This is a genomic window from Gillisella vitis (genome assembly GCF_001541345.2).
GTDB classification, from domain to species: Bacteria; Pseudomonadota; Alphaproteobacteria; order Rhizobiales; family Rhizobiaceae; genus Allorhizobium; species Allorhizobium vitis.
The window spans coordinates 57,672-115,342 of the sequence record NZ_LMVL02000006.1 but is presented as its reverse complement, the minus strand read 5'-3'; the positions used below and the strand labels follow the sequence as shown (position 1 = coordinate 115,342).

The window sequence follows — 57,671 nt, the reverse complement described above, 5'->3', positions numbered from 1 at the left end:
TGCATAGGCCGCACCTGTCACTCCGAGCGGGGGAACCGGCCCGGCACCAAGCACAAGAACATAGGTCGCCCCAATGTAAATCACCGACAGGAGCAAGCCGGTCATCACAATCACCCGGCTGCTGCCGAAAGCCCTCAGGCTGGCAATCGCAGCCGTGGCAAGCGCATTGAAGGCCATGGCAGCGGCGGCGACGGAAAGATAAAGACTTGCATCGTGAACGATTGATGCCGGGACATCGAGAATCCGCAAGATCACCGGTCCACCCAGAAACAGCAGACCGCCTACCAAAAGGCCAAGGAGCGTATTGGTGAAGACCGCAAGCGCTGCGATCTGCCGCGCGCCCTCCTCGTCACCGCGCCCGAGACTGTGCGATATCAGGATGACCGCGCCGATCCCGACCATGCTCGAAATCTCGAAAACAACCTGAAGCACTTGCCGCACAATCGCCACCGCCGCTGCCGCATTGGCGGAATAGGCACTGACGATCAGCATTTCCGACAGCATGACCAGAAAGGTCAGCAGCGAATGCACGAACATCGGCAGGCTAAGCCGGAAAAGCGACTTTGTCGTTCGCGCGGATGGCGGGCGGCGCGGCAGGTCCGCATCGCCAAGGGTTTCAACTGTCTGCATGCGTCAGGCACCTGTGCGTTCGGCCCGCAGGCCACGGCGACCTGCAAGGCGATCGCGACCCGTCTGGCGCAAGAGGGTTCGATCACCTCCAGACCATTCGCCTTCACGACCGGCTTGGAGCTGCGCGATATGGGCGGCCATTGTTTCCAGCGTCGGAAACTGGAAAAAGGCCGTAATATCAATCGATACTCCAAAACGCTTGTCGATCACACCCTGCAAAGAGACAACAAGCAGCGAATGGCCGCCGCATTCGAAGAAATTGTCCCCCGGATTGACGTGGTCGAGTTTAAGCGCCTCTCGCCAGATTGCGGCAAGCGTTGCCGCGGGTTCGCCGGAGATCGGCAGGTGCGTTTGCCGCTGTGCCGGTTTTGGTCGGCAGGCCGGAAGTGCGCGGCGATCAACCTTGCCGTTTGGCGTCAGCGGGAAGGCATCAAGCGCGACATAGGCCGATGGCAGCATGTAGAGCGGCAGGCTGTCGGCCATATGGGGTCCAAGCTCCGCGCTCGCCTCCCCGGCAAATGGCTCTCGCCAACGCAGATAGGCGACAAGCTGCTTGCCAGCACCGCCATCTTCGACAAGCACTGCCGCTTCGGCAACGCGAGGATGGGCCGCAAGCCTTGCCTCGACCTCCCCGAGTTCGATGCGATAGCCACGCAGCTTCACCTGATTGTCGATCCGTCCGAGAAAATCGAGCGCGCCATTCTCCGCCAAGCGCACAAGGTCGCCAGTGCGGTACAGATGGTAGCCGTCCTGCGGACCACGCCGGAAAGGGTTGGGGATGAACCTGTCTGCCGTCAGGCCGGGTTTGCCCCAGTAGCCCGGGCTCAATCCCGCACCGCCGATGTGCAATTCTCCCGGCGTGCCCGGTGGCACGGGTTCCCCGCGCCGGTCGAGAACATAGAGTTGGGTGTTCTGAATGGGGCCAGCAACCGTGACACTGTGGCCATTGAGGTCTTCACGCCGCACCTCAGTGGCCGCAGACCAGACGGTTGTCTCGGTTGGACCGTAAAGATTCCACAGGCAATTGCCCCGATCCAGTAACTCGACTGCCAGACGGCTGTCCAGCGCCTCGCCGCCGCACAGCATGCGAAGCCCCCTCGCTCCGCGCCACCCCGTCTCGATCAGCATGCGCCACCCGGCGGGCGTTGCCTGCATGACACTCGGCTGCACACGATCGATCAGCGCGGCAAGACGCCGACCATCGCGGGCAATGGCGCTCTCAGTAAGCAGCACTGTTGCGCCTTGCGAAAGAGGGGCGAACAATTCCAGCCCCGCAATGTCGAAGCCAATCGTGGTCAGCGCCAGCAGGCGGTCGCTCGCATCGATCCCGGGCCTGTCGGCCATGGACGCGATGAAATTGGCAAGGGCACCATGGGTAATTGCCACGCCCTTGGGCTGGCCGGTGCTGCCGCTGGTATAAAGAATGTAGGCGAGATCATCGGCCTGAACCGCAGCAGGTTTGAAGGATGCCGACGCACCGCCGAATATCTGGGTCGGGTCCATCACCGGAACATCTTGCGGCATCTCCGCCCGCTCACTGTCCGCAAGATCCGTTAGCACCAGCGCTGCACCGGAATCGGCCAGCATGTAGGCAATGCGCTCTGCCGGATAGTCGGGATCAACAGGCAGATAGGCAGCACCCGACCGCATGACGGCCAGCAGTGAGGGCAGCAATGCGCTTCCACGCCGCTGATAGACCGCAACGACCGCGCCCCGGCCAATGCCTTGCTGGTAAATGTGATGGGCAAGAGCATCCGCGTGAAGGACGAGATCGCCATAGGACATGGCGCTGTCGCGGCCCTCACCCACCTGAACGACGGCGGCTTTGCCCGGTTTGCTTTGCGCCCGCGCGATGATCTGGTCGTGAACCGCCACACTTGGCTGCGTCTGCGGACCTCGGCCCGTCTGGAGCAGGATGTCTCGCTCATCGGGATGAAGCATCTCGATTGTGCCAAGGCAGGCTTGCGGATCATCAGCGATGGATGAGAGCAAAGTCTCGTAATGGCGCAGCAGACGATCCGCTCTTGTGGATGACAGACGGGATGGGTCCGCGGCAAGCGCAATCTCAATCTCGGTCCCGGGAAAGACCCGGAGCGACAGCGGATAATGCGTACGCTCATAGCTGCCGGGATCGGTGAGGGTGAGCGTGTGTGTTCCTTCCGCGAAAGCAGCCTGCATCGAAAGCGGTAGATTCTCGATGATAAGCAACGTGTCAAAAAGCGGCTGATCGGCGGTCTTGCCAGCCCAGCGCTGAATATCGGCAAGCGCTGCATGCCCGTGCTTTTCCCGCTGGCGATGCGCAGACTGGAGGCCTTGAAGCCATTCGGCCACCCTCTCATCCGGTCGCGTGCGGGCGCGGAACGGCACCGTGTTCAGGAACAGGCCAATCATTCGGTCTGCATCTGGCAGGTCCGGCGGGCGGCCCGACAAAACCGTTCCGAAGATCACATCGTCCTCGGCCCCATAGCGCGATAGAAGCAGCGCCCAGGCCCCCTGTAACACGGTCGCCAGCGTCAGCCGCTCCCGCCGCGCCATCACGGTCAGCCGCGTTGCGAGGCTGGCATCAAGGCTGCGCCGGATCTCGACAATGGCCTCCTGTGCCGCCTCGCCCGTTTTCGTCTCCCCGAACAGGCCGCCTTGCGGCAGATCGGCAAGAGCGTGCGACCAATAGGCCTGCGCAGAAGAGATATCCTGCCGGTCGCGCCACGCGACGTATTGCCGATAAGACGGGGGAGGCGCTGGCAGGCTTTCGCCGGCATAAGCCTTCAACATTTCGCCGACAAGCAGCGAGCCGCACCAGCCATCCATCAACAGGTGGTGGAAAGTCCAGACGAAGCGATGGCGGCCAGTTCCGAGCCGTATCAGCGCAAACCGCAAAAGGGGTGCCGCATCCAGCGTAAAGCCACGGCGGCGATCCGCCTCCAGCCATGCCGCAAAGGCTGTCTCCTGCCCTGCCGCGTCTTCGCCCGACCAATCCGCTTCGCGCCATTCGGGCACAACATCTTCCGCAATGACCATGACTGGCCGCTCGACATCCAACCAGCGGCAGGCACCACGCAAAACCTCATGGCGGGCGATCACCCTCCCCCACGCCGATTTGAAAGCATCGGTATCCAGCGGGCCTTCCAGCACGCACCAGCATTGCTCGATATAGGTGCCTGAGGCTGGGGCCATCAGACTGTGGAACAGCATGCCCGCCTGCACGGGCGTCATCTCGAAGCTAGGTCCGCTTTCGGCAACCTCACTTATCTGAACCTCAATTGCCTGAACCGCGTTTTCGGCAACGGCAACTGCGGCCTGTGCTGCAATTGTCTGCAACTCGAAAATCTGGGTCGGTTCGAGCTTCAGCCCCTTGGCTTGTGCCTTCGCGACGATCTGGACGCCGATAATGGAGTCACCACCGAGATCGAAGAAATTATCCTCGATGCCAAAATCCTCGCGCCGCAGCACGGCCTTCCATATTTCCAGCAGCGTCGCCTCAATGGCATTGCGGGCTGGAACCGGCTCCGTACGCGTTGTGGAAAGTTGGGGGATCGGAAGCTGTTTGCGATCCACCTTACCGTTCGGGTTGAGAGGAAATTCATCCATCAGCACGAAGGCCGTCGGCACCATATAGCGCGGCAATTGCGCAGACAACGACTGGCGTAGCTTACGCTCAATCTCACCATCGTTCGTCGTCGGCCAATCGCGAACGAGCACATAGGCAATCAGCCGCTCGTTTTCCGCGTCGAGCGTGACGATGGCCTGCTCAACGACGCTTTCGCGCAGCAATTTGTCTTCGATCTCGCCGATCTCGATGCGGTAGCCGCGCAGCTTGACCTGAAAATCCGTGCGTCCGATAAATTCGATCTCACTATTTGCCAGACGAACAACCGCATCGCCGGTGCGATAGAGCCTAAGCGCAGGGCTGTTTTCATCGTAGAACGGGTTCGGCACGAAGCGCGCGGCTGTGAGAGCCGGGCGGTTCCAGTAACCGGGGCTGAGGCACGGCCCACCGATATAGAGTTCGCCGCCAATGCCGCGCGGCAAGGGCTGCATATAGGCGTCGAGAACGTGGAGGTGGGTATTGTCGAGAAGGCCACCAACGGGCACTTTGCCGCTTTCCGCGTGGGCGTGGGTGACCTTCAGCGCGCTTGCCCAGATTGTCGCCTCCGTTGGCCCATAAACGTTCCACAACTCTTTCGTGCGGTCGATCAGCTTGCGGGCAAGCGGCGCATCCAGCGCCTCGCCGCCGCAAAGGGCGATGAGATGCGGCAATCCCTCCCAGCCACTGTCGATCAACATGCGCCAATAGGCGGGCGTTGCCTGCAAATGCGAGATACGATCCGTGACAAGCACGTCGGCAAGCCGCTGTGGCGCAAGCAGCAGGTCTTGGCCGTAAAGCACGGTGGTCGCGCCGACGCTGAGCGGCAGAAGCATTTCCAGAATGGAAATGTCGAAGGTGGGCGTGGTGATTGCCAAAAGCCGATCACCGGGCGCAAGCCCCGGCGAGACGGCCATGGAGCGCAGATGATTGAGCAGGCTTGCATGGCCAATCGGCACGCCGTTCGGTCGGCCCGTACTGCCGCTGGTGTAGAGAAGATAGGCGATGCGCGCGGGATCAGAGGGCGGCAGCGCGGCAGGGGTGTCGCTCACCGGCATTGGGCGGGTCGGATCAAGGGAGCGATGGGCCGGATAGAGGTCTGCCCTGTCCGTCAAAACCAGACTGACACCGGAATCCTCAAGCACATAGGCAACCCGATCCGCCGGATGATCGGGATCGAGCGGAACATAGACCGCACCCGCTTTCAGAATGGCAAGGAAGGCGATGACGGATTGCCCCCTGCCCGGCAGCGAAACGGCGACCCTATCGCCGGGGTGAACCGAAAGGCTGACAAGCGTGTCAGTAAGTGCGTCCACATCTGTCTGTAGTTCGCCATAGGTCCAACTGCGGCCCTGACTTTCAAGTGCAATCGCATCGGGTTGGTGCCGGGCCACGTGTGCGATTGCGTCGTGCATGGTGATGTCAGGCACGGGCCGCGCGGTTGGCGTTCCAAGCGCAACCACGGCGGCATGCTCTTCCTTTGATAGATAGGCGAGCGTTGGCAGCAAAGCATTAGGAGCTTGCAGGATGGAGCCGAGCAAAACCTCGAAATGGGCGGCCATGCGCTCGATCCGCCATGAATCAAAGATCGCCATGCGATATTCGATGTTCAGCAGATAGCCGGATTCCCGCTCCATCACATACCAACTGAGATCGACCTTTGTTTCACTCAGCCTTGCTGGCTGTTGGCGAACCTTGAGACCGTCGATGCCGAAATCGATCTGCTCGGCATTCTGTGCGCGGTAATCTTGCGACTGCAACTGGAACATAACCTGCGAGAGCGGGTTCTGCCGTTGGTCGCGGCTCATGCCAAGTGCCTCAGCAATCAGCGGAAAGGGAAATGCCTGATGGTCGAGCGCATCCGAGAACCGCTCCTGAACCGCCCCGACCCACTGCGAAAACGTCATCCGCGGATCAAGTTGCGCGCGCAGCACCAGCGTGTTGGTAAACAGACCAATCAGCCCTGCGGCATCCGGATCGTCCCGCCCGGCGACGGGCACGCAGACCGACAGGTCCCGCTCGCCACTGTAGCGATGAAGCAGCAGCGAGAAGGCCGCAGCCATCACCACAAAAGGTGTGGTTCCAAGCTGGCTGGCAAGCGAGGCGACCTGCGACGACACCGAGACGGGAATAACCCGTGTCACGGTGGCCGCCGTCATCTCAACGCTGCTGCTGCGGGATCGGTCGCTTGGCAATTCCAGCGGCTTGAGATCGGCGAGGGTTTGTTTCCAGTAGTCGCGAGCGCGTTCGCAATCCGGGCGCTGAAGCCATGCGTGTTGATCAAGAACCAGATCACCAAAATCACGGTTGATGGGCGAAAGCGCGGGCGCGGCACCCATACGATAGGCGCGGTAGCAGGCCGTCAGCTCGCGCATCAGCACGCCGCGTGACCAGCCATCCGCGACAATGTGATGAAGGGTGATCGCCAGCAGATGGTCGCTCTCATTCTGCCGGAAGAGATGCGCCCGGATCAGCGGTGCCTTTGAGAGATCGAAAGGGTCAGTCGCAACAGCCAGCGCCAGCGCCTCACCATCCTCGCCTGTCGCCTCCAGATCGGTAAAGCCCAGAGCAAAAGCGTGGTTCGGATCAACCTCCTGCCAAGGCTCACCTGCCTCCACGGGAAAGGCGGTTCTGAGCGGCGCATGCCGGGAGACAATTGTTGCAAGGCTGCGCTCAAGGGCTGCGCGATCAAGCGGCCCCTCAAACCGCCAGCGATAGGCAACGTGATACGCAGAACTCTCGGGATAGAGGCTCTGCTGGAGCCAGAAATGCTTCTGGCCGGGTGTCAACGGCAGGCGCCCGGTGCGCGTTGACACCCTTGGCGTCTCTTGTGGCGTCTCTTCCGGGGCCACCCGTTCCCAGGCGATCCCACGGGCTTCGAGCTGGCGGCGGAAGGCCTCGCGTTCCGCAAGACTGAGCGCCGCAACGCGGGCGCGCAGCGCCACAATAGGATCGACAGAGTTCACGGGCAGTCTCCCTATACGGCTTCGGCGATGGTCGGCTGCGGCGCATGCTGGCGCGCAAGCCGCGCGAGATGCGGCAGACCGCCCATGACGAGATCGTAATCCTGCACGAAGTCGATCAGGCATGCGATTTCATCGATCCCCGCCGCAGCCAGCGCCTGCACTGTCTCTGCGGTGCTTTCCGGCGTGCCGATGAGCGAGCGGCCCTTGATGAAGCCCTCAACCCCGAACTCGATCAGGCTGTCGAGATCGTCCCGGCTGAAATTCTCGAGCGCGATATCAAGACCCATGCTGCGGGCCAGCCCTTCGAGCAGATGATAATGGGTTCTGAGATAATCGCTGAAGGGGCCTTTGACATTGGCTTTCACGGTTTCGACATCACCGCCGAGATAGGTGTGCACCATAATGCTCACGGTGCCCGCAGCCGGATCAAAACCGTTCTTTTCCAGCGACCGGCGGTAGGCGGCGATCTTGGGTGTCAGGCTTTCCAATGTCTCACCGAGCAGCGCCGTCAGCACGTTGATGCCGCGACGGCCCGCTTCCACAAAGGTTTCCATGGACTGGCACGCCACCCAGAAAGGCACGCGCGGTTGCACCGGGCGCGGCAGTGTCTTTGCCTCAACGGCATTGCCTTCCGCATCCTCAAAGGTCAGCGTCTCGCCAGCAAGCAGCTTGGTGACCTGATCATAGCTCCGCCACATCAGGCTGCGGCGGCTGCCATGCGGCTCACGCGACAGCACGAATTCGTTGCGCGTCCAGCCCGACGCAATCGCCACACCCACACGGCCTTGCGAGAGATTGTCCACGACGGCAATTTCTTCTGCCACGCGCACGGGATGATGGAGCGGCAGAACAATGCTGCCGGAGCGCAATTGCACCTTCTTCGTCACCATGGCCAGTGCGGCATGGATCATCGACGGATTGGGATAGAGGCCGCCGAAGGCATGGAAATGGCGCTCCGGCACCCAGAGTGCGCTCAGGCCATTGTCATCGGCAAACCGTGCGCTGTCCATCAGCAGCCGATAGCTGTCACCGTTCGTAGCGGAGCCATCGCCATCGAAATAGAAGAGGCTGAATTTCATCGTCGTCGTTCCTTTACGTATTACTGATGGAAGGCAGGTGACAATCAGGCTTCCTTGCGGAGCGCCTCTGCCTCAATGTCGTCCAGGAGGGCGGCAAGCTCTGCCTGTTCTTTCCGTGCGGCCTCGAGGCGCTCACGGATAACGGCCGCGATGCCCCCTACGGTCGGTGCATCAAACAGCAGGGCGCGCATGGGCAGCTCGATTGAGAATTGCTTGCGCAACCGTGTCACGACCTGCACGGCAAGCAGGGAATGCCCACCAAGCTCGAAGAAATTGTCATCGATTCCGACACGCGAAATGCCAAGAAGTTCCCCGATAACAGCCGCCACATCGGTCTCAATGGGATCGCGCGGGGCGATGAACGCTGCCTGCACACGCTCGCGCCCGGTGTTTTCCTTCTGATCCACGGCCACACCGGCCCTTGGTTCCTGCCGTGCTGCGGCCATGCGATGCCGCAGATCAACCGGCGTCACGGCGAGCTGGGAGACTTGGCGGTGGGCGAGAACCGCTCGGGTTGCCCGCCAGACCTCGTCGACGTCAATCGCGTCGTTAAGAAAGCCTGTTGCCTCCTCTCGCGTGGTGCCAAAAGGAAGGCATGTATCCCAGGCGATTGCCTGCCAGACCGGACGCTGTGCGCCGCGCCGCGCATCAACGAAGGCATCAAGAAAGCTGTTGGCCCCCGCATAGGCGGCAAGGCCCGCGCCGCCGACCAGCGTTGAGAGGGAGGACTGGACGAGGACGAAGTCGGGGGTGTGATCGGCAAGCGCCGCTGATAGAGCGTTCAGGCCGTCAACCTTGGTTGCGAACAATGCAGCATTGCGCTCCGCTGTGGCCTCCGTGAGCGGGCAGTGGTAAACCTCGCCCATGCCCGCTGTCTGGAAAACCCCACGGATCGGGCCAAACGGTGCGCCAAGCGAATTGAGGCATGCAGCAAGCCAAGCGGGGTCAGCGAGATCACCGCTGAACAGAATATAATCCTCGCCCGGAGTGCCAATGCCGCGCAAAGCCCGGATCAACGCACTAACCGGATGCTTCGGCCCATGCGATGCAAGCCAGTGTTCCCAATCCGCAGCATTCGGAAGCCCGCTTGGTCCAACAAGGACGACCTTCGCGCCCAATGTTTGAACGAGCGCCCGGGCATAGACGAGGGCGAGACCATCGAGGAGATCGCCTGCGATGAGGTAAGTGGCCCCCGCCGTGAGAGCCGGAACATCGGCTGGCTCCGGCAAGGGCGTCGGCACATGGCTCTCGACCCAGCAATAGCCATTGCGCAGCGCCATCACGGTCCTGTCGTCGCGCCAAGGGTGTGATAGCGCCTCAGCGAGGCCGTGCACAGTGGCACCTTCTGCCGATGGAAGATCGATGCTTCGGCAGGAAATGCCGGGAATGTCCTGCGGCAAGACGCGGAGCATGCCAAGCACCTTGGCCGCCTGCGCATCAACAACCTCCGCGCCAGTCACACCATGCAGGCCACATGCCAGAACGGTCAGAAGCGGCGGGCGGCTCTCGGTCGTGGTCAGGGCTTTCGCGAGCGCAAAACTGCTGGTGAAAGCTGTGTCCGGGGCCGCATTGGCATCAAGGGAGAAGCCATTGACGATCTGGGTCAGTGTTGCACCGTTCGCTGCAAGATCGGCAAGAACTGCGCTGTAGTGCTGCGGCTCAGCGGGGTCGATGTGATACGTCCCCCCGGCATTCTCATAGGTTATCCCAGACCGTACCCGTGTGACCTTGATCTGATCCGAAACCGGACCGATCGCGGCGACAGTCTCGTCGCCACCAAAGATCAGCCAATGCTCATGACCGCTCGTTGTGAGGTGCTCAAACGGCGCGCGTTGCCAGACCGGCTGGTTAAACCAGTCCTCGATTGACGTGCGCCGGGCGGCTTCGTCGGGCATGGATTCGGTGGGTGCAATCCGCGCAATCGCGTAGGAATTGCGCTGGAAAGGGTAAGTTGGAAGTGGCACGCGGCGGCGCGGGCCTGCATCTTTTTCGGCAACAAGCTCGACATCGATGCCCGCGATCCAAAGCTCCGCCAATGCCAGCAGCGCGTGGTCGCAGGCGTCCTGCGGTGCCTTCGCATCGGGCAGCGAGGTGGCAACGCGAAGCAGCGCTTTTCCTTGCTGGCGAGCAAGCCGGGTCAGTGTCGAGCCGGGTCCAACTTCGAGAAGAAACGGGGCCGGCAATTCAAGCGCCCGCGCAAGGCAGGGGCCAAACAGAACAGTCTGGCGCAGATGGGCCACCCAATAGGCCGGGTCGGTTGCTTCCTGTGCCGTCAGCCAATTGCCTGTCAGGTTCGAGACAATGTCAATCTGCGGCGGGTTGAGCGTCACCGTGGCGAGCATTTGCGCAAACGCTTCAAGCGCAGGCTCCATCATGAAACTGTGAAAGGCATGGGAGGTTTTAAGCTCATGCCTGCCGATACCGCTGCGATCAAACCGCTCCGCGAGTTCGGCAATCGCCTCTACCGTGCCTGCCAGAACCGTACTGCGCGGACCGTTGACGGCGGCAAGTTCCACGTATGGCGAAAGCGAAGCGCGCGCCTCCTGTTCCGAGAGCATAACGGAGAGCATGGCACCGGGAGGGCAGGCCTGCATCAGCCGCCCGCGGGCAACAACCAGCTTCACCGCATCTTGCAGCGAGAAGACCCCGGCAAGGCAGGCCGCAACATATTCCCCGAGACTGTGACCGACCATGGCCCGTGGCTTGATGCCCTTGGCAAGCCACATCTGCGCCAGCGCGTATTCGACGGCGAAAAGTGCTGGCTGCGTTATCTCTGTGCGGGAAAGTTGCTCTGTCGTTGTGCCATCGCCAAAGATGATGGCCGCGAGGTCAAGTTCCTGCGGCACGAAGCGCAGGCAGGCATCGAAGGCGGCGCGGAATGTTGCATCCGTCTCGTACAGCGCCCGCGCCATTCCCGGATATTGTGCACCCTGTCCGGGAAACAGCAGGATCACACTTGCATCGCCCGCCAGCGGCTCACCCGCGACACAATGGGGGCCTTCACCGCTGCAGATGATATGCGCGGCGGCGTCTCGCTCCCTTGCGAGGGCTACAAAGCGATGCTCCATCGGCCGACGGCCCTGCCGGAGGGTGTAGGCAATACCGGCAAGCTGTGCGCCGTCATCGGTGCCAAGATGATCGGCCAGCGCGTTTCGCATCGCCGCCAGCGCTTCCGGCGTCTTGGCCGAGAGTGGCAAAAGATAAGGCCCGGTGGTTTCCACTTCGCGGTCCCGAACCGGAGGCTCTTCAATGATCACATGCGCATTCATCCCGCCCATGCCAAAGGCGCTTATGGCCGCGCGACGCTTGCGCAGCTCTGTCACCGGCCATGCCCGCTGCTCCGCAACGATGTCGAAAGGGCTTGACGCCAGATCAAGGGCCGGGTTCGGACTGGTAAAATTGATGCTGGCGGGCAGAATCTGGTGCTTCAGCGCAAGAATGGTCTTGATCAATCCTCCCATTCCGGCGGCCACATCCATATGTCCGAGATTGCCCTTCACAGAACCCAGACCGCAGCGGCGGCCCTGCTGTTTCAGCGCATCGCCATACACACTGGACAGGGCGCGGATTTCGATGGGATCGCCGAGGGTCGTTGCGGTTCCATGCGCTTCGACATAGTCCACCTCAGAGGCTTCAAGGCGGGCGTCGGCAAGGGCTGCCTGAAGCACTGCCGTTTGCCCGGCAACGCTGGGTGCCGTCAGCCCGACCTTGGCGGAACCGTCGTTGCCGATGGCCGACCCGCTGAGAACCGCATGAATTGTATCGCCGTCAGCAATCGCGTCGCTCAGCCGTTTGAGAACGAGGACGCCGACGCCATTGGTGAAGACGGTGCCCTTGGCATTGGCGTCAAACGGACGGCATGCCCCGTCCGGGGAGGCGATACCTTCGCTCTTGTAGAGATAGCCTTCCGGGCGCGGCTGCCCGATGGCAACGGCCCCCGCCAGCGCCATATCCGCCTCGCGTGCCAGAAGGCCGCGTGCCGCGAGATGCAACGCCACGAGCGCCGTGGCACAAGTCGCCTGTACCCCAACGGTTGGCCCGGTGAGGTCGAGGTGATAAGCGACACGCGAAGCAATCATGCCAAGCACATTGCCAAGGCCCGCATGGATCGGGTCCGTTGCCTCCCGGAGCGCCGGATTGGCCTGTATCTGGCTGAAATGATAGTTCAGTGCACCACCGGCATAGACGCCGATACGACCACCATACGTGGCGCTGTTATAGCCCGCATGGTCGAGTGCGCCCGCTGCGCATTCGAGGAAAACACGATGTTGGGGATCAAGCAATTCCGCATCGCGCGGCGAATAGCCGAAGAATCCGGCATCGAAGCCTGTTGGATCATCGAAGCCACCCCAGACCCGGACATAATCCGACCGGGCCGCCATTTTGGGATCGACGCCAGCCTCTTGCAATTCGTGATCCGTGACAGAGCGAAGGCCACTTTGACCTTGCTTCAGAAGGCCCCAGAACGCGTCGAGATCATTGGCTCCGGGAAAGCGCCCGGCCATGCCGACGATTGCCACGCGCTCGTCCTTCTCCCTTTGCGCCGCCTCCAGACGCGTGCGCGCGTCCTTCAGAATCGAGAGGATTTCATCCTGTTCAACGATGTCCGGTGTCGGCGTTTCAACGTCAGTCATAGGGGTTCTCTCGTTCAAGTTGCGGATGCTGTGCTCAACGAAGCAATGCTTTCAGGGCAGCAAGTTCCGAGGTAATAGTGGAGCTGGCGACAGAGGAAGACGCGGGCGGGTTCTGAACCACAGGCCCATTGCTCTGGAGCTTTGCGTCCTCAAGAGACACGGTCTCCGATTTATCGTCTTCAATGAGGCCATAGAGATGATCCGAAAGGGCCAGGATGGTGTGATGTTCGAAAATCAGTGTTGGGCGGACCGGCACGCCGAGTTCCCGCTCAACCGTCGCGCCGATATTGACGAGCGCCACAGAGTCGAGACCAAGATCGAAGAACCCAGCGGAATTTCCGGGCAAATCCCCTTCGCCCAGCCGGGCAAGCATAGCCACTTCCTGCCGCAGCAGATGCCGGAGCGCTTCCTTGCGAAGCGCTTTGGGCGATTGCTGAAGCTGGTCGCGCCAGCTTCGTTGCTCGACAATTGCCGGGGCATTGAGCACGCTCTCCGGCTTTGCATCCCAGCGGGCAACGATGCGCAGATCACCCGTTGCGATCCCCTGTCGGCAAGCGAAGCGGCGGACTTTTCCACTCGGCGTGCGTGGCAGGCTGCTTGGCCGCAACAGCGCGATGACGACGGCCCTGACATGGTGATTGCGCGAGACGGCACCGCGCACGGCACGGATCACGTCATCGCTATCAAGATCGCGCAGGCCCTCGCGGGTCAGCTCACAGACCACGCCCAATTGCTCCTCGCCATCGACCTCGATGGCAAAGACCCCTGCCCTGCCTTGTGCGAGCGCCGGATGGCTGGAGAAAACGGATTGCTCAATATCTTCCGGGTGATGGTTCTGCCCACGGATGATCACCAGATCTTTCAGCCGACCCGTGATGTAGAGCTGCCCATTGCGGCGAAAGCCCAGATCGCCGGTCCGCCGCCAGCCACGCGATCCGTCCAGCACCTGATCAAAGGTCTCTGCGTTCAGTTTAGTGCGGCCCCAATAGCCGGGGGTCACGTTCGGACCCCGGATCCAGATCTCGCCGACCATGCCATCATCCACACGCAGGCCCGCCTCGGGATCGACAAGCGCAAGGTCAAGCCCCTCGGCAGGGCGGCCGCAGGCGGCAAGGGCAAGCCTATCATGCTCGTCGCTATCATCCGCTTCGACCGCAGCCCCGGTTTCGACAAGCGCCTTGCGGCTGACGGACAGGATCAACGGTGGATCGTCGGGACTGTTGCCCGTCTGAAACAGCGTGGCTTCTGCCTGCCCGTAGCAACAATAAAAGGCCTTGCCACGGAAACCATAGGGGGCAAAGGCGGCTGTGAAGCGCTCCAGCGTCTTCGGGCGGATCGGCTCTGCCCCGTTATAGGCGATGCGGACGTTGGAGAGATCAAGCCCGGCAGCAGCCTCTGGCGCATATTTATCGACACAGTGCTCGTAGGAAAAATTCGGACCGCCAATAACGGTGGCGCGCACATGGCTTGCCAGTTCCAGAAAGCGCAGAGGCCGACGCAGGAACGAGGCAGGCGCCATCAGCGCCACTGGAAAGCCGTTGAACACCGGCGACAGAATGCCGTCGATCAGCCCCATATCGTGATAGTGCGGCAGCCAGCAGGCGGATATGTCGGATGGACCGTATTCGAAGGCAGTGCTGATCTGCCGCAGATTGGTCATCAGGTTGCCGTGCGTGACCATCACGCCCTTCGGATCGCTCGTCGAACCCGATGTATATTGCAGGAAAGCGACATGCTTTGCCTCCGGCGCATGGAATGGTCTGCCGTCATCTTCAAAGACGACCGGGTGGGCCGGATCGGCTGCTTCCGGGGCGAGCGCAAAGCCATGTCCGACTGCCTGTTGCAGGGGGCGAAGGGCGTCCAGAAGCTCGCCAGCACAGAGAATTCCGGAGATCCCGGCATCCCGCGCGATATGCAGCCAGCGATTGATTCCGTCAGCACGCCGCGGGGCCGGAACGGGCACGGGAACAGTGCCTGCATAGAGACATCCAAGGAAGGCGGCGATGAAGCTAAGGCCCGGCGGATAGACCACGAGAATGCGCGCCCCGGGGATGACAAGTCCTGTCTGCGCAATCTCGCGACCGACAAGCCGCGCCCGATCGCGAAGCATACGCCAGGTCCAGGAATCCGGCCTTGCCTGCGCCGCAGCGACCGCGTCATCATGAAAGAAGCGCATGGCCACATCATCCGCCATATCCCGAGAACGGCTCTCAAGCATATGAATTATTGACGTAAATTCCGAAGAACCTTCCAAGGTTCGTTGCGTCCAGGACGTATCGTTCACTGCCATCCACCCCTTACTGAAGAGCGCTGCGGAAGATCCGCCCAACCCCGACTTATGCTCTTTTCGCTTTGATAAAAGGAAACTCAGCCGCTTGAAATTTCGCTGATGGCAATCTGTGGTCGCCATCGAATTGGCACTTGCATATAATTCTTGAATGTCTTAGTCAACAATATAAACAGCAGTTCAATACCTCTATAATCGATATTCACAATCCAATCTGAGGTTGTAATGATTTTCAAAATAGCCTCGGGCAAAGGCGTCTCCAAGACGGCTGTTTCCACCCATCAGCGGTGCGCGCAACAGGTCCGGTGCGCGCTGCCGGAGGCATGCCGATGACTGCTCCCGAAACGGTGGAAGCGCTGCTGTCGTGCCTGTCGGAAAAAGGCATCCGCATCACATGCGTCGATGGGCGTCTGCGACTGTCCGGCTCCGAGAGCGTGCTCACGCAGGACATCACTGACGTGATCCGCGCCCGCAAGGCGGAGATCATTGCGAATCTTTCTCTGGACGCCACGAACCATGACGCGGCACATAGCGAAACGATCCCGGCCCGTCATGCGGATGCACCGCCACTTTCCTTTGCCCAGCAGCGCCTATGGTTTGTCGAGCAGATGATGCCGGATGCTGGCCTTCACCACATATCGCTCGCTGTTGAGGCGCTCGGCAGCATCGATGTTTCCGCGTTAAAGGCAGCGCTTCAGGCCGTCGCAGAGCGCCATGCAATCCTGCGCACCCGCATGGAGATGCGGGATGGCATGCCCTCTCAACGCATCATCGCCGACAGTGATATTCCGCTGCAATTGATCGACCGACAGGACGATGTGCCGGATGAGGCGGAAATCGACCGGATACGGCAAGAGGAGGCGCGGCGACCCTTCGATCTTGCCTGCGAGCCACCGCTCCGTCTCACGGCAATCCGCCTTGGCTCTGAGCGAACCCTTTTGCAGCTGACGCTGCACCACATTGCCGGGGACGGTTGGTCGATGGATGTGCTGCTTGGCGATCTCTCAGTGATCTATCAGGCCAAGGTGTCGGGCGTTGATCTTGATTTGCCAGCGCTTCCCATCCAGTACGGCGACTTCGCTGCATGGCAGCGCGACCATCTGGCAGGCCCGGCGCTTGAGCGGTCCCTCGCCTTCTGGACCGATCATCTCGAAGCACCGCTTCCCGCCACGCAATTGCCGGGGGATTTCACCCGGCCACCTGTTCAGGCCAATGCCGGAGCCTTGCATTCCATCGCCTTCGATTCTGGCACCACGGCCCGGCTAAAAGCGCTTGCGAAAGCAGAAGGTGCCACCCTCTTCGCCACGCTGTTTACGGCCTTCAACACCCTCGTCTATCGCTATACCGGGCAAAGGGATCTGGTGATTGGCACACCCGTCGCCAACCGTCGTCACCGGGAAACGGAAGGGTTGATCGGCCTCTTTGTCAATCCGCTGCCGGTCCGCTCACGGCTTACGCCCGCAGCGAGCTTCCGCGAGACATTGCGCCAAAGCCAAGCGACCCTCTGGTCGGTGCTTGACCATCAAGACCTGCCTTTTGAGCAATTGGTGGAAGCGCTGAAGCCAGAGCGCGATCCCAGCGTCCATCCGCTTTTCCAGCTGAAATTCCAGCTCGATACTGAGCCGCAGCAGAGGGTCGGACTTTCGGGCCTCACGTTGACCCGCCTGCCACGGCGCGACGGTGTTGCGAAACTCGATCTCAGCCTCAACCTGATCGATGCCGGAAGCACGATCCATGGCACTTTCGAATATGACACAGCGCTTTTCCGCCCTGAGACAATCGCGTCTCTTGCCGCCCATTTTGGCGTGCTGATCGAGGCGATTGCCATTGAGCCGGACACGGCCCTCGCTGTTCTCCCCTTGCTGGAAGCCGAGGAGCGTCAGCGCCAGATCGTCAGCTGGAATGCAACGGCAACATCTTTTGATGAGAAAGCCTTTTTCCACACGGTCTTCGAGGCTCATGCGGCCCGCACACCAGACGCAATCGCGCTTGTTCATATCATTGATGGCGAGCGACACACACTGACCTATGACGAACTGAACCGACGCGCCAACCAGATCGCACACCATCTGCGCGGTCTGGGTGCGGGTCCAGAGACCATTGTTGCCATCGCGCTTGAGCGTGGCTTCGATATGATTGCCGCATGGCTCGGCGTGCTCAAGTCTGGTGCTGCCTATCTGCCGCTTGATCCGGCCTACCCGCCGGAACGCCTCGCGATGATGCTCTCAGATTCGCAAGCCCGTTTGGTTCTCACCGAGAGCCGCCGAACTTTGCCGGAGACGGTAACCCGCATTGATCTCGATACAGATTGGCCACGGGATGCGGCGACGGGCAATCCTGATCTCGTCAACAGGCCCGATCACCTTGCCTATATCATCTACACCTCAGGATCGACCGGGCGGCCAAAAGGCGTGCTCGTCGAGCACAGGGGCCTCGTCAACCTCACGCAACACAAAATCAGAGTCAGTGGGGTGAAGCCGGGCGATTGTATGCTCCAGTTCTTCTCCTTTTCGTTTGATGCCTCGATTCCCGAACTCGTCATGGCGCTCGGCGCGGGCGCGTCGCTGCTACTGCTGCCCGCCAGCGAGCTTCTGCCCGGACCAGCGCTTGCCGAACACATGAAAACGCAAGCCGTGACGCATGTGACAATGACGCCCTCCGCGCTCATTGCGCTGCCAGTTGACGACTATCCAGCACTGCGCATGGTGCTGACCGGCGGCGAAGCGCCAACGCCCGAATTGATCGAACGTTGGGGAACGGGGCGGCTGTTCATCAACGCCTATGGCCCGACGGAAACGACCGTCAATGCAAGCATGGTGCCTTGCGGCAACGGTCATCCTAATGATGCGACCTTGCTACCCGCTGCCAACAAGCAACTCTATGTGCTCGACGCTAACCTAGAGCCGGTTCCGGTCGGTCAACCGGGTGAACTCCATATTGGCGGGCTTGGCATTGCCCGGGGCTATCACGGTCGCCCGGCCCTGACAGCCGAGCGCTTCGTGCCCGATCCATTTTCGCCAACAGGCGGCGTGCTCTATCGAACAGGCGACCGTGCCTGCCAGCTTGCGGATGGCCGCATCCGGGTGCTTGGCCGCCTCGACGATCAGGTGAAAATCCGTGGCTATCGCATTGAGCCGGGTGAAATCGAAGCCATGGTGCTGGCGCATCCCACCATAGTGGCTGCGGCAGTGGCAATCCACGAGATTGATGGTGAAAAGCGCGTCATTGCCTACGGCGTCGCCAAGGATGCAACCACCATCACCGCGCTGGACATGAAGACGTTCCTCGCCGCACATCTGCCCCGCTACCTTGTGCCGGATGCCTTTGTCTGGCTTGATCGCTTGCCACTCACCGTCAATGGAAAGATCGACACCAGAGCACTTCCGCTTCCAGATCTGTCGCAACAGGTGGGTCGTCCGCCGGAAGGAGAGACGGAAAAAGCAATTGCTGCGATTTTTGCGCAAATCCTCGGATGCTCGCATGTTTCTGCCACGGATGATTTCTTCGCAATCGGCGGTCACTCGCTGCTGGCCACGCGGCTATCGGCGCTTGCCAAATCGGCCTTCGGCCTCGACATCGCCATTATCGATCTCTTCGAGGCCCCGACGGTCGAAGCACTGGCGGCAAGAGTGAGCAACCGAAACCAGAGCCTCATGACGGAAGAGGAGATGTGCCGGGCCGATACCGAGCTTGATGCGGCCCTCCGCATTCCGGCGCGGATTGTGTCTACTCATCCTTTGAGCCATGTGTTTCTCACCGGAGCGACAGGCTTTCTGGGCGCGTATCTGCTCAGCGAATTGCTCAAGGACACGTCTCGCACAGTCTCGTGCCTCGTCCGGGGCGTGACTGGGGCGGATCGCCTGCGCCAATCGCTTCAATCCTACGGTCTGTGGCGGGATGAATTTGCGGAACGTATCAGAGCTCTGCCGGGCGATCTCTCACAACAGAGGTTCGGGCTTTCTGATGCTACGTACACTGCACTTGTCGAAAGCGTAGACGCCATCATCCACAATGGTGCGGAGGTTCATCACCTGCATCCTTATGAACGCCTCCGCGCTCCCAATGTTGGCGGCACGGTCGAGGCGATCCGGCTGGCGGCGGCAGGCCGGGGACGGCCCCTGCATCTTATCTCCTCGCTCAGCGCCCTGACACGGCGAGGCGCTGGCGAGGCCATTGCCGAAAGTGCTACGATCCGGGACTTTCCCTTGCCTTCTGGCGGATACAACCAGACCAAATGGGTTGCGGAGCATCTTGTGGAGGCCGCCAAAGAGCGCGGTCTTCCGGTGACGATCTACCGCCCCGGCGCGATTTCGGGCGACAGCCGCACCGGCACCTTTAACAAAGCCGACATCCTGTGCAGGCTCATGCAGGGCTATCTGCGCTCAGGCCTTGCGCCGGAGGGTGACACCCCGCTGGAAATGCTTCCGGTCGATACCGTTGCGCACGCGATCATCGCCCTTGCGGACAGGCCGTCATCGCTCAGTCAAACCTTCCATCTGGTCCATTCCTCTCCGGTCTCGTCTGCGCTGCTGTTTGAGGCGGCAGCCGCCGAAGGGCTCCATCTGCGACGCATTCCCCGGCTGGAATGGCGTGCCGAACTTGATCGCATTGCGCGGGAAGAGACCGATCATCCGCTTTACCCGCTGATGGGCCTTTTCGAACAACGACCTGCCAGTTCATCGCAGGGCGCAATCCGCACCGTTGAGCGCAGTGAAACACATCGCGCGCTGGCGGCTGTATCGATTGTCGAGCCCGCGCTCGATCTTCGCCTTTTTCGCTCCTATCTGCGCGCTTTCATTGTCAATGGCGCGCTCAACCCTTCCAAAGAAAATGAGCAGAGATATGCTTGAACAAGCAAGCAAATACGATCACTGGGCGTGGCTTTACAACCGCACACTTGGCCCCCGCTACGGCGCATACAAGATCGGTCCGATTGAGCGTGTGGTGCTGCCCCATGTGCCAACTGGTGGTGCTATTCTGGATCTGTGCTGCGGCACCGGCCAGCTCGCGGCGGCTCTCGCTGAGCGCGGTTTTAACGTGACTGGCCTCGACGGCTCCGCCGACATGCTCCGCCATGCCCGCGAAAACGCCCCGTCGGTGACCTTCACGGAGGGCGATGCCTGCAATTTCACCTTTGACACCCCCTTTGACGCCGTGCTCTGCACCAGCGCCTCGCTCAATCACATGCAAAGCGTCGATGATCTGGCCGCCGTGTTTTCGAGCGTCAGCCGCGCATTGACGCCGGGCGGCATCTTCGTCTTCGACGTCAACCATCCGGCCCAGATGTCGCGCTACTGGCGCGGCCATCCAACGGAGGGCGAGATCAACACCGACTTCGCGTGGTTGATTACCCCGCAATATGACCCGGCAGCAAACCGGGGTGCCTTCACCGTGGAGATTTACCGCCGTCCCGATGCGCATCCCGTTTCCGTGCTGGATCGGCTGTTCGTCCGATTGGCGCGGTTCAGGCGTATCCGCCTAGCGCTCCTCTCCCGCTTCAGCCGCTTGCGGACCCGGTGGGAGCATCATTCGGTCGTCAACCGAATCTGGGGTCACGATCTCAACGCCATGTCACGCGCCCTGCATGAAAGCGGCTTTTCCACCGAACTGCGCAGCACGCAAGGCGGGCCGGTCGATGACAGCCATGCCGCCTATTTCTTCTGCCGGAAAGCGCCCTCGGCCGAAATGCAGGCTGAGACTGCAAAGGAGACCGCCCTATGAATGCGTTGACGAGCAACCCAACGCCCGCCCAAGCGGCAGCCGCCATCATAGCCGCGTTCAACAGGAAGACAGAAAAGTCCAAGGCCGCAAGTGCGCAAAATCGGCACGTCCTCGCTGATAAATCAGCAATCGGCGTTCCCTTCTCGCTGATGGCCAAGGAGGCGCTCTACCCGATTGTGGTAGACCGGGCGGAGGGAACAGTACTGCACGATATAGACGGCAATCGCTATATCGATGTGCTGATGGGGATGGGCATCAACCTCTTTGGCCACAATCCGCCCTTTATCCGCGACGCGATTGAGGCACAGCTTGCCAAGGGATTTGCGCTTGGGCCGCAATCTGATCTGGCAGGCGAGACTGCTGCACTCTTTTGCAAGCTGACGGGCAAGGAAAGAGTAACCTTTACCAATACCGGGACCGAAGCCGTGATGACCGCCCTGCGGCTGGCGCGGGCGGCCACCGGGCGGCGGAAGATTGCGATGTTCGAGGGGTCTTATCACGGCCATTCGGATCAGGTTCTGAACCGCATTGCTGGTCCCGATGATGCCCGGACCGTGCCCGCCTTTCCCGGCATTTCGCCCGCGACGGCCGAGGATGTCGTTTTGCTCCCCTATAACGATCCGCGTGCACTGGAAATTCTGGAGCGGGATGGCGAAACCTTTGCCGCCGTGCTGGTTGAGCCGGTGCAAAGCCGCAATATCGACGTCCAGCCCCGTGCCTTTCTGCACGCGCTGCGCGACGTGACGCAGCGAACAGGTGCTGTCCTCATCTTCGACGAAATGATCAGCGGTTTTCGCGTGGCACCCGGCGGCGCGCAGGACCATTTCGAAGTTGAGGCGGATCTGGCGACCTATGGCAAGATTGCCGGTGGCGGCTTGCCGCTGGCGCTGATTGCGGGCAGCAACCGTTTGATGAACCATATCGACGGCGGCCCCTGGTCTTTCGGGGATGAATCTGTTCCCCCAGCCCAGCCGACCTTTTTTGCCGGAACCTATTGCCGTCATCCTCTGGCACTTGCGGCAGCGCGCGCAGCCGCGACGTACATGCTCCAGCAGGGCCGGTCTTTGCAGGATGGCCTCAACGCACGCACGCGCAGCCTTGTCGAGCGCCTCAATACATCGCTTGCGGCAGCGCGGCTTCCCGTTGTCTTCACGCAGTTCGGCTCCTTCTTCTCGATTGCGGTCAACCGCAGCCGCATTCCGCCGCTTGCACTGGGATTGCTGTCGCTCGAACTCCTCACCGCTGGCATTCACCTGCGCAGCGGCGACAAGGGCGGCTTCCTTTCCACCGCCCATTCGGATGGCGACATCACAGCCATCCACGATGCCTTCCTGAACGGCCTGCAATCGCTTGCAGGTTTCGGCCTCATCCCCCTATCCGATGGAACAACACCATGAGCAACCAGGACCAAACCATTGATTTTCCACACCGCGTCGTCATCAGCGACGAGGAGCGATACTCGATCTGGCCGACCTACAAGACCATCCCCCTTGGCTGGCGCGATGGCGGCTTCGAGGGGTCGAAACAAGCCTGCCTAGACCACATTGCTGCGGTTTGGACCGATATGCGCCCGCTTTCACTTCGTCGCCAGATGGACGGCGACATGTCCGTCAACCAATAAGGAGGTGCCGCCTTGAGCCAGTATCAACGCGCCCTCGACCCGGATGCCGCGCGCGAGGAGAGCCGTCCTGTCGAAAGCCCGGTTCGCGGCCAGATCACCCTGAAAGAGGTCAAGGCATCTGGTCCAATGGAGGCACCAGCCGATGATGGCTGGCTCGACCTTCCGCTTCCTGACGGACTGCCCGCTGAAACCCCGCTCAGCGAGATCGAGAAACGCCGTATGCATGACGTGCTTTCCGGTCTGCTTGAGGCGATGAAGCTTGACCATCCGCAGATCACCGCACAGTTGGACGCGCTGCTGACTGAGCTGGGCAAGGCGGCAGGCGAAAGGCCGGAAATCGAAACCACGGGGCTGCCGCTCACGCCCTTTCAGGCAACGGACTATGATCGCTATTTCCGCGTCAACCGTCAGTCTGCGGAAGAACCCGCCGTCGCCATGGTGCGGAGCCTCATTCAGACGGTGCGCGCCGTCACGCAGCTCTTTGCCCGCAGCCCGGACCTTCCCGTCGTCCACGTCCGCCACCAGATGGAAGGCTTTGAAAGCCACGCACATTTGCTCGCCCGGACCTTCGGTCTGGAGCCGCTTCGATGATCGCTCTCAGCCCTCCCTCTCCCTATGCGATCTGGCGGGAGTTTCACTGGGCATTCTTTTTGAACGTTCAGGGGCTCATTGTTTCGCTGCGCCGGTTCCAGCTGCTGGTGGAGCGCGGTCAGCTCACGTCTGCCGAGCAGGAGCTTAATACCGCCTCGACGCTGCTTGTCTCCTCGGCTGCGTCCATGGAACTCGCCACGAGTTTTCCGAAAGACGTCTATGAGGCGACGGTGCGCGCCTCCATGACCCAGCCGCATGTGGAATCGGACGATTTTAGCGGCCTGATGTCGTGGGATCATGCCGTCCTCATCAGCATCTGGCGGGATCTCCGCCCGATTTTTGAAACGCTGCCGAATGAGCTCGTCAGCGCCCATTCCAAGTTTATTGCGGCCTATAAATATCTCGCCGAGAGCCATGCGGGCGTCTGCTCGCGCTTCGTGGATAGCGGAAGCCTGCGCTTCGAGGACCGCAATGCCGTCGATACGCTGCGCCGCTTTGAGCGCGGCCGGCTCGGCCTCATCGACCCCAAGGGCAAAGGTTGCCCGTTTCATTCCTGAGCGACCCCAATTCTTGAGTGACCCCAATTTTTGAGCGCCCCAAGAGAACAGATCAAGGAACCTTGTTATGAATGACCTGTCCGCCGCCCCTCTCTCTGATGACAACAGGCATCATATTGCCGTGATCGGCATGGCTGGCCGCTTTCCCGGAGCACCGGATGTCGAACGCTTCTGGCAAAACCTTGTAGATGGTGTGGAATCCATCGAGCGCCTCTCGCCGGAGGTTTTGAAGCAACGCGGCATCTCTGCGGAAATGGCGGCATTCCCGGATTTTGTCGCCGCCAGCACACCGCTGCCGGGTGCGGATCGCTTCGATGCGGGGTTTTTCGGCTATAGCCCTGCCGAGGCTGAAATTCTCGATCCGCAGCAGCGTGTCTTCCTCGAATGCGCCTGGCAGTCGTTGGAAGCCGCCGGTTATGTGGGTGATCGTCACAAGGGACCGATTGGCGTTTTCGCTGCCGCTGGCATCAACACCTATGTCTTCAACCTGCATGACAATAGCCGCATCCGCGAGACCGTCAGCCCCTATGAGCTGTTCGTCGGCAATGACAAGGACTTTCTGGCCACCCGTACAGCCTTCAAGCTGAACCTGCGAGGCCCGGCCATCACCGTGCAAACCGCCTGCTCCTCCTCGCTCGTTGCCGTCCACATGGCCGCGCAAAGCCTGCTATCCGGCGATTGCGACATGGCGCTGGCGGGCGGCATTGCACTGTCGCAATCCTCCGGCTACCGCGCTCGCGAGGGCGGAATCCTGTCTCCTGATGGCCATTGCCGCGCTTTTGATGCGGCCTCAAGCGGCACGGTCCCCGGCAGCGGGGTGGGCATCGTGGTTCTGAAACGGCTGGAAGATGCGCTTGCCGATGGCGATACGATAGACGCCGTCATCCTTGGCTCTGCGATCAACAATGACGGTGCGTTGAAGGCAAGCTTCACCGCGCCACAGGTCGATAGTCAGGCGGCGGTGATCGCCGATGCGCAGGCCATGGCAGGCGTGCGCGCTGACACCATTGGCTATATCGAGGCCCATGGAACGGGCACCAAACTCGGCGACCCGATAGAGGTTGCAGCACTGACCAAGGCGTTTCGTCGCGATACGCAGCGTCAGGGCTTCTGCGCGCTCGGCTCCGTCAAAACCAATATCGGCCATCTCGACACCGCCGCCGGTATTGCAGGCTTCATCAAGGCGGTGTTGGCCCTGAAAAACCGGCGGATTCCGGCAAGCCTCCACTACGAGAATGCGAATCCGCAAATTGATTTCGCAGCCAGCCCCTTCTTCGTCAATCAACGTCTGCGCGATTGGGACAACCAGATCGGCACGCGCCGCGCAGGCGTAAGTTCCTTCGGCATTGGCGGGACCAATGCCCATGTTGTGCTGGAAGAGGCCCCACCCAGCCCGGCATCAAAGGCAGGCAGCGGCCCGGAACTGTTGCTTTTGTCGGCACGAACCGAGGAGCAGCTTGCAGCCAGCAGCGAGGCCCTCGCAGCACACCTTACCGCAGGCTCAGATCATACAGCCGCCCCGACGCTTGCGGATGTTGCCCACACTCTGCGTCATGGCCGTCGTGATTTTGCCAAGCGCCGCTTCGTCATCGCACGCGATGCCAAAGAGGCTGTCAACAACCTGCGCAACCTCTCTCAAATCGGCACCGCCGCAGGCGAGATAGCGCAAGCTGTTTTCCTGTTTCCCGGTCAGGGCAGCCCGTATACGGCGATGGGCAAGGCGCTTTACGCCGACCTGCCAGCCTTTCGTACCCCCTTTGACGCCTGCGCATCTGAATTGGATCGGCTGATGGGGATCAACTTCAAAGCCTGCCTGTTTTCCAATGCGGATGACCTTGCCAGCACGGCATTTGCCCAACCGGCGCTGTTTGCCGTTGAATATGCGCTTGCGCAAGCCTTGATGAGCAACGGCGTAAAACCCGTGGCCTTGCATGGCCACAGCATTGGCGAATATGTCGCCGCCTGCCTTGGAGGTGTCTTCGACCACGAAACAGCGCTTCAACTCGTTGTTGCACGCGGGCGGTTGATGCAGGCGCAAGCACCCGGTGCCATGCTCGCGGTGATGCATGCGGATGAACCGATCTCGCCATGGCTTGACGGGGTCATTACGCTGGCCGCTGCCAATGCACCCGGTGTCAGCGTTGTCTCCGGCCCGGTGGAAGCAATCGCAAGCCTACAAGTGCGCCTGAAAGACAAGGGCATTGCCGCACGCCTGCTGAAAACCTCCCACGCCTTCCATTCGCCGATGATGACGAATGCTGCGGCACAGTTCCGCGATGTCGTTGCAGGCGTTCGCCTGTCGGCGCCGCAAATTCCTGTGATTTCCAATGTCACGGGAACATGGATGACGGCACAGGATGCCACCGACCCGGACTATTGGGCGCGTCACCTGTTGCAGCCCGTCCGCTTCGAGGACGGAACACGCACGCTGCAATCCCTTGCAGCACCTGTTTTCATAGAAATCGGCCCCGGTCGCGCACTCGGCACGTTGAGCGCTGCGGCGGGCGTGGATGCAAGCCGGATTGTGGCGACGCTTGCAGAAGGCAAGGATGAATCAGGGCAGGTTTTGTCTGCTGTCGGTCAGTTCTGGCAATTGAACGGCGTTCTGGATTCAGCCGAAGTGGCTGGTCGGCGGCGCGTACGGCTTCCGACCTATCCGTTCCAAAGTGAGCGTTACTGGGTCGATGCGGATAGCGAGCCTGCCACGCCCAAGAGGACGGCCGCGAAGGTTGAAGGCCCCGGCCTCTACCGCACCAATTGGCGGCGTGCGCAATTGAGCCACAGCCCTAATCGATTGAAGGGCCGCGTGCTTGTTTTTGACGATGGTCAGCTTGGCTCCATCCTTGCCTCTGAGCTTGAGCGGAGCGGTGCTGAACCCTATCGCGCAATGATCGGCACCGGTTTCAGTGAACCAGACTTCCGCTGCTTCAGCCTCCGCCCCACGATGAGCGAAGACTACGCCAGCCTTTTTGATAGCCTTGATGAGCGGGGAGCAAGCCCGGACCATATCGTCTTCGGCTGGCCTCTCACACCTAACGCACAAGAAGCGCCGGAAACTGCTGCACAAGCCCTTCTGGCGCTGGTGCGGGAACTGGCAAAGAACGACCGCGCGGTCACTCTGACGCTTCTGACTCGGTCGGCAGCCGATGTCACGGGTCTGGAAGACCTCGACATTCCGCAGGCTCTGACTGCGGGCACTCTTCAGGTGATCGCCCAAGAATATCCATCGCTCCATTGCCGTCATATCGACATCGACGCTGCACGGCCTGTTGATATCGCGAGGCGCATTCGCGACGCCCTGTCGGGGAAAGACGATGTGCTCGCCTTGCGCGGCGCGCATCGCTGGCTGCCGGAAACGGAACGGTTTGACGTGCCGCAAGGCGGCCCGGATTTCAAGCGGAACGGCGTCTATGTGGTGATCGGCGATATCGTTGATGGCGTTGGCAAGACCTGGGTTGATGCTCTGTCTGGGCTCGGCGCAGCCGTCGCTCTGCTTCAAGACTCTACGGCACCGGCTTTCGAACACCCGGCTCGTCTCAAACGGCAGCTCGATTGCGGCGATGCCGCCGCCTTGAAAGGCGCTCTGGACGATGTTTTGGCAGAACTGGGCCGGATCGACGGCATCTTTCTGAGCCTGCCGCAGTCGAACCATCAATCCGCCGCGCTGATTGGTGAGCTGGCGGATGCCCATTGGGCCTATAATATCGCGAGCAAACTGCGCCCGGTTCATGCGCTCAGTGAAGCTGTGGCGAAGCGGAAAATCGGCTTTTGCTGCGTTCAGTCCTCGCTCTCAACCCTCGTTGGCGGGCTTGGCCTTGGTGCCTATGCCGCCACGCACCACGCCATCGACCGGATTGTCGCCGAAGAGAACAAGAACGGCACCACGCCATGGTTCGCGATTGGCTATCCACTGATCGAGGCAAATCCCGGCACCACCTTGCAGGCAACGGGCCGTGCGAACGCCTTCGCGATATCGACGGAGGCCGCATGGGATCTGACGCGATGCCTGATTGAAAACGGCGCAACCGGACAGACCATGCTTTCGGGTGGGGCCATTCCCCCGGTCGCGTCCGACATCGACGCGCAAGAACCAGCCGCCAATGATGGCGGGCGTGGACGCCCCGCACTCAGTGTCGCCTACCGCAAGCCGGGCAATGACACCGAAGCGAGGATCATCGGCATTTTCGAAGAGATCCTTGGCCTGTCACCCATCGGGGCCGATGACGGCTTTTATGAACTCGGCGGCCATTCCCTGCTCGCCATCCGCGCCGTTGCCAAACTTCGGGAGGCCTTCCCCGTCGATATTGCCATGCGCGAGCTGCTTTTTGACAATCCGACAGCTGCGGCCATCGCCCAATCGATTTTGGAGCGCATGACGCAGAAGACCGACCTTTCTGCCCTCGCCGATCTTCTCAACGAGGTTGACACCCTGTCCGACGCCGATGTGAGCAGGCTTCTCGCCGGAGGAAATGCACAATGAACGAACTTTTCGCAAAGATCGCCGGGCTTTCGCCAGAGCGGCGGGCGCTGCTGGAACAGAAGCTGAAAGCACAGGGCATCACGGTTCCCGCCCCCTCCGGCATCCAGCCTCGGGCGGATCGTGAGGCTGCGGTTCCGCTGTCATCGGCGCAAAAACGCCTCTGGTTCATGCAGCAGCTGGAACCCGGCACCGTTGCCTATAACATGAACCTCGCACTTCGGCTGAAAGGCCCGCTCGATCGCGCAGCCCTGTCTCGCGCCTATGCCGCCCTGATTGCTCGGCACGAACCCCTGCGAACGCGATTTACGATGGGCGAGGATGGCCAGCCGCAGCAAATCGTCGAGGCATCCGGCGCGGCTGATATTGGCTATCACGATTGCCGACAGCATCCAGAGCCGGAAAAGGAAGCCCGTCTTCAGCTCAAAGCATTTGTCGAGACGCCCTATGATCTCACCCGCCCGCCGATCCGCGCGACGCTGGTTGCAATAAACGATGACGAGCATGTGCTGGCGCTCGGCATGCATCATATCATCAGCGACCGCTGGTCGATGGGTGTCTTTGCCCGTGATCTCTCAACGCTCTACCATGCCGAAGCCACAGGAACAGCAGCAACACTCGCGCCCCTTCCGGTGCAGTTTGCCGATTGGACGCTCTGGCAGCGCGATTTACTGGACGGACCCGCCCTTGCCAACCAGCTCGCCTACTGGACAGAAAGCCTTGCGGGCGAGCTGCCCGTACTGGAATTGCCATTGGATCGGCCACACAGCTTGAGCGCGAGCTTTAGCGGCGCGCATCTTCCCGTTCTGATCGACCGGGCATTGTCGCTCAGGCTGCGCGCACTTGCTGCCGAGCAGAATGTCAGCCTGTTCACATTGCTGCTTGCCGCCTTCAACGTGCTCTTGCATCTCTATACCGACAGCGACGATATCATCCTTGGCAGCGAGGTTGCCAACCGAGACCGGCCCGAGACACAAACCATGATGGGGCCGCTGGTCAATACGCTCGTCTTCCGCAACGACCTGTCCGGCGATCCGGCCTTCACGGGCCTGCTCCAGAAGGTAGCCGATGCTGTGCGCCGTGGCCTTGCCCATCAAGATATTCCGTTCGAGCGCCTTGTCGAAGCGATCAATCCAGAGCGCTCGCTCTCGGACCTGAACCCGCTCTTCAACGTGAAATTCGACATTCAGCACAGCATTGCCCCGCCGCCGGGCCTGCATGGACTGACGATTGAACCCTATCCGCTACGCGAAGTGGCAACAAAATATGACTTGCGCTTCAACCTCGAAGACGACCAGCCGGACATCAAGGGCAAGATCGAATATTCGAGCCAGATTTTCAATGAGAGCACCATCGCCTCTATGCTTGCCCGTTTTGAGCGCCTGCTGGAGCTTGTGGTGCGCGACCCCTCGCGGCGGCTCTCCACACTTTCTCTGCTGAAACCTGAGGAAGAAGCGGCCATCATCGCTTCCGGTTCCGGTCCAGTGCGGGATTATCCGGTGGACGAATGCCTGCATGATCTCTTCCTGAAACAGGTCGAGCAAACGCCGGATGCGGACGCGGTGACCGATGGCGACCTCACCTGGTCCTACCGCGACCTCGAAGCGCAGTCTTCGCGCATTGCCGCAAGTCTGGTGGCCGCTGGTGTGAAACCCGGCGACCGGGTGGGCATTTGCATGCGCCGCTCACCCCGGATGATCGCAGGTATCCTTGGCATCATGCGTGCAGGTGCGGCCTATGTGCCGCTCGATGCCGATTATCCACCAAGCCGCCTCGCCTTCATTGCCGAGGATAGCGGGATTACCATCCTGCTCACTGATCACCGCCCATCCTTTGTCACGCAGGCGCAAACCCTCGTTGACGTCACGACATTGCCGGACATCCGACTGGAGGTGCCGCCCACAGTTTCACCGAACCATCTCGCCTACATCATCTACACATCCGGCTCGACGGGCAGACCCAAGGGTGTCGCGATAGAACATCGCTCTGTCGTCACCTTCATGTATTGGGCGCGGGAGCGGTTCACCCGCGAAGAGGTGGCGCGCATGCTGGTGCCAACCTCGATCAGCTTCGACCTGTCGATTTTTGAGCTTTATGCGCCCCTCGTCCTCGGCGGCACGCTCGTTGTCGCAGATCATTTTCTGGCACTGCCGCAGCTTGCCGCCAAGGTTGATGTGACTTTCATCAATACGGTCCCCAGCCTCCTGCAAGAACTGTTGCAAGAACACAGATTGCCAAACAGCGTGCAGACTGCAACCTTCTGCGGCGAGCCATTGCCAGCAGCGCTTGTCGCCATCCTGAAACGCGATTATCCGAACCTGCGTATCCTCAATCTCTACGGCCCTTCCGAGGATACCTGCTTTTCAACGGAAGTCCCGTTACAGGGCGATCATTATCAGGGCGGCGTCGTACCCATCGGCAAGCCATTGCCAAACACGCAAGCCTATATTCTCGACCGCACTGGCCGCCTTCGCCCGCCGGGTCTTTCCGGCGAGCTTTATCTCGGCGGTACGGGCCTTGCACGCGGCTATTTTGGCCGACCTGAGCAAACCGCTGAGCGGTTCATTGCCAACCCGTTCTCGAGTGAACCCGGCTCCCGTCTTTACCGGACCGGGGATCGCATCCGCCGCCGGGCCGATGGCAATCTGGAATTTTGCGGGCGGCTTGACCATCAGGTCAAAGTGCGCGGCTTGCGCATTGAAACAGGCGAGATCGAGCACAATCTCGAACAGATTACCGGCGTCGAAAAGGCGGTTGTGGCTGTCACGCAAGGCACTGATCGGCAGCTTGCCGCCTTCATCGAACCCCAAGACGGCGTAAGACTTGACGAAACCGAGCTGCGCCGGGCGCTGTCCGATATCCTCCCTGTGCATATGGTGCCGACGCTCTGGTGCTTCTTGCCGCGCCTGCCACAGCAGCCGAACGGCAAGATTGATCGCGCAGCACTGCCATCGCTGGCCGCAACAGTCGCCACCGGGTCCAGCCCGCCAGAGACCGAAACGGAACAGCGTGTCGCTGATGCATGGGCCGATGTGCTGGCCATCGATTCGATCAGCCGGGATGACAATTTCTTCCGGCTTGGCGGTCACTCGCTGCTGGCCATGCGCATGATTGCCCGGCTGTCGTCATCGCTTCCGACAAATGCCGTGTTGCGAAAACTGTTTGAGTTTCCCCGCCTCAGGGATTTCGCCGCCGCCCTTGCGCGTGACGAGACACCGATGGCGGCACCTTTAAGCGCCATCGATGCCCTCCCGGATGGTGCGCCGATACCTCTGTCCTTTGCCCAGCAACGGCTTTGGACATTGGCCGAGCTGGAGCCAGACAGTGCCGCCTACACGGTTCCCGCCGCAATCCGCTTTCATGGCGCGCTTGATCTGGAAGTGCTGCAACACGCGTTCACAGCCCTTACCGCACGCCATCCGGCATTGCGCACGCGGATCGTCAATCGCGATGGCCAACCTGCTGTCGAGATCGGTGCGACCGACATTCCAGACATCGCAATCGTAGATGTGAATGAGGCCACCCTGCCAGAGGCGCTTGCCGCTGCATGCAGGCAGCCGTTCGACATGGCGACGGGTCCGCTCTTCCGCGCCCGGATTTTCCGTCTCTCCACTGACGAGCATGTTGTTTTCGTAGCACTCCACCACATTGTCTCGGATGCGCAATCGCTTCAGCTGATGCTGCGGGATCTGACGCGGTTCTATGATGCTGGCCGACAGGGCAAAGTGGCAGACCTTCCACCGCTTACCCTGACCTATGGTGATTTTGCCGCTTGGCAGCGAAAGCAGCCGCTGGGCGAGCAGATCGACTATTGGCGCCGCCTGCTGGAACATGCCCCCCCGCTTCTGGAACTGCCGACGGATTTTCCACGCGGTGCGCGCCAAGAGTTCAAGGGCGGGAGCATTCCATTCCATCTCGATCATGCGCTAACGGCCCGTCTGGTCAATTTTGCCCATGAACGGGACGCCACACCTTTCATGGTGCTTCTCTCGGCCTTTTCGACCCTGCTATCGCGTTATTCCGGCGCGTCCGATGTCGTCATCGGAACCCCGGTATCCGAGCGGCCAAACCGCGCGCTGGAGGATGTCATCGGGCTGTTCGTCAACACGCTGGCGCTGAAACTGACGCATGATGCTGCAACAAGCTTCGAACAGCAAGTCGCGGCCACACGTTTGCTCGTTCTGGATGCCTTCCGCCATCAGGACGCGCCGTTTGAATGCGTGGTCGATGCCCTCTCAGTCGAGCGAAGCTGGAGCCACAATCCCGTGTTCCAAGTGATGGTCACCTGGCAAGCCGACGAGCCGCATAGCCCATGCCCCGATGGCCTGACGGTTACCCCGGTGGTGCTCGCACAGGAAACGTCGAAGGTCGATCTGACGCTGGATCTGCGCCATCGCGGCGATCAGTTTTCCGGCACCTTGATCTATCGCAGCGATCTCTTCCGCCAAGAGACGATCCACCACATGGCAGAGGCTTTCACGGCCTTGGTCGAGGCTCTTCTATCGGCCCCTGAGCGAGCACAGGTCGAAATAGACGGACTGCCCGAGCGCCAGCGCCAGCAGATCGCCGCTTGGAACGCGACGGCAAAGACCTATGATGCGGTGCCAGCAAGCCTGCATGGTTTCTTTGCGCGTTCAACCGAGCGCACACCAGATGCCATTGCCGTGACTGATCGGAACAGGAGCGCCACCTATGCAGAGCTTGATCGGCAAGCGGAGGCGCTCGCCCGGCATCTCGCCTCCCTTGGCATCGGACGCGGCAGTGCCGTCGGTATTTGCCTTGAACGTACCATCGACCTCATTGCTTCGATTCTTGCCGTCTTGAAGACGGGCGCTGCCTATGTGCCGCTCGATCCCAAATATCCGGCGGAACGGATCGCCTTTGTCGCAAAGGACGCAAGCCTCTCCCTGCTTTTGACGCAGGAGGAGCGCGATGACTTCGCCGACATCCGAACGCTCGATCCGACCACCATCTGGAACGGAACGCAGGCCGTCTCCGGGGCCCCTCTCCCCCATACGACCGAAGGCAGCGACCTCGCCTATCTCATCTACACCTCCGGCTCAACAGGGCTGCCAAAGGGGGTTGCAATCGAACATCGCAATGCAGTTGCCTTCACACACTGGGCGCTCGACACGTTCCCGGCGGAAAGCTTTGTCGGAATGCTGGCGTCAACATCGGTCTGCTTCGACCTCTCCATCTTCGAAATTTTTGTGACGCTCGCCGCCGGTGGGCGAATCTTCATCGTTGACGATCTTTTCGAACTGCCGGACGCAGAATTCGCAAACGAGGTCACGTTCATCAACACCGTGCCGACCCCGATGACCGAACTCATGCGGTTTGGCCCGTTGCCCGCTAAGGCAAAGACGGTCTGCCTTGCGGGCGAACCGCTGCCACCGAGCCTAGCACGCGCGATTCTGGACACTGGACAGGTCGAGGCGCTTTACAATCTCTATGGTCCCTCCGAGGACACAACCTATTCCACGGGATGCCGGATCGATGACGCGGGGCTGCCCATCCATATCGGCAAGCCCATCACCAACACCACCGCCCATGTTCTTGACGCAGCGCTCAATGAAGTGCCAATCGGTATGCCGGGCGAGCTTTATCTGGCGGGCGAGGGTATCGCACGCGGCTATCACAATCGCCCGGATCTGACGGCGGAGCGCTTCTTGCCGAACCCGTTTGACAGGGCTGGCCAAGCCCCTGTGCTCTACAAGACCGGCGACCGCGTTCGTCGGCTGGCCGACGGCAATATCGATTATCTCGGCCGCGCCGACCGCCAGATGAAGATCAGCGGTTTTCGGATCGAACCGGGCGAGGTCGAGGCCGTGCTGATGCGCTATCCGGGCGTGACAGGTGCTGCCGTCGATGCCTGGCGGGACAATACCGGCTATGCCCGCCTCGCCGCCTGGATTGAGGTGGCGGCACCTGTCGGTAAGGCGGCGCTCTCTGCCCATCTGAGCCGAGAACTGCCGCGCCATCTGGTGCCGACGTTTTTTGCGATGCTGGACAAGCTCCCGCGCCTGCCGAACGGCAAGCTCGACCGCAAGGCGCTGCCCGACCCATCGGATGAATCCACGACGGTCGCAGAAGACCAGACACCGCACCACGGCTATGAAGAGAAAATCGCCGCGATCTGGGCGAAACTTCTTGGACGCGAAGCGATTGGACGCAACGACAACTTCTTCGCGCTCGGCGGAGATTCAATCCTCGCTATTCAGGTCGTGGCTGCCGCCCGCCGCGTTGGCATTGCCATCAAGCCACGCGATATTTTCCAATATTCAACGCTTGCAGCCCTTGCCGCATCCGTCTCCGATCTGGCGACAGAATTGCCCGAGGCGAGACCGATGCGCGGAGACATTCCGCTTGGCCCGGCACAGCACTGGTTTTTTGAGCAGAATTACCCTGATATGGCCCATTGGAATCAGGCATTGGTGCTGAAACCCGGCAGAGTGATCAATGAGAAGACGCTTCAAAACGCCATGGACCTTCTCCACCAGACCCATGATGCGCTGCGCGGTCGTTTCTTCCAGCAAAACGGACAGTGGCGTCAGGTCGTGACGGAAGCCGAAGGAGCGCCGCCGCTGCGTTCCACCCGTTGTACGGCAACCGAAGCCGATGCCGTGCTTTCTCGCGAAGCGAATGCGCTGCAACGCCGCTTCAATCTCGCCGAAGGCCCGCTCTGGGGTGCCACGCTTGTGACCATCGACGGGTGTGAGCAACGGCTGCTGATCGCAGCGCATCATCTCGTGATCGACGGCGTCTCATGGCGCATCCTGCTTGATGACCTTCAAACATGCCTCGCAGCTGGCGAAGCCGGCCTTGAGATGAACTTGCCGCCCAGAACAACAGGCATTGATAGCTGGGTGCGCAGGCTGAAAGACAGCGCGGTGTTCGATGGTGAAAAGGACCATTGGCGCACGATGACCGAGGCCAAGACCGCAGCGATCCCCACGGACCGTTCGGGCAGCAATTGCGCTGGCGACACTGAGATCATTGATCTGACAATCGATCCTGACCTCACCGGACGCCTTCTCCGGGACGTGCCGTCCTGCTATCCAATCGATGCCGAAGAAGTCATGCTTGCGGCACTTTATAATGCAATCCGCGATTGGACCGGACACGACAGGCTCCGGCTGATCCTTGAAAGTCATGGCCGGGCAGACCTGTTCGAAGGCGTCGATCTGAGCCGCACCGTCGGCTGGTTCACAGGCCTTTATTCCGTTCTCTTCGATGTCACCGGGCGCGACACCCGAACCACTTTGCTCTCGGTCAAGGAAAGCCTCCGCCGTGTTGCGAACGATGGCATCGGCTATGGCGTCCTGAAATATCTGAAGGGCGTGGCATTGCCACGGCTGGAGGATATCGCCGAGATCCGCTTCAACTATCTTGGTCAGACGGACACGCTGTTTTCCGGCGATGCGTTGCTGTCACGCGCAACTGAACCGGCGGGTGATCCGCGAGGTGCTGGCAATCCGCGCGGGGTGCTGCTTGACATCAATGCAATCATCAGCGGCGGGCATTTGCGCATTCGCCTTGCCTATTCCCGGCAGGTTCACGATCGGCAGACAATCGAAACACTCGCAGCGGGGCTGCAAAACCATCTCGAAAGCCTAGTCGATTTCTGCCTGACTTCAACCGAAGCCGGCTATACACCTGCGGACTTCAAGCACATGACACTTGATCAGGATGACCTCGAAGCCATCCTGCGCAATCTCTGAGGACACCATGCAGAATGCGAGCCAGCGCTTTGAGCGCAACAACATTGCCGACATCTATCCGCTTGCCCCGATGCAGGAGGGCATCCTTTTTCATTCGGTGTCTTCCCCCGGCGACGGCCTCTACATGCCGCAAACGGCGCTGCGCATCACCGGACACGTCGATGCGGACGCTCTGAAGGCGGCGTGGCAAGGCGCAATCGACCGCCATCCGATCCTGCGTTCGGGGTTCTTCTGGGAGGAGCGCGACGAGCCATTCCAGATCGCCTTCCGCAGCCTTGCGGTGACATTCAATAGGCTCGACTGGACCGGCAGCGATGCTGCTAGTGAGCGTGAACGGCTGCAAGCGCTGTTTTCCGCCAACAGGGCCGAGCCGTTTGACCTGCGCCGTCCGCCTCTGATCCGGGTCCAATGGATTCGAACCGGACAAGACCAGTCGATCATGGTTGTCTGCTACCATCATATCATCCTCGACGGCTGGTCGATCCGTCAATTGCTCGACGAAGTGCTCTCGCTCTACCGACGCGCAACAGGCAAGGCCGAGCCAGCCCTTCCGCCCGCCCGCCCTTACGGCGATTACATCGGTTGGCTTAAAAAACGCGAGCGGGCCGTGTCGCTTCGCTTCTGGCAGGATCGACTTCAGGGTTTTGCGGGCACAACCCGGCTTCTGGCAGGGGAAGCGACAGGCCAGTTCGAGCGGCTCTGCCGGGAAGTCCCAAAGCCACTGCATGAGGCCGTGCTGGCCTATGGTGCCGCCCATGGGCTGACGCTCAACACACTGCTGCAAGGCGCGTTGAGTTTGCTGATTGCACGCCAGACCGGCAGCCGTGATCTGATTTTCGGCACAACGACAGCCGGGCGCCCGGCGACGCTGGAGGGCGCGACGACGATGATCGGCCTCTTCATCAACACGCTGCCCGTGCGTGTCCGCCTCGATGAGGGCCAATCCGTCTCGGACTGGCTTGCGACCATTCAGAAAGCCCATGCCGAAACGGGCGAGCACGACCATGTACCCCTCGCCGCTATCCAAGGCCCAGGCGTTTCGCTTTTCGACACGCTGCTCGTTGTTGAGAATTTCCCGGCGCAGGCGAAGCGGACGGATGCGCCTGCACTGCTCAAAACTGAAGGCATCGACTTTGACGAGCGAACCCATTTTCCGCTCACGCTCTGGGCAACACCGCACCCGACGGGCCTGACGCTGATGGCCGGTTTCAGCCGCGACATGCTCGCATCTGAGACCGCAGCAGATCTGCTTGAACGACTGGTTGATATTATCTCCATCATGATCCGCTCATCCACCACAGATGTGTGCGCAATTCTGGATGAACTGCCTTCGGCGATGGCGGTCGGCGGTCTCTCTGAAGGCGGTTCTGGGGACAGCACCCATTTGATGCCACTGAAACAGGCAGTATCGGGCATCCCGACATCCGCAACGCCTTCCGCGACTGAAATCACACTGGCGCAAATCTGGACGGAGGTGCTCAAATGTGGTCCCCTTGATGGGCAGGCTAACTTCTTTGAGCTTGGCGGCCATTCGCTGCTGGCCGTGCGCGTCGCCAGCCGACTTCGCGGCGCGTTTTGCGTTCCGGTGCCAATGCGCGTCCTGTTTGAGCACCCCGTCCTTGCGGAACTTGCGGCCTATATCGACAGCCTTCGCCCGCAGGAATCCCAGACCACAGACCATATCGAGATTGACATATGACTATAACGCCATCACGCCCCGTGCTTCTTTGCCTGCCGCCAGCAGGCACCGGGGCCGGGCTTTTCCGCAACTGGGTACAAACCGCGCCGAGCACGATGACGGTGCATCCGGTCGCACTGCCGGGCCGCGAAGCGCGCTATAGCGAACCGGCACCGAGGTCAATTGATGCGCTTGCCGATCAGCTGGCCGTTGAGCTTGAGCCATATATCGGCGGGCGGTATGCGATTTTCGGCTATTCGATGGGTGCTCTCCTCGGCTATGAAATCGCCCGGCGCTTCTTGGGAGCGGGTTTGCGGATGCCGGAAGTGTTTTTCGCGCTCGGCTGCAATGCGCCGGACCGTATGGTCTATGAGCGAGAGCCGTTCCACACGATGGAAGCCGCTGCCTTTCGACAAGCGCTCATTGATCTCGGCGGAACAGACGCTGAAATCCTCAATAATCCCGACGCCATGGAGCTTTTCGAACCCGTGCTGCGCAATGATTTCAGAATATGCGAGACCTATACCCATGACGCGACGCGCGGCACGCTCGATTGTCCCGCCCATATTTTCCTCTCTGATGGAGACGCCTTTGTAAACCGGCAGGCCGCCGCAGCCTGGTGTGATTTCGTGACAGGCGGCACGCGCCTGCATCAGGTCGCGGGCGCGCATATGCTGGAGCGCCCGGTACTTGACACGCTGCCCGCACGACTGGCAACTCTCTGGTTAGAAACTGGGGTTCGGAACTGGCGAAAATCGCCTAAGGCGTGAGGGTTAAGCGATGACGGCCGCGATCGACATACCAACATCGGAGGAGGCATTGGTCCGCCGCGCCCTTGATGCGCAGGCCGCCTATATGCCGGATGTCCGTGCGGATATCGGTCCGGCTGGCGCAGAATGGACGACGACCGAGGCATTCTTTTCCGACGATGCGGCGCTTGGCGAATTTCTCGCCTTCGAACAATCGCTGAACGAAGGCACCGACATCAAGACGGCTGCGGCGCTGTTGATGACCGACTACGGCTACATTCTGGCCGCCGCTACTGTGCCGATCTTCGCTGGTTTTGGCCTCATTCCTAACCTATCACCGGCCTGCGTCGCTCTTTCATTCTACACGACGCAAGAGCAACATGAGGGGGAGACGCACCGGGTGCGACGCGCCCATGTCCGTTTCCTCGAAGAGACATTCTGGCAGGGCCAATTGGGCGACACCGCTGCCGAAGAACGGTTCCGGGCCGAAATAGAGCGGCATTTTCGCCCCGTCATCGACGCGATCCACGCGCGCACGCGCCTTTCTCGCTCGGCGCTCTGGCGGCTCGCCGCTGATGCGATTGCCGGTCGCTTTCTCGATTCCGGCCGCCGTTTCGCCAGAGTCGAGGCGGCCAAGGCATCTGCAATGCAGATCCTCAAAGTGCCCGGTTCGCCGCTTGCCAACCGTCAGCTCCACTATTTCGATCTGAGTGTACTCGACAAAAACCAGCAGGAATTTTCATACACCTTCCGTCAACGCGGCGGCTGCTGTCGATTTTACCTCGTGAAGGGCGGAGAATACTGTCCGACCTGCGTCCTGAAGGCACCTGCAGAACGGGACGAAGAGTTGCGCCTGGCCATGCGTCAACATCTCGGCGTCGCTGATGAGAGTCTGTCAGGCTAAAATTGAACCTGACTGCCTTATCGATTTTTTTTAACGATCGGAGTCCCAAACCGGGAAAAGCAATCGTCTACCTCCCGAGCACAATGTGGAGTTGCTCCTTACGGTGGGCTGAAAAGCCTTGAGTACCGGAGAGTTTGGGGGTTCTATGACGAAGATTTTTTCCACTACACGCGAGGCCCGGGCGAGCCTCAGAGCCGTCCTTTTAGCAGGATCGGCGCTTGTGATGTTGACACCGACCGTGCCGGCAATGGTGCGTGAGGCGCAGGCTCAAATGTCGCAGCACGCGATTTCCGTACCGGCCGGTCCGCTTACGCCGGCGCTCAACAGCCTTGCTGCACAGACGGGCCTCCAGATTCTGTTCGACGCGTCGGTTGCCCAAAACAAATCAACCCGCGGCGTGAATGGGACGTTGACACCCGAACAGGCCTTGAAGGCCGTGCTTGCAGGGACCGGCGTCGATGCGCGCTTTGCCGGCGAAAACCGCGTCACCTTGCAGAATGCGACTTCTGCCTCAGGAAACCCGGAGCAGGACGGGACCCTGCTCGAACCCATCGTGATCTACGGTGCCCGCAATGCGACCACCCTCGGCGGTACGACAAGCAGTGTCGCTATTCTCAAGGCCGAAAGCCTGGCGAACAGCCAGATCCGCACCACGCAGGAAACGTTTCGTCGCATGGCGAATACGATGGACAGCGCCACAGTCAACGCTGGTTTCGTGATCCGCGGCATGAGTTCCGAGGGTCTGGTATCGTCCGGTGGGCCAGCAGGCTCCATCTATATCGATGGCATCCTTCAGACGCGCTACAATGCCCGCTTCGGCACACGCAATCTCTGGGACGTTGAGCAGGTCGAGGTCTATCGCGGCCCGCAATCAACGCTCTCCGGCCGCGCCGCCATGACCGGAGCCGTCTATATCAAATCGAAGGATCCGACCTTCGAGAAAGAAGTCGAGGTTTCCACCACCGTTGGTACCGATAATCTCGTGGGCACCGCCATCACGGTCAATACGCCTATCGTCGAGGATCAAGTCGCGCTACGGCTCTCCGGGTCCTATGAACGTTCGAAGGCCCAGCCTAGCTACTCCGATTTCAAGTCATACGACAATTACGACGATTTGATCACCGATATCAGCGGCATAGCGCGCGCCAAGCTGCTGTTGACGCCGTCAGAGCTGCCGGATACCCGCGCAGTGCTCACCTATTCCTATTCGAAGGACCGGCCGAACGACGCACTCGTCGGGCTCTATTCGGGACGGGGCGATTTCAATAACGCGCCTGTCACGTACACCGAATATCGCTGGACCGAGGCCCATAATCTCGGACTTGAGGTCACCCACGACATTTCTGAAACCCTGCGCTTCACATCGCAGACCGGCTATCAATATGGCATCAACAACCGGCGCTCCATTGATTATGGCACCGAAAATGTCGTCAACGGTATCACCGGCGAAGATGACAACTCCATCCTCACCCAGGAATTCCGCCTGAACTACGAAGGCGATCGCTGGAAATGGGTGACCGGCATCTATGGCAGCTACGAAAAGTGGGATGGTGCCACGGATATCGTTGCGTTCGATTATTACCAGCAGAATGACACGCAGCACCGCACAACCGCGAACCTGGCCATCTTCGGTGAAGCGACCTACGAATTTGCGCCGACCTGGTTTGCGACGCTGGGCGGACGCCTGGATTACCTGAGAGACAAGGACCACCAGCAGAATTATTCCGGTCTGATCGATGACTCCCCTGTCCTGACTGGTGACCCGACGTCCCTCACCGAGTATAATTTCGTTCCTAAAATCGGCATATCCAAGGAGTTCGGCAGCAACCAGAAGGTGGGGCTCACCTATACTGAAGGCTTCCGCTCGGGTGGGTCCTATCTCGACCGCGTGACGGGTGAACTCGGCACCTATGATCCCGAATACTCCAAGAACATCGAACTCTCGTACAAGGGAACGCTGCTGGACGACCGCCTGACGTTGAATGCCAATCTGTTCTACACCAAGTATTCGGATCAGCAGGTCGAGATCCGGCCTGACCCCTCGATCCCCGGTTATCGCATCATTTCGAACGCCGCCACATCTCGGTCCTGGGGTTTCGAAATCGAACCGTCCATGCAGGTCACGGACCAGTTAACGACCTTTGCATCGATCGGTTACCTCAACACCAAGTTCATCGACTTCAACCATGCCGCACTCAGCGAACCGCAGGACGGCAAATCCTTTCCCGAAGCACCGGAATGGAGCCTGGGCTTTGGCGGACGTTACGAGTTCCAAAATGGAGTTTTTGTCGGTGCCGATGCCAAATACACGACCAGCTATAATTCGCGCTTCGGTACGAATGGCATGTACAAGATCGATGCGCGCTTCATCGTCAACGCGCAGGTGGGCTTCAAGAAGAACAACTGGGAAGTGACGCTGTTTTCGGAGAACCTGACGGATGAAAAATACTTCACGTTGATTGATCCGGATTACTCTCTGCCTTACGGCCAGGCTGGCAAGCGTCGATCATTCGGATTGAACCTCCGGGCGAAGTTCTGATTATCTCGGGCTGCGGGGGCATTACCCCGCAGCCGTTTTCGATTTCCGGCGACAAAATGGTGGCCCTCTTGCGTTTCTGTCTGTTTCTCCTCGCGTTTCTTATGACCGGTTCACTGGCGCAGGCCGCCTGCCAGGGGACCTTTCTGACCGAGGACGTCTACAATCCGCCCCTCTGCATTCCGGCTGCGCCAAAACGGATCGTCACGCTCGACCCGCTGATCACACTTGGAATGCTGATCGAACTCAAGGCGCCTGTCATCGCCACCCCCTATATGGCAATCACGGAAAGCGAAGTGCTCGAGGTGGTCAGGGCCGAAAAAATGGTCGATCTCGGCAATCCCAGGGAGCCAAGCCTGGAACGTGTCGCAGCCTTGAAGCCGGATCTTATCATCGGTTCTGCGGAGGCTCATTCAGGCATCTTTGAGCAGGCTGCCAAGATTGCACCAACGGTGCTTTTCAAGCACATGGACTGGAAGGTCTATCTCCAGCGCCTTTCCGAAGTGACCGGTCGTGAAGGTGTGGCAAGGAGTGCCTTGACGGCCTATAATGACCGTGTCTCGGCCATTCGTGAACGCGTGAAAGACAAGAAACTCACGGTCTCCACCGTCCGTTTGGCCCCTGATCGGTTTGTCGTGTTTGTCGACGGACCGAACGCCTACGCCCCCTTTGCGGTGCTGCATGAAGCAGGCGTGAAGCGCACGGCCTATGAGACCGTGACCGACGGCACGATCGTGAAGCGGCCAGACTGGGAGGAACTGGCAAATCTTGATGGCGACGTGCTGCTCTATGTTTCCGCCAGCGGTTTCGAAAGCGGGCCGGATGACGCGTTGGAAAAGCAGGTAACGGAAAATCCCCTCTGGCAATTGCTGCCCGCTGTTCGCGAAGGTCGCGCCCATCGGGTCGATCGCGGCCCCTGGCAGAGCTTCTACGGCATCAGTTCGGCAAACCGTATCCTCGACGATGTCGAACGCTTCATCCTGACGGCCCCATGACCGACCGCACGGCTGGCTATATTGCAGAAACCGATGCTGGACGGATGCTTGCGCTTGCCGCATTGCTCTGTCTGCTCATGCTCGCCACCGTGTTCGCCATCTCGCTGGGCGCGGCGATGATGCCGCCCGCCAAAGTCATCTCTGCACTCTTCGCATCCGAGACGTCGCGGGATCACCTGATCGTCATGACCATTCGCCTGCCACGTGCCCTTGCGGCATTGCTTGCAGGCAGCGCACTGGCTGTCTCCGGTACCATCATGCAGGCAGTGACAAACAATCCCCTCGCCTCACCGGACCTGCTGGGCATCAACGCAGGCGCGGCCTTTGCAGTGGTCTCCATCATGGCCATTTTCGGCTCCGGTATCGGCGACATCTACGTTTGGTTTGCTTTTCTCGGCGCGGCCATCGCGGCGACCATTGTCTATGTGCTGGGCTTGTTGGGAAGGGTGGGGCAATCCCCGCTCAGGCTCGTGCTGGCGGGCGCCATCGTTGCGACCTTCCTGACCTCTGTGACTACAGTTATGTTGATCTTCGACCAGAGCACTCTTGATGCCGTGCGCCTCTGGACCGCAGGCTCTGTCACGGGGCGAAACATCGAGCAAGTCAAGACCGTTGCACCCTATATCATTGCCGGGCTCATCGCTGCCCTGCCCTTTGGCCGTCATCTGACAACAATCAGCCTTGGCGCGGATACGTCGCGCGCGCTCGGCCAAAACCAAATCCTCTGGCGCGGCCTATCGGTCGCCGTGGTCATTTTGCTTGCCGGTGGTGCCGTCGCACTTGCCGGACCGATTGGCTTCGTCGGGCTTGTCGTGCCCCATGTGGCCAGGATGTGCATCGGCGTTGACTATCGCTGGATCATTCCTTTTTCTGCACTTGGCGGTGCCTTGCTGGTGATCGTGGCAGATACGGCCGGACGATTGGTGTTTGGCAGCCAGAGCTTTCCGGTCGGTGTCACCATTGCGTTGATCGGCGCGCCGTTTTTCCTCTATCTCGCCCGCACACGGCTAAGGGACGGAGCATGATCCGGCTTGTCTTCGTCCTGATACTTCTGCTCTCAGTTCTCGTCGCAGCAAGTCTCGCCTTTGGCGACGTGTCCTTGGGTTGGCGTGAACTCTACGACGTGTTGATGGGCACGGGCCGTGCCCAGTTGCAGAGCGAAATGATTGTTTGGGATCTGCGCCTTCCGCGCGTTCTTTTGGCGCTCCTCGTTGGCGTAGCACTCGCGCTCGCCGGAACGGTCAGCATTGCCATCATGCGCAATCCGCTTGCTGATCCGGGCGTTCTGGGCATCAACAGCGGTGCGGCTGCCGCGGCCATGGCTGTCATTGTGTTGATCAATGATCCGCCTGTGGCGCTTCTGCAAGTGGCGGGCTTTTTGGGTGCCAGCGCCATGGCCCTTGCCGTCTTTGCGCTCGCCTGGCGCAGCGGCACGTCTTCGCTGCGCATCATCCTGATCGGCATCGGTCTTTCCGCCCTCGCTTCCGCCGGCACCACCTTCCTGTCAGCCTTCGGCGACATTGGCGACGTTCAGCGGGCGCTGGTATGGTTAGCTGGCAGCGTCTATGACGCCAACATGGTCAAGGTCCGGTTGCTTGCGCTCTGGCTCATCGTGCCAATCGCACTCACCCTTCTCGCCGCGCGGGAACTCGACCTCATCCGCTTCGGTGACAATAGTGCAAGGAGCCTCGGCCAGCCCGTCGATCGCATACGGGGCCTGATGATCCTGCTAGTGACCGTACTCTCTGGTGCCGCCATTGCCGTGTCCGGTCTCATCGGCTTTGTCGGCCTTGTCGCGCCACATATCGCGCGTCGGCTGGCAGGAGTGTCCCACGCTCGGATGCTTCCTGTCGCTGCCCTTGTTGGTGCCTGTCTGGTTGTCGCCGCAGATCTCATCGGTCGTGTCATCCTGCCTCCGGTGCAGATCCCCGCCGGAATCGTAACCGGGTTCGTGGGTGCTCCCTTCTTTGGCTATATTCTCTGGAGACGTCGCCATGACCACTAATCCGCAAGGCGCTGCCAGAATCACCAGCAAGGGCGTTGATATTGCCTATGGCAACCGGCGTATCGTCGAAAATCTCGATCTTGCCATTCCGCAACAGCGCTTTACAGCGCTGCTTGGCCCTAATGGCAGCGGCAAATCGACAATCCTGCGCGCTTTCGCAGCGTTGATGAAACCATCCGCTGGCAGCATTATCCTTGATGGCTTTGATGTATCGCAGCTTTCCACCCGCGAGGTGGCGCGAAAAGTGGGCGTGTTGCTGCAAGGGCCTGTTGCGCCGGAGGGGCTGACCGTTGCCGATCTCGTCCGTCAAGGGCGCTATCCGCACCAGTCGCTGTTCAGTCGCTGGTGTCTTGAGGATCAGCAGGCGTGCGACGAGGCCCTCATGCTGACGGGCACGACAGATCTTGCAAGCCGCATGCTGGATACGCTTTCCGGCGGCCAGCGGCAGCGCGCCTGGATTGCCATGACGCTGGCGCAACAGGGTGAGACCATCTTTCTTGATGAGCCAACAACCTATCTCGACCTCGAGCATCAGATTGAACTGATGAAGCTGATTACGATGTTGGTCGCAAAGCGCGGAAAGACCGTCGTGGCGGTGCTGCACGACATCAATCAGGCCGCACGCTACGCCGAACACATTGCCCTGTTGAAGGGCGGTCGGATCAGGGCTATCGGAACACCTGACGAGGTTATCAGTGCAGAAACGATCGCCGATGTCTTCAACGTCAAGAGCATGGTGATCCGTGATCCCGTTGCCGGAACGCCTTTGTGCATTCCGCTCTGAAGCAGCCTTCTCTGAGGCCGCAAGGAATGTCACCAAAATATCACACTTCTTGCTATTTTTGATAAGACCCGGTTTGCTTTGCCACCAGCAGGTGAAGGCGATCAGACGGATTCAGACAAGGAAATCAGACACAAAGATGAGTTTTAAAGTCTTCTTTTATCTCGCCGTAATAGAATGAAGCCCCATATTTCTAAAGCATTGCACTTGCACGTCTTTTCGGGATTGTCTAGCCATTCCCCATGACGGTTCAGCCGCGTCTATTCTGACCTACCGTCCGCTGGGAACCATGTGCAGATGTCGAGATCTTCCTCCTCGTCCCTTGTCTGGGACACCGTTGACAGCAGCGAGTTGCTCAATCGAGCCATGGAAGCACACTATGCTGATATCACCAATGCGGTGCGCCGACGGGGACACCCAAGCTCAACGGCCCGCGACGTCGTGCACGATCTTTATGTGAAGCTCGCCGCCAAACCAGAGGTTCTGCTGAACAAGCGGTCGATCAAGGCCTTTCTCTGCCGCGCCGCCATCAATCTCGGCATTGACCGCCAACGCCGGGAAACGAAGGAAACCCGGCTGTTCTCAGGATCGGAGCGGGAGGCCCTCTCGGCGCCAAGTACCGGGCACGCGCCGGACCACGGTCTGGAAATAGAAGCGCGGCTTGCAGCCCTTCGCGAAGCGATTGCGGAACTGCCAGAGAGGCGACGTGTCGTCTTCATTCTTCATCGCCTCCATCATCTGACACCAGACCAGATCAGCACCAGGCTCAACATCTCAAGGAACATGGTCGACCGGCACCTACGGCGTGCGTTTGCCCATTGCCTTGACCGGATTCTTTAGAGTCAGTCAGGTTCAAATTGAACCAGACAGACTCTCGTTTCTTTTGTTTTGGTTTGTCTTTTCGGGAAGACCGGTGACCACCTGTCCCTGACAAACTCTTGATCCCCAAAGAATCCCGTATCATGAACGCAGAACGGTCACATCCTTGCGATTGGACAGTTGTCAGTGTCCTAAACCGTGGATGTCAAACGTCTACTGTATACTGCCTTAAAGCGGAATCGATTTAAGGCGAAAATTATGCAGCGGATATAAAGCGCTACAGCGAACCTTTGTGCGCCATATATGGCGTATGACACTGTAGAGGTCGTAGGATGCGTCCGGAGTAAACTATGTCGGTCAAGGAATCGAGTGACAGTCAGAAAAGACGAAACCGCGAGGCGGCCGACTGGCTTTTGCGCAACGGTGACCCAAACCAATCGCCGGACGACCGGGCTCTCTTTGAGACATGGCTGAAGCGCGACCCGGAAAACTGTCGGACCTACAGGGCAGCCGAGTTTCTGATGGGCGACGCCAGCCGCGCGATTCAGTCCGATCCTGCTCTGGCCAATATCGACATGCGCCCCCGCAACCTGGCCAAGCCGATCATCGCAACACTGTTGGTGGCAGCCCTTGCAACCGGCGCCTTCTTCGCACTCGATGGGCCGCTGCGCATTCAAGCGGACATGATCGCCGGTACCGACGAAACCCCCGTTCGTACACTGGAGGATGGTTCCATTGTCCAGCTCAATGCCTCCTCGGCAATTGCCGTGGATTTTACCGAGGGTCACCGCATCATCCGCCTCCTGCGGGGCCAAGCGTTCTTTCAGGTCGCTCATGCGCCTGAACGACCTTTCACGGTTGTGGCTGGTGAGACAAAGGTGGTCGCACTCGGCACAGCGTTCGATGTTCGCTACGGCAAAGAGGATACCGAGGTGACAGTCACGGAGAATGCGGTGCAGCTTGAGCGCGATGGCGCGCACGCAGCCTCTCTGCGGGTGAACGAAGGCGAGCAGGCGGTCTACGATTACGCCAGGAAAACGACAGACGTGACACCAGTCGACGGCCTCGTCGCTCTCGCATGGAGGCGCGGACAAATCGCCGTGGACAACGCGCCTCTTTCCTATGTCGTTGAGGAAATGAACCGGCATTTCCGAGGCCGCATCGTCATTGCGAGCTCAGCGCTGGCACGTCGTCGTGTCAGCGGCACGATCAAGATTGCGGATACCAAAGACGCGCTTGCCTTCCTTAAAAAGGCGCTTGGCTTGGACGCCACACGTTTAGGTCCCTTGATCGTTATCCATCAGTCATAATATCCGCAGAACTCTGTTCATCACTGCTGTTCATAAACACTCTGGTTGACTTGCCTCCGCTTTGACATGGGGCCGCGGAACGCCTGTTCCCATTTTCCGGTCAGATGTTGCAAGTCTACGAACTCAGTCCGAACCTCGCTTTAAGCCAGACGAGAAGGTCATCTAAAAATGTGAACACCACTGGGATGACCAGGAGGCTCAAGAAGGTTGAGGTCAACAACCCGCCAATCACGACAATGCCCATCGGCTGACGAAAGCTCGAATCGCCAGCGACGAGGCTGAGCGCTGCTGGTGCCATGCCGCCAGCCATGGCGATTGTGGTCATAATGATCGGACGCGCACGTTTGTGACACGCATCGACAAGGGCATCGTAGCGAGACATGCCTCCTCGGCGTGCCTCAATCGCATACTCCACGAGCAGAATGGAGTTTTTGGAGACGATTCCGATCAAAAGGAGCAGACCAATCACCGCAGGCATCGAGAAGCTGGTGCCGGTGAGCACAAGCGGCAGCATAGCCCCGCCAAGCGCCAGCGGAATTGCCATCAGGATTGTGACCGGCTGCAGGAAATCATGGAAGAGGAGAACAAGAACGGCGTAGATGCAGAAGATGCCAACGGCTATCGCTGTCGCAAAACTGTTGAACAACTCAGTTTGGCGCTTCAATTCGCCCTGTTCGACAAATTTTACGCCTTGTGGCAAGTTTCTATAGCCTGGCAATTGGGCGGCCTCAGCGGTGACTTCGGACAGGCTCCTGCCATTCAGCTCAATGGTGAGTGTGACATTGCGCGATCGGTCGAGCCGATTGATTTCGCTTGGGCTGGACCCAATTGAAATATCAGCAATTGCCCCAAGGGCAACATTGCCAGCGCTGCCCTCAACCGGGATAAGAGATATTGCGTCCAGTGACTGGCGATTTGTTGTGTCCAGCATGACCCGGATATTGATCTGACGTTCTGGAAGATTAAGCTTGGACAGCGCGGTATCATACGCTCCTGCCGTCGCCACGCGAATAGCCTGAGCAATCGCCTTGGACGTCACGCCCAAGGACGCGGCTTTCGCCAAATCCGGTTTGATGATGATCTCTGGCGACTGCATGGCAGCAGAGGATGTCACGTTGCCAATGCCTGACAATGTGCGCAGACCCGTCTCGAGGCTAGCGGCGGCCTTTTCCAAAATTTCGGAATCATCCCCTGACAAGGTGAGCGTGAGCTCCGTGCCATTGCCACCAGTGCCTGTTTCGAGGCGCAGGCCCGGCACTTTTTCCAAAGCTTTTCGTAAATCGGCTTCGATTTGTGACTGCTTGACATCGCGCTCGCCAATCGGTGTCAGGTTGACAACAATCGTGGCACTGTTGGTGCTGGATGTTGTGGTGCTGCTTGCACCTCCTCCGGTGGAGGCTGTCCCTGTTGCTTGAAACACCGAGGTAACATGATCAACCTTGGCGATGATCTCGGACGCCTTTCGAGACGCTTCGTCCGTTGTCTCAATCGTCGATCCCGTCGGCGTCGTGATGGTGACCTTGGTTTGCGCATCATCAGATGCCGGAAAAAAGCCGGTCGACAAATGGCTCAGAAGCAGAAGCGTGAATGCCAAAAATCCGACAGTCCCCAGCACCGGTATCCAGCGACGCCGGAGCGCCCCTTTTACGAGCCAGAGATAGGACCGCATCAAACGACCGTCTTCTTTTTCTTCTGTACTGCCTGGCTTTAATATGTAAGCCGCCATCATCGGCGTGACCAATCGCGCGACCAGAAGAGAAGCAAGAACAGCCACTGAGGCCGTGATGCCGAATTGCTTGAAGATGATGCCAACCACCCCGCCCATGAAGGCGGTCGGCAAAAACACGGCGACCAATGTGAAGGTTGTGGCGATAACCGCCAAGCCGATCTCGTTTGCCGCTTCCATGGCAGCATCGAAGGGGCTTTTTCCCATTCTCAGGTGTCGCTCGATATTCTCGATTTCGACGATCGCATCATCGACAAGAATACCGACGACCAGGGACAGCGCCAACAGCGTGATCGTGTTCAGCGTGTAGCCACAAAAATACATGGCAAGGAATGTCGGTATAATCGACAGCGGCAGAGCGACCGCCGCCAGAAGTGTTGCACGCCAATCGCGCAGGAACATCCAGACCACCAAGACTGCGATGACCGCACCCTCGTAGATCATGTCCATGGACGATTCATAATTTTGCTCGGTCGGAACAATGGTGTTGTAGGCTTCCTCGATCGTCACCTGCGGATTGGCCGCAGCAAAGGCCTTCATTGCTGTACGGACATCATCGGTGACGGCGATATCGGAATAGCCCTTCGACCTTTTAATCTGCGCGGCAATGACGGGTTTGCCATTGAGATAGGCAAGCGAGGTCAAATCGCTTTGGGAATCGGTTACTGTGCCGAGTTCGTCCAGCCTGACCCAACTGCCCTTTGGCAGTGGGACAGGCATTGCGCGCAGTTCATCGGCAGTTTCTGCCGCAACCACGGTACGCACAGACTGGCTTTCACCGCCAATTAGTCCTTTGCCGCCAGACAGATAGGTTTGCACGGCTTCAAGCTGGGTGTTCACGTCATTGGCGGTCAATCCCAGGCTGTCGAGCATGTTAGAGTTGAGTTCTACCCTGATCTCCCGATCGATGCCGCCCAAACGGCCAACTTCACCCACGCCTTTGACAGCCATCAGTGCTTTTGACATGTCGTTATCGATAAACCACGACAGTTCTGCATCGTCCAGTTTGTCGGAATGCACCACGAAGGTAATCAGCGGAGAAGAATTCAACGATTGCTTTGAGACCGTTGGATCATCCATATCTTGTGGCAGGTCGCTTTTTGCTTGATCGACAGCGCTTTTGACCTCGTCCAATGCGGCTTGCGTGTCTTTCCCAACCTCAAAAGCGACTGAAATGCTTACTGAGCCGTCCGTGATCGTCGTGGTCACTGAATCCAGCTTGCTCAGGCCGGTCAGTTTGTCCTCGATCTTCCGGGCGACTTCCGTTTCAAGCTGGGCTGCTGCCGCCCCGTCCAGCGTCGCGCTGATATTGATGGTTGGAAGATCCATATCCGGGAAGTTTTGGATGTCGAGACGATTGAACGCCCAAAGGCCGCAGGCCGTCAACAATGCAAAAAGCAGCAACGGCGGGACGGGGTTGCGAATAGACCAAGAGGAGAAATTCACTTCGATTCCTCCTTCGTCACGGCATCATTGTTGTCTACAACGTGGACAATAGAGCCGTCTGCCAGGAATACACCGCCTGACGCCACAACGTCTTCGGTCTTCTCAATTCCTGAAGTTATTTCGACGCGATCATCCTGCCGCCGTCCAAGCTTTACCCGCTTGCGTGTCACCGTTTTTTTGTCTGCCGAGTTCAAAACGAACACATATGAGAAGCCGTCCTTGAGAATGACGGCCGCGGCGGGCACGGTGAGCGCATCCGTGTGGTTGAATTCAAAGTAACCGCTGGCCAGAACGCCGATTTTTGGTGCTTCAATCCCTTGAGTGGGTTGCAGCGTCACATAGACGATCACGCGACCATTGTCGGTTGACATCGAAGGTGCCACCATCCTGACCTCACCGTGCGCATCGCCACGCGGCGTTGGGATGACGGCTTTTGTTCCGACCTTGACATCAGCCAGCCGATTAAATGGCAATTCTGCCTTCCATTCGATACGATTTTGCCGGATCAGCTTGAACAACTCGCCACCGGCGGTGACGACATCTCCAAGAGATGCGGAGCGTTCGGATATAACCCCGTCGTCCACTGCGTAAACCTTGGTCCTGTCCAAGGTGAGTTGGGACGATGCCAACGCAGCCCGCGCCGAAAAGAGGGAGGCTTTGGCTTTACGCTCGGTAATCAGATATTCTTTTATTTGTTGGCTTGATAATGCGCCAGAACTCGTCAATCCTCGGGCGCGGTCACCATTCGCTATTGCTTGATCAAGATCGGCTTCCGCTTTTTCAACATTCGCCTGTTGTTGCTCCAGGTCAGCTTGGGCAGATTCCGGCGCAAACTGCACCAGCAAATCGCCCTTTTTCACGTATGAACCAACATCTGCTTTAACATCGGTGACCTTCATACCGCTGGTTTCTGCTGCGATTGTCGCTTCATGCCAGGCGGCAAGACGACCACTTGCGGGGATAATCACGGGCCAAAGCAAAACCTCCGGCTTGACCAAGCTCACGCTCAGTGCGGCTGCTTGATCCGTCTTTTGTTCACTATCCTGGCTTCGGGCAGCGAAGGTGACCATGACAAAGGACCCCATGGCGAGGATCGCCGCGAGAGAGCGGATAGAAAATTTGCTCATCAATAAATTCCCATTGCAGAGGTCGGCGTACCCACAAGGGCGATGCATTCGCCTCCCGGAGACGTGCGGGGTGCGACCCAAGAGCGGACGATGTCGCGCTTGATTTCAATGAAGGTGATAGCAGGAGGGCACGCATCGCTATGTGGTGCGTTCACTCGAAAGCACGCCGTATTAACGTCGATAGCAGTCGCCCAAAAATCAGGCGTTATCGCAATATCAGAATCCACAATAGCGTCGTCACTCAACTGCTTGTCCGAAAGACTTTCGCGTCCCTTCAAACTTAGCAATGCCGTGGTGGCGAAGATCGATATGGACTTGATAATGGTACTCCGCTTGAATTGGTGGTGCCCTAGCATTCGGGCGCACTATAAGCATCTTCGTGTTAATGTCAGTTAAGAATATGTAAAAATATGTAAAGATGCCCGATCTGGTGTCTGCACACCTAGTAATGTAGCTGTGTTGCTCCTGTTGCCCAGTTGCCAGGTTTAGCAGTGATGGTACCTATGCCAGGAGTATCATCTCCCGGCCTTCTGGAAATATGCGTTTGCGAGATCGTTGCAGTCATTATTCCATCGCTCTATCAGGCAGCCAACCTTAAAATTCCTCGGTCTTCATAAACTCTAGCTGTACCGAAAACCGTCTGCGATCACGCGACTGCATGTCGCCACAAATATGGCGCCATTCGCCCAAGGCGTCGGTCTGAACTTCCCGCCTGTCTGCTGGAGGTTTCCAACCCCGCAACGGTGCCACAGCGGCATACGATCCCAAAGTTTCCATTGGTAGTCCGCGTGATGATCGCTCGGTGCAAAAGGCCATCGCCGAAGCTGTTTTTCATCTCGAGAACGCAAAATACAGAAATTGGAGCAAATGAGTTGGAACACTCAACGCTAGATCGTTGTTAGGTCAATACGACAATCATGGAGGTTCCAATGAAACATCTGGCTATAGCGTCGCTTGCTCTCATCCTTGCGGGACCCGCCCTGGCACAATCTGCAGCCGAGACGTCCGGCGTCAATTCCCTGATCGGCGTTGCCCCGAAGACAGAAGATTTCGTGAAGGAGGCAGCCACCAGCGACATGTTTGAGATCGCCTCAAGCAAGCTTGCAATCGAGCGCGGTGATGCCTCGACAAAGGCATTTGCGCAGAAGATGCTGTCCGATCACCAGAAAACCACTGACGAACTGAAGGCATTGATCGCCAGCGGAAAGGTCAAAGCCCCACTTCCTCAGGCGATGACATCAAGCCAGCAGACCATGCTCGACAAGCTGAATGGCTTACAAGGTGAAGACTTCAACAAGCAGTACCACGCCGATCAGGAATCCGTCCATGAAGATGCGGTCGATCTTTTCAAGCGTTACGGTGAGGACGGCGATAATGCCGATCTCAAGACCTGGGCCGCGACAACACGACCGGCACTGGACCATCATCTCATGATGGTGAAGGATCTCAACACGTAAGCGGTTTGACATGAACGCTGGCACGGCTGGCCGATGAAGAGGCCAGAGCGCTGATGCTTATCAGATCTGGGACCAGTGAAAATCCCGGCCAGCCAAATCAGGAGTGGTAAGATGCAGACTAAAGATCAGAAATCGAAAGTCGAGCAGGATGCGCGCGGCCGATCCGAAAGCAACCATGCGGGTGGCTCGAACGATGGAGTTAGCAGCGCAAAACCACGCGTCATTACCCATTCGGATGATGCCACCGTGAACAGCAAGCCCCCTGGTCGCAAGCAAGCCAAGGACTGGGATATCAATTACGATGATCGCGACATGAACGACGGCGAGTTTCGAGGGTAACGCACCCCCCTGGTCCGCAAGGCGCAAAATTCTGGAACGGCGGTAAAACGCGATGCTATGCGCTACCGCCTGTCTTTCTGCGTGGCCATGATTGATCTCGCCATTGGCCGTTCAACCGTCCGATCAATAACCGCTGGCCAGTCTACATTATCGGGTTTTTGCTCTCATTTTGGCTGTCACCATTCGGATTTGCGCCGACTGGACCACCGCGATCCACTAATCATTCGAGGAGATATTTTATGAAAGCACTGTGCTGGCATGGCAAGGGCGACATCCGCTGCGACAGCGTTCCAGATCCACAAATTGAAGACGGCCGTGACGTCATCATCAAGATGACCGCATGTGCAATTTGCGGCTCAGATCTGCATCTCATGGACGGCTACATTCCCTTTATGGAAAAGGGTGATATTCTTGGCCACGAGTTCATGGGCGAGGTCGTTGAAGTCGGTCGCGACAACAAGAAACTGAAGGTCGGCGACAGGGTCGTCGTACCCTTCACTATCTGTTGTGGTGAATGCCAGCAGTGTCTTAAAGGCAACTGGTCTGTCTGCGAACGCACCAACCGCACTGCCGATAACGCAACCAAGGCATTCGGTTATCCGACCGCCGGTCTGTTCGGCTACTCGCACCTGACTGGCGCCTATGCCGGCGGTCAGGCTGAGTATGTTCGCGTTCCCTACGCCGATGTTTCCCCAATCGTCATTCCCAATGGGATGACCGATGAACAGGCACTGTTTCTGGGCGACATTTTCCCAACCGGGTGGATGGCCGCAGCCAACTGTGAGATCGAACCGACGGATATCGTCGCCATCTGGGGCTGTGGCCCGGTTGGCCAGTTTTGTATCAAAAGTGCGTTTATGCAGGGGGCGGCACGCGTTATCGCGATCGATAACGTTCCTGAGCGTCTGGCGCTGGCGCAGCAAGCCGGAGCAGAGATCATCAATTTCGACGATGAGGACGCAACCATCCCGGATCGGATCAAGGAAATGACCGGTGGTCATGGCGCCGATAAATGCATTGATGCCGTTGGTGCGGAATCGCACGCGACGGCCTCGTTCGATGCAATTGTTGATAAAGTGAAGGCAGCCACATTGCTTGGCACGGATCGTCCACATGCCCTGCGAGCCGCGATCATGGCCTGCCGTCCGGGTGGAATCGTGTCAGTTCCTGGCGTTTATGGCGGTTTCCTCGACAAGATCCCTTTTGGGGCTGCGATGAACAAGGGCTTGACGATCCGCACTGGCCAGACCCATGTGAACCGGTATTCGCTCGATCTGCTTCGCCGCATCGAGGAAGGGGAAATCGACCCGAGTTTCATCATCACGCATCGGGCGAAGCTCGAGGACGGCCCAGCCCTCTACGAAACATTCCGAGACAAGAAGGATAACTGCATTAAAGTCGTACTGACGGCGTAAGACGGTGGATGCTGGGGCGGACGCCCTCAAGGACGTGCCTCAAAGTTTCGATGCCAAAGCATGGCATCGAAACTTTCCTTTAAAAAGTGTTGGCTACGGCCCCGTCTCTCATCAAACCCTTCATCTTCAGGGCGTTCTCAATTGCAGCGCCGGACGCGGTATTATCGAAGACGCACCAGCTATCCGGGGCTAGCAGCTTTGAAAACGAGCTTATCTCGTCGTCCTTGTAGCTCGAATAGTAGATTTTCGGCTTACCGTGCAAACGGACATAGCAGGGAGCTTCTTTAAAGTCTTCTAGCGGCCACACCGGCGCCGGGTCGGCAAGAACGCGACCTATCTCGTATGTCTTGAGCAGGTCTGTCACCTCCGTCGATGTCCAGCTTTTATGCCGTACCTCGATCACGATCCGTCCGGAATCGGCGTCCCGCATTGTCTTAAATGCAGCTTCGATCTTCTCGCCATTGAACGATAGAGATGGCGGCAATTGGCAAAGCAACGGACCGCGTTTCTCTCCAAGAGGCGCTATATCCTCGAGAAATGTCCCGAACGGCTCCTCAATATCTTGCATAGCCCGGGTATGGGTGATCTCTTTGGGGATCTTGACCGAAAATCGGAAACTGTCGGGCACGGACTCGGCCCACCGCACGAAGGTCGATGTCTTGTGCCGTCGATAGAAGGTCGAGTTGATTTCCACGCCGTTGAATATTGACGCATATCTCGTCAATCCGCTGCCTTCCTCGGCAAATCGGTCGGCAACTGTTTTCGGAATCGACCAGGCAGCGGTTGCTATGATCGGCATATCGATTATCTCCTAATGAGCCGTTCACGCTTGCTTTCCCTAGGGGAACCGTCGACGCCATCACAGAGTTCCAGAACTGTTTGGCAGCCGACGGGAATGAGTATGCTGGACGTTTGAAGAACGAGTTCAAGCGTGGGTTATGACTGACACGCGAAAAATGATGCTTCCTCCAACACGCGGAACGACCAGGCGATTGGGAGAGCGGCGATGAGCCAACAAAGGCAGGCGTCTCAAGGCGCATCGATGAGTTGAAGTCATCGCTCGACGTGGAACTAGGCAAGCGTGTCTATACTGATATGGATGGGGTTGAGGCCATCGACCTTACTCCATAAGATCGTCATCGGTACCGTTGGGCTGCGCCGGCTTGATCTCGCTTTGCACGGCATATCTACTCAGCAGTCCAGCATCTTCAAGCGCTTCGATGTCTGGCAGGTCACGCAATGTCTCCATATCGAAGGCGGACAGGAAGTGTTTGGTGGTTACATAGGTATAGGGCGCACCAGGGGTCGGACTGCGAGGCCCTGAGGCAATGAAACCAGCGCCCCGGAGCGCTGCAATGGTATCGCGGCTGACCTCCTTGCCGAAGATCTTGCTCAGTTCCGACCGGGTAACCGGCTGGAAATACCCCACCGCCATCAACACCATCGCCTCAAACTCCGACAACTTCGCTGATGCGCCGCGCGTTGGAGCAGTTGAGGCGCGTATCGTCTCAGCGTACCGCACCCGAGTTCGGTGTTGCCAACCACCGGCGACCGACACAAGTTCGTAGGGTCGGGAACAAAGTTCCTCGATGAGATCGTCAATCAGCAGATCGATGCTGCACTCTTTTCCCACCACCCGCGCCAAAGTCTCCCGGCTGACCGGCTCGGCTGAGGCAAAGATCACCGCCTCGATTCTCAGCATCCATTCCCGCCAGCGCAGTTCCGGCGGCAGGTCCTTTAGCTCCCGATCAAACAGCCGTTCGGCTGCGGCGTTCGCCCTTTCCTTGCGGGATTGTTTGGCTGTAGGGGATCCGGCCATCATTACAGTCCAAACACCCGGAAAGAGGAACGACCGGAGAGTTCGCGCACCGCTTCAAAGCTTTCCAGCCGCTCGAACAGCCGGTTGGCCGCCCAGCGGGAGAGACCGCTGCCAGGCGCCGAGGCCAGCACGGCATCTTCGTTCAGCAATCTGCGGATCACCGGATCGGCACCTTTGGTGCGAACCTTCGGTGCGACAGCCAGCAGCTGTGCCGCGCGTCGATCAACATCAACGGCGGAACGGAGTGCTGCGTCAACTCCATCGACCAGTGCCAGGCAGATCGCCTTTGGATAAGTTGGCTCGCCCGGACGAACGCGACCCCGACCACCGATTGTTCGGAAGGACGGACCAAAACGTTCAGGCAGTAGCACTGGTACGGGTTTTGGCCACTTCAGTTTTTGGGAAAGAACGACGTCGGCCAACCCAAGGGCCAGCACTTCAGTGTCCGGGCGGAGTGCGCAAATCGCTACTATCAGGTCCACTGCCACGAAGGGCACCGCTCGCCCGGATTGAATCGCAGAATCCACCACGTCGGCAATAGAGGCAAGCCCGTTGTCCCAGTGAAGATCCAACAGCGCGGCAAGCTCTTGTATAAATGGTGTGGTGATCGTCCCGGTTTGGCGCGACAGCATTCGTGTAGCCAAAAACAGCTTACCGGCGGGGCCCGGATCGTCACCGGGTGCCGTCAATAAAAGCGC

The 57,671-nt window shown here is 59.4% G+C and carries 31 protein-coding genes (2 of these 31 cut by a window edge); 21 read left to right on the top strand and 10 right to left on the bottom strand.

Features of this window, described 5'->3' with window-relative positions; genetic code table 11:
* The 5 genes in view from ASB66_RS19990 to ASB66_RS19970 are tightly spaced (at most 44 nt apart) and all read right to left on the bottom strand, a layout consistent with a single transcriptional unit that may run on beyond the window.
* Nucleotides 1-630, bottom strand: the start of a protein-coding gene (locus ASB66_RS19990; protein ID WP_060720019.1) for an MATE family efflux transporter. Its footprint begins 747 nt before the window's first position; the window shows 630 of its 1,377 coding nt (coding positions 1-630); it begins with the start codon at nucleotides 628-630; its stop codon lies beyond the left edge, outside the window.
* Between the two features lie 3 nt (nucleotides 631-633).
* On the bottom strand, nucleotides 634-7,179 hold the full coding sequence (locus ASB66_RS19985) for a non-ribosomal peptide synthetase (protein ID WP_234613917.1): 6,546 nt from the start codon (nucleotides 7,177-7,179) through the stop codon (nucleotides 634-636).
* A gap of 11 nt (nucleotides 7,180-7,190) precedes the next feature.
* Complete coding sequence (locus tag ASB66_RS19980; protein ID WP_060720017.1) at nucleotides 7,191-8,258, bottom strand: LLM class flavin-dependent oxidoreductase; 1,068 nt, start codon at nucleotides 8,256-8,258, stop codon at nucleotides 7,191-7,193.
* Between the two features lie 44 nt (nucleotides 8,259-8,302).
* Nucleotides 8,303-12,892, bottom strand: a complete 4,590-nt coding sequence (locus ASB66_RS19975) for a type I polyketide synthase (RefSeq protein ID WP_081089194.1) — start codon at nucleotides 12,890-12,892, stop codon at nucleotides 8,303-8,305.
* Between the two features lie 34 nt (nucleotides 12,893-12,926).
* Nucleotides 12,927-15,068, bottom strand: coding sequence for an AMP-binding protein (locus ASB66_RS19970; RefSeq protein WP_234613919.1), 2,142 nt, complete (start codon nucleotides 15,066-15,068; stop codon nucleotides 12,927-12,929).
* Nucleotides 15,069-15,508: 440 nt separating this feature from the next.
* On the opposite strand from ASB66_RS19970, the gene ASB66_RS19960 reads away from it, so the two are divergent.
* The 18 genes from ASB66_RS19960 to ASB66_RS19875 all read left to right on the top strand — a co-directional run bounded on the left by ASB66_RS19960 (nucleotide 15,509) and on the right by ASB66_RS19875 (nucleotide 47,644).
* The gene (locus ASB66_RS19960; protein ID WP_060720014.1) at nucleotides 15,509-20,029 is read left to right on the top strand and encodes a non-ribosomal peptide synthetase; all 4,521 of its coding nucleotides are present in this window, start codon (nucleotides 15,509-15,511) and stop codon (nucleotides 20,027-20,029) included.
* The gene (locus ASB66_RS19955; RefSeq protein WP_234613921.1) at nucleotides 20,022-20,900 is read left to right on the top strand and encodes a class I SAM-dependent DNA methyltransferase; all 879 of its coding nucleotides are present in this window, start codon (nucleotides 20,022-20,024) and stop codon (nucleotides 20,898-20,900) included. The genes ASB66_RS19960 and ASB66_RS19955 overlap by 8 nt, the downstream gene beginning before the upstream one ends.
* The gene (locus ASB66_RS19950; protein ID WP_060720012.1) at nucleotides 20,897-22,297 is read left to right on the top strand and encodes an aspartate aminotransferase family protein; all 1,401 of its coding nucleotides are present in this window, start codon (nucleotides 20,897-20,899) and stop codon (nucleotides 22,295-22,297) included. Before ASB66_RS19955 ends, ASB66_RS19950 begins: the two co-directional genes overlap by 4 nt.
* Nucleotides 22,294-22,521 (top strand): MbtH family protein, encoded by a 228-nt coding sequence (locus tag ASB66_RS19945; RefSeq protein WP_060720011.1) that lies wholly within the window; start codon nucleotides 22,294-22,296, stop codon nucleotides 22,519-22,521. The genes ASB66_RS19950 and ASB66_RS19945 overlap by 4 nt, the downstream gene beginning before the upstream one ends.
* A gap of 12 nt (nucleotides 22,522-22,533) precedes the next feature.
* Nucleotides 22,534-23,112: a hypothetical protein gene (locus tag ASB66_RS19940; RefSeq protein ID WP_060720010.1), complete on the top strand. Its 579-nt coding sequence runs from the start codon at nucleotides 22,534-22,536 to the stop codon at nucleotides 23,110-23,112.
* On the top strand, nucleotides 23,109-23,669 hold the full coding sequence (locus ASB66_RS19935) for a hypothetical protein (protein ID WP_060720009.1): 561 nt from the start codon (nucleotides 23,109-23,111) through the stop codon (nucleotides 23,667-23,669). The genes ASB66_RS19940 and ASB66_RS19935 overlap by 4 nt, the downstream gene beginning before the upstream one ends.
* 67 nt (nucleotides 23,670-23,736) lie before the next feature.
* Entirely contained in the window at nucleotides 23,737-28,149 is a 4,413-nt protein-coding gene (locus tag ASB66_RS19930; RefSeq protein WP_060720008.1) for a type I polyketide synthase, read from the top strand.
* A complete protein-coding gene (locus ASB66_RS19925) occupies nucleotides 28,146-35,867 on the top strand; it encodes a non-ribosomal peptide synthetase (RefSeq protein ID WP_114386889.1) in 7,722 nt (2,573 codons plus the stop codon). Before ASB66_RS19930 ends, ASB66_RS19925 begins: the two co-directional genes overlap by 4 nt.
* A 7-nt stretch (nucleotides 35,868-35,874) precedes the next feature.
* Nucleotides 35,875-37,566, top strand: a complete 1,692-nt coding sequence (locus ASB66_RS19920; RefSeq protein ID WP_060720006.1) for a condensation domain-containing protein — start codon at nucleotides 35,875-35,877, stop codon at nucleotides 37,564-37,566.
* Nucleotides 37,563-38,315 carry a thioesterase II family protein gene (locus ASB66_RS19915; protein WP_081089193.1) on the top strand — a complete coding sequence of 251 codons (753 nt, stop codon included), beginning with the start codon at nucleotides 37,563-37,565 and terminating at the stop codon, nucleotides 38,313-38,315. Before ASB66_RS19920 ends, ASB66_RS19915 begins: the two co-directional genes overlap by 4 nt.
* 10 nt (nucleotides 38,316-38,325) lie before the next feature.
* On the top strand, nucleotides 38,326-39,198 hold the full coding sequence (locus tag ASB66_RS19910; RefSeq protein WP_060720004.1) for a ferric iron reductase: 873 nt from the start codon (nucleotides 38,326-38,328) through the stop codon (nucleotides 39,196-39,198).
* 223 nt (nucleotides 39,199-39,421) lie between these two features.
* Nucleotides 39,422-41,737, top strand: a complete 2,316-nt coding sequence (locus ASB66_RS19905) for a TonB-dependent receptor (RefSeq protein ID WP_234823936.1) — start codon at nucleotides 39,422-39,424, stop codon at nucleotides 41,735-41,737.
* Between the two features lie 101 nt (nucleotides 41,738-41,838).
* Complete coding sequence (locus ASB66_RS19900; RefSeq protein ID WP_234613923.1) at nucleotides 41,839-42,729, top strand: iron-siderophore ABC transporter substrate-binding protein; 891 nt, start codon at nucleotides 41,839-41,841, stop codon at nucleotides 42,727-42,729.
* The gene (locus tag ASB66_RS19895; protein ID WP_060720001.1) at nucleotides 42,726-43,754 is read left to right on the top strand and encodes a FecCD family ABC transporter permease; all 1,029 of its coding nucleotides are present in this window, start codon (nucleotides 42,726-42,728) and stop codon (nucleotides 43,752-43,754) included. Before ASB66_RS19900 ends, ASB66_RS19895 begins: the two co-directional genes overlap by 4 nt.
* A complete protein-coding gene (locus ASB66_RS19890; RefSeq protein ID WP_060720000.1) occupies nucleotides 43,751-44,734 on the top strand; it encodes a FecCD family ABC transporter permease in 984 nt (327 codons plus the stop codon). Before ASB66_RS19895 ends, ASB66_RS19890 begins: the two co-directional genes overlap by 4 nt.
* Nucleotides 44,724-45,518 (top strand): ABC transporter ATP-binding protein, encoded by a 795-nt coding sequence (locus tag ASB66_RS19885; RefSeq protein WP_060719999.1) that lies wholly within the window; start codon nucleotides 44,724-44,726, stop codon nucleotides 45,516-45,518. The genes ASB66_RS19890 and ASB66_RS19885 overlap by 11 nt, the downstream gene beginning before the upstream one ends.
* Before the next feature lie 294 nt (nucleotides 45,519-45,812).
* Complete coding sequence (locus tag ASB66_RS19880; RefSeq protein ID WP_060719998.1) at nucleotides 45,813-46,355, top strand: RNA polymerase sigma factor; 543 nt, start codon at nucleotides 45,813-45,815, stop codon at nucleotides 46,353-46,355.
* Between the two features lie 329 nt (nucleotides 46,356-46,684).
* Complete coding sequence (locus tag ASB66_RS19875; protein WP_060719997.1) at nucleotides 46,685-47,644, top strand: FecR family protein; 960 nt, start codon at nucleotides 46,685-46,687, stop codon at nucleotides 47,642-47,644.
* A 115-nt stretch (nucleotides 47,645-47,759) separates the two neighbouring features.
* Here ASB66_RS19875 and ASB66_RS19870 read toward each other — a convergent pair whose 3' ends face one another.
* On the bottom strand, nucleotides 47,760-50,816 hold the full coding sequence (locus ASB66_RS19870; RefSeq protein ID WP_060719996.1) for an efflux RND transporter permease subunit: 3,057 nt from the start codon (nucleotides 50,814-50,816) through the stop codon (nucleotides 47,760-47,762).
* The gene (locus tag ASB66_RS19865; protein WP_060719995.1) at nucleotides 50,813-51,943 is read right to left on the bottom strand and encodes an efflux RND transporter periplasmic adaptor subunit; all 1,131 of its coding nucleotides are present in this window, start codon (nucleotides 51,941-51,943) and stop codon (nucleotides 50,813-50,815) included. Before ASB66_RS19865 ends, ASB66_RS19870 begins: the two co-directional genes overlap by 4 nt.
* A gap of 929 nt (nucleotides 51,944-52,872) precedes the next feature.
* Between ASB66_RS19865 and ASB66_RS19855 the strand changes: the two genes are divergently transcribed.
* The 3 genes from ASB66_RS19855 to ASB66_RS19845 all read left to right on the top strand — a co-directional run bounded on the left by ASB66_RS19855 (nucleotide 52,873) and on the right by ASB66_RS19845 (nucleotide 55,154).
* Nucleotides 52,873-53,400, top strand: coding sequence for a DUF4142 domain-containing protein (locus ASB66_RS19855; protein ID WP_060719993.1), 528 nt, complete (start codon nucleotides 52,873-52,875; stop codon nucleotides 53,398-53,400).
* A 111-nt stretch (nucleotides 53,401-53,511) separates the two neighbouring features.
* Nucleotides 53,512-53,739: a hypothetical protein gene (locus tag ASB66_RS19850; protein ID WP_060719992.1), complete on the top strand. Its 228-nt coding sequence runs from the start codon at nucleotides 53,512-53,514 to the stop codon at nucleotides 53,737-53,739.
* A 239-nt stretch (nucleotides 53,740-53,978) separates the two neighbouring features.
* Entirely contained in the window at nucleotides 53,979-55,154 is a 1,176-nt protein-coding gene (locus tag ASB66_RS19845; RefSeq protein ID WP_070166144.1) for a zinc-dependent alcohol dehydrogenase, read from the top strand.
* A gap of 79 nt (nucleotides 55,155-55,233) precedes the next feature.
* On the opposite strand, the gene ASB66_RS19840 is transcribed toward ASB66_RS19845, so the two are convergent.
* The 3 genes from ASB66_RS19840 to ASB66_RS19830 all read right to left on the bottom strand — a co-directional run.
* Nucleotides 55,234-55,953 (bottom strand): DUF72 domain-containing protein, encoded by a 720-nt coding sequence (locus ASB66_RS19840; protein WP_060719991.1) that lies wholly within the window; start codon nucleotides 55,951-55,953, stop codon nucleotides 55,234-55,236.
* 321 nt (nucleotides 55,954-56,274) lie between these two features.
* On the bottom strand, nucleotides 56,275-56,973 hold the full coding sequence (gene scpB, locus ASB66_RS19835) for an SMC-Scp complex subunit ScpB (RefSeq protein ID WP_060720106.1): 699 nt from the start codon (nucleotides 56,971-56,973) through the stop codon (nucleotides 56,275-56,277).
* 2 nt (nucleotides 56,974-56,975) lie between these two features.
* Nucleotides 56,976-57,671 carry the 3' portion of a DUF1403 family protein gene (locus ASB66_RS19830; protein WP_060719990.1) on the bottom strand. The gene runs 258 nt beyond the window's last position, so the window shows 696 of its 954 coding nt (coding positions 259-954); the start codon falls outside the window, past its right edge; the stop codon is at nucleotides 56,976-56,978.

Excerpts from the sequence above, each read along its gene's own strand:
- ASB66_RS19885 (WP_060719999.1), top strand. The coding sequence starts at position 44,724 with ATGACCACTAATCCGCAAGGCGCTGCCAGAATCACCAGCAAGGGCGTT.
- ASB66_RS19970 (WP_234613919.1), bottom strand. The coding sequence starts at position 15,068 with ATGCGCTTCTTTCATGATGACGCGGTCGCTGCGGCGCAGGCAAGGCCG.
- ASB66_RS19880 (WP_060719998.1), top strand. The coding sequence starts at position 45,813 with ATGTCGAGATCTTCCTCCTCGTCCCTTGTCTGGGACACCGTTGACAGC.
- ASB66_RS19900 (WP_234613923.1), top strand. The coding sequence starts at position 41,839 with ATGACCGGTTCACTGGCGCAGGCCGCCTGCCAGGGGACCTTTCTGACC.
- ASB66_RS19840 (WP_060719991.1), bottom strand. The coding sequence starts at position 55,953 with ATGCCGATCATAGCAACCGCTGCCTGGTCGATTCCGAAAACAGTTGCC.
- ASB66_RS19865 (WP_060719995.1), bottom strand. The coding sequence starts at position 51,943 with ATGAGCAAATTTTCTATCCGCTCTCTCGCGGCGATCCTCGCCATGGGG.
- ASB66_RS19955 (WP_234613921.1), top strand. The coding sequence starts at position 20,022 with ATGCTTGAACAAGCAAGCAAATACGATCACTGGGCGTGGCTTTACAAC.
- ASB66_RS19895 (WP_060720001.1), top strand. The coding sequence starts at position 42,726 with ATGACCGACCGCACGGCTGGCTATATTGCAGAAACCGATGCTGGACGG.
- ASB66_RS19950 (WP_060720012.1), top strand. The coding sequence starts at position 20,897 with ATGAATGCGTTGACGAGCAACCCAACGCCCGCCCAAGCGGCAGCCGCC.
- ASB66_RS19930 (WP_060720008.1), top strand. The coding sequence starts at position 23,737 with ATGAATGACCTGTCCGCCGCCCCTCTCTCTGATGACAACAGGCATCAT.
- ASB66_RS19890 (WP_060720000.1), top strand. The coding sequence starts at position 43,751 with ATGATCCGGCTTGTCTTCGTCCTGATACTTCTGCTCTCAGTTCTCGTC.
- ASB66_RS19945 (WP_060720011.1), top strand. The coding sequence starts at position 22,294 with ATGAGCAACCAGGACCAAACCATTGATTTTCCACACCGCGTCGTCATC.
- ASB66_RS19855 (WP_060719993.1), top strand. The coding sequence starts at position 52,873 with ATGAAACATCTGGCTATAGCGTCGCTTGCTCTCATCCTTGCGGGACCC.
- ASB66_RS19980 (WP_060720017.1), bottom strand. The coding sequence starts at position 8,258 with ATGAAATTCAGCCTCTTCTATTTCGATGGCGATGGCTCCGCTACGAAC.
- ASB66_RS19915 (WP_081089193.1), top strand. The coding sequence starts at position 37,563 with ATGACTATAACGCCATCACGCCCCGTGCTTCTTTGCCTGCCGCCAGCA.
- ASB66_RS19910 (WP_060720004.1), top strand. The coding sequence starts at position 38,326 with ATGACGGCCGCGATCGACATACCAACATCGGAGGAGGCATTGGTCCGC.
- ASB66_RS19845 (WP_070166144.1), top strand. The coding sequence starts at position 53,979 with ATGAAAGCACTGTGCTGGCATGGCAAGGGCGACATCCGCTGCGACAGC.
- ASB66_RS19905 (WP_234823936.1), top strand. The coding sequence starts at position 39,422 with ATGTTGACACCGACCGTGCCGGCAATGGTGCGTGAGGCGCAGGCTCAA.
- ASB66_RS19920 (WP_060720006.1), top strand. The coding sequence starts at position 35,875 with ATGCAGAATGCGAGCCAGCGCTTTGAGCGCAACAACATTGCCGACATC.
- scpB (WP_060720106.1), bottom strand. The coding sequence starts at position 56,973 with ATGGCCGGATCCCCTACAGCCAAACAATCCCGCAAGGAAAGGGCGAAC.
- ASB66_RS19975 (WP_081089194.1), bottom strand. The coding sequence starts at position 12,892 with ATGACTGACGTTGAAACGCCGACACCGGACATCGTTGAACAGGATGAA.
- ASB66_RS19850 (WP_060719992.1), top strand. The coding sequence starts at position 53,512 with ATGCAGACTAAAGATCAGAAATCGAAAGTCGAGCAGGATGCGCGCGGC.
- ASB66_RS19960 (WP_060720014.1), top strand. The coding sequence starts at position 15,509 with ATGACTGCTCCCGAAACGGTGGAAGCGCTGCTGTCGTGCCTGTCGGAA.
- ASB66_RS19925 (WP_114386889.1), top strand. The coding sequence starts at position 28,146 with ATGAACGAACTTTTCGCAAAGATCGCCGGGCTTTCGCCAGAGCGGCGG.
- ASB66_RS19935 (WP_060720009.1), top strand. The coding sequence starts at position 23,109 with ATGATCGCTCTCAGCCCTCCCTCTCCCTATGCGATCTGGCGGGAGTTT.
- ASB66_RS19875 (WP_060719997.1), top strand. The coding sequence starts at position 46,685 with ATGTCGGTCAAGGAATCGAGTGACAGTCAGAAAAGACGAAACCGCGAG.